Source organism: Sphingobacterium sp. KH_072, assembly GCF_057837975.1.
This window is the reverse complement of sequence record NZ_CM174457.1, coordinates 2,304,460-2,362,130: the sequence shown is the minus strand read 5'-3', so window position 1 is coordinate 2,362,130 and position 57,671 is coordinate 2,304,460. Positions and strand designations below refer to the sequence as shown.

The 57,671-nt window shown below is 42.8% G+C and carries 51 protein-coding genes (2 of these 51 only partly in view); 32 read left to right on the top strand and 19 right to left on the bottom strand.

Annotated elements, in window-relative coordinates; genetic code table 11:
• Nucleotides 1-787, bottom strand: the 5' portion of a protein-coding gene (gene rlmF / locus AC3IRT_RS10845; RefSeq protein WP_489393269.1) for a 23S rRNA (adenine(1618)-N(6))-methyltransferase RlmF. 89 nt of this gene lie to the left of the window's left edge; the window shows 787 of its 876 coding nt (coding positions 1-787); it begins with the start codon at nt 785-787; its stop codon lies beyond the left edge, outside the window.
• 122 nt (nt 788-909) lie between these two features.
• Nucleotides 910-1,104 (bottom strand): hypothetical protein, encoded by a 195-nt coding sequence (locus AC3IRT_RS10840; RefSeq protein WP_489393268.1) that lies wholly within the window; start codon nt 1,102-1,104, stop codon nt 910-912.
• A 76-nt stretch (nt 1,105-1,180) separates the two neighbouring features.
• Here AC3IRT_RS10840 and AC3IRT_RS10835 point away from each other — a divergent pair, with 76 nt between their 5' ends.
• The 10 genes from AC3IRT_RS10835 to AC3IRT_RS10790 all read left to right on the top strand — a co-directional run bounded on the left by AC3IRT_RS10835 (nt 1,181) and on the right by AC3IRT_RS10790 (nt 14,481).
• Nucleotides 1,181-2,479: a D-alanyl-D-alanine carboxypeptidase gene (locus tag AC3IRT_RS10835; RefSeq protein WP_489393267.1), complete on the top strand. Its 1,299-nt coding sequence runs from the start codon at nt 1,181-1,183 to the stop codon at nt 2,477-2,479.
• A 43-nt stretch (nt 2,480-2,522) separates the two neighbouring features.
• On the top strand, nt 2,523-3,848 hold the full coding sequence (locus AC3IRT_RS10830) for an MFS transporter (protein ID WP_489393266.1): 1,326 nt from the start codon (nt 2,523-2,525) through the stop codon (nt 3,846-3,848).
• Nucleotides 3,841-4,572, top strand: a complete 732-nt coding sequence (locus tag AC3IRT_RS10825) for a heterodisulfide reductase-related iron-sulfur binding cluster (RefSeq protein WP_489393265.1) — start codon at nt 3,841-3,843, stop codon at nt 4,570-4,572. Before AC3IRT_RS10830 ends, AC3IRT_RS10825 begins: the two co-directional genes overlap by 8 nt.
• Before the next feature lie 29 nt (nt 4,573-4,601).
• The gene (locus AC3IRT_RS10820; protein ID WP_489393264.1) at nt 4,602-5,498 is read left to right on the top strand and encodes a sugar phosphate isomerase/epimerase family protein; all 897 of its coding nucleotides are present in this window, start codon (nt 4,602-4,604) and stop codon (nt 5,496-5,498) included.
• 143 nt (nt 5,499-5,641) lie between these two features.
• Entirely contained in the window at nt 5,642-7,225 is a 1,584-nt protein-coding gene (locus AC3IRT_RS10815) for a peptide MFS transporter (RefSeq protein WP_489393263.1), read from the top strand.
• 123 nt (nt 7,226-7,348) lie between these two features.
• On the top strand, nt 7,349-9,124 hold the full coding sequence (locus AC3IRT_RS10810) for a peptide MFS transporter (protein WP_489393262.1): 1,776 nt from the start codon (nt 7,349-7,351) through the stop codon (nt 9,122-9,124).
• Nucleotides 9,125-9,144: 20 nt separating this feature from the next.
• On the top strand, nt 9,145-10,629 hold the full coding sequence (locus tag AC3IRT_RS10805) for a peptide MFS transporter (RefSeq protein ID WP_489393261.1): 1,485 nt from the start codon (nt 9,145-9,147) through the stop codon (nt 10,627-10,629).
• Nucleotides 10,630-10,673: 44 nt separating this feature from the next.
• Nucleotides 10,674-11,414 carry a polyprenol monophosphomannose synthase gene (locus AC3IRT_RS10800; RefSeq protein WP_489393260.1) on the top strand — a complete coding sequence of 247 codons (741 nt, stop codon included), beginning with the start codon at nt 10,674-10,676 and terminating at the stop codon, nt 11,412-11,414.
• Nucleotides 11,414-12,433 carry a Holliday junction branch migration DNA helicase RuvB gene (gene ruvB / locus AC3IRT_RS10795; protein WP_489393259.1) on the top strand — a complete coding sequence of 340 codons (1,020 nt, stop codon included), beginning with the start codon at nt 11,414-11,416 and terminating at the stop codon, nt 12,431-12,433. The genes AC3IRT_RS10800 and ruvB overlap by 1 nt, the downstream gene beginning before the upstream one ends.
• Before the next feature lie 206 nt (nt 12,434-12,639).
• Complete coding sequence (locus AC3IRT_RS10790) at nt 12,640-14,481, top strand: carbon starvation CstA family protein (protein WP_489393258.1); 1,842 nt, start codon at nt 12,640-12,642, stop codon at nt 14,479-14,481.
• A gap of 4 nt (nt 14,482-14,485) precedes the next feature.
• Here AC3IRT_RS10790 and AC3IRT_RS10785 read toward each other — a convergent pair whose 3' ends face one another.
• Nucleotides 14,486-15,061, bottom strand: coding sequence for a hypothetical protein (locus AC3IRT_RS10785; RefSeq protein ID WP_489393257.1), 576 nt, complete (start codon nt 15,059-15,061; stop codon nt 14,486-14,488).
• Nucleotides 15,061-16,491 carry an ATP-dependent DNA helicase gene (locus tag AC3IRT_RS10780; RefSeq protein WP_489396127.1) on the bottom strand — a complete coding sequence of 477 codons (1,431 nt, stop codon included), beginning with the start codon at nt 16,489-16,491 and terminating at the stop codon, nt 15,061-15,063. Before AC3IRT_RS10780 ends, AC3IRT_RS10785 begins: the two co-directional genes overlap by 1 nt.
• Before the next feature lie 82 nt (nt 16,492-16,573).
• Here AC3IRT_RS10780 and AC3IRT_RS10775 point away from each other — a divergent pair, with 82 nt between their 5' ends.
• Genes AC3IRT_RS10775 through coaD form a run of 3 tightly spaced genes read left to right on the top strand, consistent with a single transcriptional unit; the run spans nt 16,574 to nt 18,399 of the window.
• Nucleotides 16,574-17,362 carry a DUF3822 family protein gene (locus AC3IRT_RS10775; RefSeq protein WP_489393256.1) on the top strand — a complete coding sequence of 263 codons (789 nt, stop codon included), beginning with the start codon at nt 16,574-16,576 and terminating at the stop codon, nt 17,360-17,362.
• Nucleotides 17,353-17,895, top strand: coding sequence for a 16S rRNA (guanine(966)-N(2))-methyltransferase RsmD (gene rsmD, locus AC3IRT_RS10770; protein WP_489393255.1), 543 nt, complete (start codon nt 17,353-17,355; stop codon nt 17,893-17,895). Before AC3IRT_RS10775 ends, rsmD begins: the two co-directional genes overlap by 10 nt.
• Before the next feature lie 9 nt (nt 17,896-17,904).
• Nucleotides 17,905-18,399, top strand: coding sequence for a pantetheine-phosphate adenylyltransferase (gene coaD / locus AC3IRT_RS10765; RefSeq protein WP_489393254.1), 495 nt, complete (start codon nt 17,905-17,907; stop codon nt 18,397-18,399).
• On the opposite strand, the gene AC3IRT_RS10760 is transcribed toward coaD, so the two are convergent.
• From AC3IRT_RS10760 to AC3IRT_RS10750, 3 genes are all read right to left on the bottom strand, one after another.
• Nucleotides 18,396-19,703, bottom strand: a complete 1,308-nt coding sequence (locus AC3IRT_RS10760) for a DEAD/DEAH box helicase (protein WP_489393253.1) — start codon at nt 19,701-19,703, stop codon at nt 18,396-18,398. The two genes, coaD and AC3IRT_RS10760, sit on opposite strands and share 4 nt — an antisense overlap.
• A gap of 165 nt (nt 19,704-19,868) precedes the next feature.
• Nucleotides 19,869-20,648 carry a sulfite exporter TauE/SafE family protein gene (locus AC3IRT_RS10755; protein WP_489393252.1) on the bottom strand — a complete coding sequence of 260 codons (780 nt, stop codon included), beginning with the start codon at nt 20,646-20,648 and terminating at the stop codon, nt 19,869-19,871.
• Between the two features lies 1 nt (nt 20,649).
• Nucleotides 20,650-21,327 carry an HAD family hydrolase gene (locus tag AC3IRT_RS10750; protein ID WP_489393251.1) on the bottom strand — a complete coding sequence of 226 codons (678 nt, stop codon included), beginning with the start codon at nt 21,325-21,327 and terminating at the stop codon, nt 20,650-20,652.
• 310 nt (nt 21,328-21,637) lie between these two features.
• On the opposite strand from AC3IRT_RS10750, the gene AC3IRT_RS10745 reads away from it, so the two are divergent.
• Nucleotides 21,638-22,300 (top strand): Pr6Pr family membrane protein, encoded by a 663-nt coding sequence (locus AC3IRT_RS10745; RefSeq protein WP_489393250.1) that lies wholly within the window; start codon nt 21,638-21,640, stop codon nt 22,298-22,300.
• 154 nt (nt 22,301-22,454) lie between these two features.
• Here AC3IRT_RS10745 and AC3IRT_RS10740 read toward each other — a convergent pair whose 3' ends face one another.
• The 3 genes from AC3IRT_RS10740 to AC3IRT_RS10730 all read right to left on the bottom strand — a co-directional run bounded on the left by AC3IRT_RS10740 (nt 22,455) and on the right by AC3IRT_RS10730 (nt 27,035).
• Nucleotides 22,455-23,243, bottom strand: coding sequence for a DNA/RNA non-specific endonuclease (locus AC3IRT_RS10740; RefSeq protein ID WP_489396126.1), 789 nt, complete (start codon nt 23,241-23,243; stop codon nt 22,455-22,457).
• Between the two features lie 233 nt (nt 23,244-23,476).
• Nucleotides 23,477-24,298 carry a hypothetical protein gene (locus AC3IRT_RS10735; RefSeq protein ID WP_489393249.1) on the bottom strand — a complete coding sequence of 274 codons (822 nt, stop codon included), beginning with the start codon at nt 24,296-24,298 and terminating at the stop codon, nt 23,477-23,479.
• 469 nt (nt 24,299-24,767) lie between these two features.
• Nucleotides 24,768-27,035, bottom strand: coding sequence for a cation:proton antiporter (locus AC3IRT_RS10730; protein WP_489393248.1), 2,268 nt, complete (start codon nt 27,033-27,035; stop codon nt 24,768-24,770).
• 214 nt (nt 27,036-27,249) lie between these two features.
• Between AC3IRT_RS10730 and AC3IRT_RS10725 the strand changes: the two genes are divergently transcribed.
• The 5 genes from AC3IRT_RS10725 to AC3IRT_RS10705 all read left to right on the top strand — a co-directional run bounded on the left by AC3IRT_RS10725 (nt 27,250) and on the right by AC3IRT_RS10705 (nt 31,712).
• The gene (locus tag AC3IRT_RS10725; RefSeq protein WP_489393247.1) at nt 27,250-28,239 is read left to right on the top strand and encodes an exonuclease domain-containing protein; all 990 of its coding nucleotides are present in this window, start codon (nt 27,250-27,252) and stop codon (nt 28,237-28,239) included.
• A 15-nt stretch (nt 28,240-28,254) separates the two neighbouring features.
• A complete protein-coding gene (trxB, locus tag AC3IRT_RS10720) occupies nt 28,255-29,217 on the top strand; it encodes a thioredoxin-disulfide reductase (RefSeq protein ID WP_489393246.1) in 963 nt (320 codons plus the stop codon).
• 101 nt (nt 29,218-29,318) lie between these two features.
• Nucleotides 29,319-29,801: a copper resistance protein NlpE N-terminal domain-containing protein gene (locus tag AC3IRT_RS10715; protein WP_489393245.1), complete on the top strand. Its 483-nt coding sequence runs from the start codon at nt 29,319-29,321 to the stop codon at nt 29,799-29,801.
• Nucleotides 29,802-29,904: 103 nt separating this feature from the next.
• Nucleotides 29,905-30,954 carry a tRNA preQ1(34) S-adenosylmethionine ribosyltransferase-isomerase QueA gene (queA, locus tag AC3IRT_RS10710; protein WP_489393244.1) on the top strand — a complete coding sequence of 350 codons (1,050 nt, stop codon included), beginning with the start codon at nt 29,905-29,907 and terminating at the stop codon, nt 30,952-30,954.
• Nucleotides 30,955-31,010: 56 nt separating this feature from the next.
• Complete coding sequence (locus AC3IRT_RS10705) at nt 31,011-31,712, top strand: 2-C-methyl-D-erythritol 4-phosphate cytidylyltransferase (RefSeq protein WP_489393243.1); 702 nt, start codon at nt 31,011-31,013, stop codon at nt 31,710-31,712.
• On the opposite strand, the gene AC3IRT_RS10700 is transcribed toward AC3IRT_RS10705, so the two are convergent.
• Complete coding sequence (locus AC3IRT_RS10700) at nt 31,713-31,865, bottom strand: lmo0937 family membrane protein (RefSeq protein WP_116775662.1); 153 nt, start codon at nt 31,863-31,865, stop codon at nt 31,713-31,715. It abuts the gene before it with no gap.
• 90 nt (nt 31,866-31,955) lie between these two features.
• On the bottom strand, nt 31,956-32,660 hold the full coding sequence (locus AC3IRT_RS10695) for an LOG family protein (protein ID WP_489393242.1): 705 nt from the start codon (nt 32,658-32,660) through the stop codon (nt 31,956-31,958).
• Nucleotides 32,661-32,827: 167 nt separating this feature from the next.
• Here AC3IRT_RS10695 and recR point away from each other — a divergent pair, with 167 nt between their 5' ends.
• Nucleotides 32,828-33,442: a recombination mediator RecR gene (recR, locus tag AC3IRT_RS10690; RefSeq protein ID WP_489393241.1), complete on the top strand. Its 615-nt coding sequence runs from the start codon at nt 32,828-32,830 to the stop codon at nt 33,440-33,442.
• A gap of 59 nt (nt 33,443-33,501) precedes the next feature.
• On the opposite strand, the gene AC3IRT_RS10685 is transcribed toward recR, so the two are convergent.
• The 4 genes from AC3IRT_RS10685 to fabG form a co-directional block, all read right to left on the bottom strand.
• On the bottom strand, nt 33,502-34,470 hold the full coding sequence (locus tag AC3IRT_RS10685; RefSeq protein ID WP_489393240.1) for a metallophosphoesterase: 969 nt from the start codon (nt 34,468-34,470) through the stop codon (nt 33,502-33,504).
• Nucleotides 34,445-35,209 (bottom strand): 5'-nucleotidase C-terminal domain-containing protein, encoded by a 765-nt coding sequence (locus AC3IRT_RS10680; RefSeq protein WP_489393239.1) that lies wholly within the window; start codon nt 35,207-35,209, stop codon nt 34,445-34,447. The genes AC3IRT_RS10685 and AC3IRT_RS10680 overlap by 26 nt, the downstream gene beginning before the upstream one ends.
• Nucleotides 35,210-35,298: 89 nt before the next feature.
• Nucleotides 35,299-36,282: an acyl transferase gene (locus tag AC3IRT_RS10675; RefSeq protein WP_489393238.1), complete on the bottom strand. Its 984-nt coding sequence runs from the start codon at nt 36,280-36,282 to the stop codon at nt 35,299-35,301.
• Between the two features lie 11 nt (nt 36,283-36,293).
• Nucleotides 36,294-37,037, bottom strand: coding sequence for a 3-oxoacyl-[acyl-carrier-protein] reductase (fabG, locus tag AC3IRT_RS10670; protein WP_489393237.1), 744 nt, complete (start codon nt 37,035-37,037; stop codon nt 36,294-36,296).
• Between the two features lie 275 nt (nt 37,038-37,312).
• On the opposite strand from fabG, the gene AC3IRT_RS10665 reads away from it, so the two are divergent.
• The 3 genes from AC3IRT_RS10665 (at nt 37,313) to AC3IRT_RS10655 (ending at nt 40,569) form a co-directional block, all read left to right on the top strand.
• Nucleotides 37,313-38,806 carry a malate:quinone oxidoreductase gene (locus tag AC3IRT_RS10665; protein WP_489393236.1) on the top strand — a complete coding sequence of 498 codons (1,494 nt, stop codon included), beginning with the start codon at nt 37,313-37,315 and terminating at the stop codon, nt 38,804-38,806.
• 82 nt (nt 38,807-38,888) lie between these two features.
• Nucleotides 38,889-39,506, top strand: a complete 618-nt coding sequence (gene pnuC / locus AC3IRT_RS10660) for a nicotinamide riboside transporter PnuC (RefSeq protein WP_489393235.1) — start codon at nt 38,889-38,891, stop codon at nt 39,504-39,506.
• On the top strand, nt 39,499-40,569 hold the full coding sequence (locus AC3IRT_RS10655; protein ID WP_489393234.1) for an acyl-CoA dehydrogenase family protein: 1,071 nt from the start codon (nt 39,499-39,501) through the stop codon (nt 40,567-40,569). The genes pnuC and AC3IRT_RS10655 overlap by 8 nt, the downstream gene beginning before the upstream one ends.
• Before the next feature lie 266 nt (nt 40,570-40,835).
• Here AC3IRT_RS10655 and AC3IRT_RS10650 read toward each other — a convergent pair whose 3' ends face one another.
• Nucleotides 40,836-41,522: a hypothetical protein gene (locus AC3IRT_RS10650; RefSeq protein ID WP_489393233.1), complete on the bottom strand. Its 687-nt coding sequence runs from the start codon at nt 41,520-41,522 to the stop codon at nt 40,836-40,838.
• Nucleotides 41,523-41,949: 427 nt separating this feature from the next.
• On the opposite strand from AC3IRT_RS10650, the gene AC3IRT_RS10645 reads away from it, so the two are divergent.
• Genes AC3IRT_RS10645 through AC3IRT_RS10635 form a run of 3 tightly spaced genes read left to right on the top strand, consistent with a single transcriptional unit; the run spans nt 41,950 to nt 47,637 of the window.
• The gene (locus AC3IRT_RS10645; protein ID WP_489393232.1) at nt 41,950-45,114 is read left to right on the top strand and encodes a SusC/RagA family TonB-linked outer membrane protein; all 3,165 of its coding nucleotides are present in this window, start codon (nt 41,950-41,952) and stop codon (nt 45,112-45,114) included.
• 7 nt (nt 45,115-45,121) lie between these two features.
• Complete coding sequence (locus AC3IRT_RS10640; protein WP_489393231.1) at nt 45,122-46,612, top strand: RagB/SusD family nutrient uptake outer membrane protein; 1,491 nt, start codon at nt 45,122-45,124, stop codon at nt 46,610-46,612.
• A 14-nt stretch (nt 46,613-46,626) separates the two neighbouring features.
• Complete coding sequence (locus tag AC3IRT_RS10635; RefSeq protein WP_489393230.1) at nt 46,627-47,637, top strand: redoxin domain-containing protein; 1,011 nt, start codon at nt 46,627-46,629, stop codon at nt 47,635-47,637.
• A 95-nt stretch (nt 47,638-47,732) separates the two neighbouring features.
• Here AC3IRT_RS10635 and AC3IRT_RS10630 read toward each other — a convergent pair whose 3' ends face one another.
• A complete protein-coding gene (locus tag AC3IRT_RS10630) occupies nt 47,733-48,344 on the bottom strand; it encodes a WbqC family protein (RefSeq protein WP_489393229.1) in 612 nt (203 codons plus the stop codon).
• Between the two features lie 81 nt (nt 48,345-48,425).
• Between AC3IRT_RS10630 and AC3IRT_RS10625 the strand changes: the two genes are divergently transcribed.
• From AC3IRT_RS10625 to galK, 6 genes are all read left to right on the top strand, one after another.
• Nucleotides 48,426-49,292 (top strand): lysophospholipid acyltransferase family protein, encoded by an 867-nt coding sequence (locus AC3IRT_RS10625; protein WP_489393228.1) that lies wholly within the window; start codon nt 48,426-48,428, stop codon nt 49,290-49,292.
• Nucleotides 49,293-50,330, top strand: coding sequence for a glycosyltransferase family 2 protein (locus AC3IRT_RS10620; RefSeq protein ID WP_489393227.1), 1,038 nt, complete (start codon nt 49,293-49,295; stop codon nt 50,328-50,330).
• Between the two features lie 31 nt (nt 50,331-50,361).
• Nucleotides 50,362-52,380 carry an NAD-dependent DNA ligase LigA gene (gene ligA / locus AC3IRT_RS10615; protein ID WP_489393226.1) on the top strand — a complete coding sequence of 673 codons (2,019 nt, stop codon included), beginning with the start codon at nt 50,362-50,364 and terminating at the stop codon, nt 52,378-52,380.
• An 18-nt stretch (nt 52,381-52,398) separates the two neighbouring features.
• A complete protein-coding gene (dapA, locus tag AC3IRT_RS10610; protein ID WP_489393225.1) occupies nt 52,399-53,277 on the top strand; it encodes a 4-hydroxy-tetrahydrodipicolinate synthase in 879 nt (292 codons plus the stop codon).
• A gap of 139 nt (nt 53,278-53,416) precedes the next feature.
• Nucleotides 53,417-54,466 (top strand): UDP-glucose--hexose-1-phosphate uridylyltransferase, encoded by a 1,050-nt coding sequence (locus AC3IRT_RS10605; protein WP_489393224.1) that lies wholly within the window; start codon nt 53,417-53,419, stop codon nt 54,464-54,466.
• On the top strand, nt 54,459-55,616 hold the full coding sequence (gene galK / locus AC3IRT_RS10600; RefSeq protein WP_489393223.1) for a galactokinase: 1,158 nt from the start codon (nt 54,459-54,461) through the stop codon (nt 55,614-55,616). The genes AC3IRT_RS10605 and galK overlap by 8 nt, the downstream gene beginning before the upstream one ends.
• Nucleotides 55,617-55,691: 75 nt before the next feature.
• Here the strand turns inward: galK and bglX are convergent, their stop codons facing one another.
• Nucleotides 55,692-57,671, bottom strand: the 3' portion of a protein-coding gene (gene bglX / locus AC3IRT_RS10595) for a beta-glucosidase BglX (protein ID WP_489393222.1). The gene runs 306 nt beyond the window's last position; the window shows 1,980 of its 2,286 coding nt (coding positions 307-2,286); its start codon lies off the right edge, out of view; its stop codon occupies nt 55,692-55,694.

Here is a 57,671-nt window from a genome sequence, read left to right as displayed (position 1 = left end):
AAACCGATATCAGCGGTTTCAAGTGATCTTTATCCGCTACTAATGCCGTACACCACTTTAATTGATCTTTGTACTCCAAGCTATCGTAAATCAATTGGGTAACGAATGCCTTCTCACCACCTTCACGCCATAACTCATTGGCTAAACCTCCAAAATTCTGTACCGGCAAGGTTTTTCCTTTATGCAATTTCTCATTCTTATTGATCACTTTATTCCAGTGCTGCTCGCGGGAGCTGTAGAAGGGAGGATTGCAGATGATCGCATCAAAATTGTCATTTGGCCGAATAATTCCTTTTAGAATCTGTGCTGTATCTGGTTGATGACGCAGTAAAATTCTTTTTTTCAATTCGGGATTAGCCTCCAAAATTTCATATGCATTATCAAGAGATGGCGCATGGGTATCTGTTGCTACAAAGCTCCACGGAAATAAGGACGCACCCAACAAAGGATATATTAGGCTAGAACCAGTCCCAATATCCAAAACACGCATTGGTTTTTTATCAGGAATCAAATCCGCCAAATAATGTAAGTAATCGGCACGGCCTGGAATCGGCGGGCACAGGCTGTTGGCGACCAATTTCCAACCTTTAACCTGATAATAGGCTGCTAATAATGCTTTATTTAACATGAACACTGATTCCGGATTTTTAAAATCAATAGATTGGGTGCCACGTGGAGTAGTTACGACATGCTCAATTAACGCAGGTTCTGCCTTAAATAATTTTTTAAAATCGTATCCGTCAAGATGTCTGTTATTGTGATGAAAGGTCTGCGATGTATTTGCCATGAGTATGTTTTACGGGACAAAGATATCAATTCTGGCTCGTGTTTGCCGATGTCAATGCTATTCAATAAAAGAAGGCGGAAAAATTGAATTTATCCGCCTTAGATATTCTTTGAATAATTATACTATTCTCGTCTGCCGCCTGGATTTTTATTGGTAATCGGCCCGTTATGCTCTCGTGAATTTTGTGCAGATGGTACTTCGGGCGTTGGTGGTACATATCCATCACCTTTTCCAGATTCAGTCTTTTCCTGTGCTTTTTTAGGCTCTTTATCTTCCGCCGATTTAGGGTCTTTGTTTACATGATCTTGTGTACTCATAATAATCTCCTTTTTTTGTTGTTCATTAAAAGAACAGGTAGAAGCAGTAAATTGTTTTTTCTGTATGTTTACGTTTATGATTAGATGGTTTCTACTTATGCTCCTGTTGTCGGTGCAGCAACTTGCCCACACACAACAGGATGAGTCCATTCAAAAGCTATTTCAAGAATCTGCTGTGCTCCAGCAGCATTTACACGGTTTCTCGTTGTATGATATAGAAGAGCAGCGCTTTGTATACGGCGTGAATCAGCAAGTGCATTTTACGCCGGCCTCCAATACCAAAGTGTTTACACTGTTGCAATGTTTGCAGCACCTAGGCGATTCCATTCCGGGCTTGGCTTATGTAGTGCGCGGTGATTCGCTGATATTCTGGGGAACAGGCGACCCTACTTTTTTGCACCGCAAATTGGATACCCGAAAAGTATATAATTTTCTCTCGAAAACACCTCATAAATTGTTCTATGCACCTGCTCCTGTACTTGAGCCAGCTTATCGAGATGGTTGGGCAGCAGAAGATTATCAGAATGATTTTCAACCCGATATTAGTAGCTTTCCCATTTATGGCAATACCGTTCAGTTTAAAAACGTACGCGGACAGTTGCGTGCAACTCCGCGCTATTTCGAAGCCAACATCAGCGTAAAACCAGGTATTGGCGGCTTTGATATTATTCGACACCCCCACCAGAATTATTACGATGCGACGAGCTATCGCGTTCGTTCGGGCTTTGCAGCCGAGAAGCCCTTTATCTATAGTTCGGATCTGTTCGTAACTTTGTTGCAAGATACTTTGCATCGACCGATCACGGTGCTTGCGGATTACAGCATGCCTTCTGATGTGGAGTATGTGTATTCTATGTCCACGAAAAGATTATTGCGAGAGATGATGCTTTACAGTGACAATTTCTTAGCAGAACAGCTTTGCTATACCGCGTCGTTTCTGATGTTTAACCAGTTCAATGCGGCGCGGATGCGCGAATATATGGCTACCACATATTATTCCTTATTCACCGACAAGATCGATCTGCATGATGGTAGCGGCTTGTCATTCTACAACAAAGTAACGCCTAGAAGCATGGTCGAGTTGCTGCTCATGATCCAGAAAAATGCTGGTTCGGAAGAAGAGCTGCTTCGCTTATTTCCGGCTGGGCGATCCAGCGGCACATTACGCAATTTATATTCCCTTTCAAATGGCAAACCTTTTGTCTGGGCCAAAACGGGTACGATCAACAGCGTGTATGCTCAAAGTGGATTTCTGCTTGGTGCGACTGGCAAACGCTACGTCTTCTCGTTTATGAATAATAATTTTTTTGACAACCTAAAAGAAGTAAAACAGGAAATGGTACGCATCATGACCTCTATACATCAAAATTATTGATCGGATCTCTTGCTCAAATTGTGGTATATTCGCTTTCAACTCTATGGATATTCAGACTTTACAAAAGGACAACCCTAAAACCATCCGTTCTTGGGCCATGTTTGACTGGGCTAATTCTGCCTATAATCTAGTCATTACCTCTACGATTTTCCCTGCTTACTACACGGCGATTACCTATACCGAAATGCATGGTGACGTGGTGTATTTCTTTGATTACCCGATTGTTAACACGGCCTTGTCGAACTTTGCATTATCTATTGCGTACCTGATTATGGCATTTGCTCTACCTTTTATCTCGGCATATGCCGATGTGCGTGGACGCAAGAAATACTTCATGAAGTTATTTACCTATTTGGGTGCTTTAGCTTGCATGGGGCTTTTCTTTTTTCGTTTAGAAACGTTAGAGATTAGCATCTTTTTATACGCTTTTGCGGCAGCGGGTTATATTGGAGGTTTAGCGTTTAATAATTCCTATTTGCCGCTCATTGCTAGCGTAGAACATCAAGATCGCGTCAGCGCGCAAGGTTTTGCATATGGATATGTAGGCTGTGTCACGCTGCAACTGATCTGTTTTTTATTTGTATTAAAGCCCGAATGGTTTGGCATTACGGATCCTTCTTTGCCAGCACGACTTTCGTTCTTTCTAGTGGGATTGTGGTGGTTAGGATTTTCACAAATTCCTTTTCGGCGCTTGCCCGAAAGCCGACCTTCGGCCATGCCTTCCGGTTGGACAATTGGCCAGAAAGTACGTCAGGAATTTGGTAGCGTGTGGCAGCGAATTAAAGAGATTCCCGCTATCAAACGTTTCCTTTTTCCGTATTTCTTTTATTCGATGGGCGTACAAACAGTGATGATCGTCGCTACGGCATTCGGTATGAAAGAGATCGGTCTGGAGATGTCAGAACTTATTGCTGCCATTCTGCTCATACAACTTATTGCGATAGCGGGCGCTTATCTTATGTCTAAATTGGCGAAGCCTTTGGGCAATACCATGGTACTAATTGGTGTGGTTTGTGTGTGGATTTTTATCTGTGTGGCCGCCTTTTTTATACAGACCAAGGTGGAGTTTTACATTCTTGCTATGCTAGTAGGCGCGATGATGGGCGGTATACAATCCTTATCGCGATCTACCTATTCTAAGCTGTTACCCAGCACTATGGAAGATACGACCTCATTCTTTAGTTTCTATGATGTGACCGAGAAAGTTGCCATCGTACTTGGTTTATTTAGCTTTGCGATCATCGAGCAGTTGAGTCACAATATCCGGTATTCGGCACTGTTTATGTCGGTGTTTTTCATCATCGGACTAATTCTCTTGATGAGTTTATACAGATTTGAACGAAAAGCCACAAAAAATACACATGCATAAAGTAGAATTATCCATTCCTGGAGTTATCGATCAATTTTATCCGCAGACTGCCTTCAACACACTTCGTTTGTTGGAGCGCGCAGGATGTGAGGTATCTTACAATCCACAACAAACCACCTGTGGCGTGGATTTGTATGAAGCAGGATATTGGGAAGAAGCCAAAGAGATTGGTGCGAAATACCTCAATGATTTTGAAGGCATCGATTATATCGTATCGCCGTCACTGACCGAAGTGGGCATGGTACGCGATGGTTTTAATGATTTGTTTACCAACTCTACCGATCATAATAAATGTCGGCAAATGCAGCGCAATATCTTCGAGATCACTGATTTCTTGGTAAATGTCGTTCGAAAAGAGTATTTTGGAGCAGAGTTCGTCTCCTCGGCCATATTTCATCCGGCTTGTGCCCATTGGAATGGATATCAAGTGCACGACGAAGCCTTGCGCTTACTGAATCAAGTGGGCGGATTGGATTTAATAACCGACGAGCAGCACAGCAAAAGCTGCAAAATGGGAAGAGCGACGAAAGCTGATTATGTGCCTTTGTCCGTAGCTTGGGGCAACGAAGTTATACAGCACGGCCTCGCGAAGAAAGCCGATTACATCATTTGCCAAGATCACACCTGCTTGATGCATTTGCAGGCTATTATTGAAAAACAAGGACTACCGATTCAGGCTATTCACTTGGTGGATGTACTCACTGCAGGATGGCCGAATATATAGCGAGAATATCCGTATAAACTCTAACAAATATGAGTATGCAATCAAGAAAAACATTTTTACAAAACATGGGTCTGTTGGGAGCAGGCTTAGCATTGGTACCGATCAACGATCTATTCGGTCATTCCATCAACAAACCTTGGTTTAGTATTTCGCTAGCGCAATGGTCGCTGCACCGTACGCTTTTCAAAGGTGATCTAAAGAATATTGACTTTCCAGCATTCGCTGCCCAAGAATTTGGTATTTATGCAGTAGAGTATGTGAGTCGCTTCTTTAAAGATGAGGTGCGCAATAGTTCCTATCTGAAAGATCTGAACACTAGAGCGGCAGATCATGATGTCAAGAATGTGCTGATTATGGTCGATGGTGAGGGAGATCTCGGTAACGCCGATACGGCCAAGAGAAAAACAGCCGTAGAAAATCATTATCAATGGATAGATGCTGCACAGCAGTTGGGCTGCCACGCTATCCGCGTGAATGCTGCTGGTAAAGGTACACCAGACGAAGTAGGCAAGCGTGTTGTAGAAAGTTTAAGAACCTTAGCTGGGTATGGTCAGGATGCTGGTATTAGTGTGGTCGTGGAGAATCATGGTGGCATTTCATCAGATGGCGCTTGGCTTTCGAATGTACTTAAAACCGTCGACCACAAATACTGTGGCTCCCTGCCTGATTTTGGGAACTTCTATGAGTACGATCGCTATCAAGGTGTAACGGATCTAATGCCATTCGCCAAAGGCGTAAGTGCCAAATCCAATGTGTTTGATGCGCAAGGCAACGAAGCGAATATCGATTATGCGCGCATGATGAAGATTGTACGTGATGCTGGTTATACAGGTTATGTAGGGATTGAATACGAGGGAGATAAACATAGTGAGATCGAAGGCATCAAACTGACCAAGGAATTGTTGCAGCGTTTTCAAATAGCCTAAGCATGTAAAAGATCTATGACGTTGCAGCAGATATGCCGTTATTTTTCTTTTCTTTGTAGACCTCACATCAGCTATGAAGCACGCTCTAAATGCGGTAACGATGTGTGGGCTAACAACTAATCAGAGATTGTTTTAAAACTTATATGAACCAACAGAACGATGAAGGCCTAGTAAATCACTTGGCCACCAAGGGTATTGATGACAAGATGGTCTTCGGACATCCGGCAGGTTTGCTGGTGCTATTTTTTACGGAAATGTGGGAGCGTTTCAGTTATTACGGTATGCGGGCTTTGTTGACCGTATTTTTAGTATCAGAAATCGCCAAAGGCGGATGGGGTTGGAATAATGAAGAAGCTCTTTCCTTGTACAAATGGTATACAACTTTGGTATACTTCACGCCACTCATCGGTGGTATTCTAGCCGATAAATTAACAGGATATAAAAAAGCCATCTTAATTGGTGCATTTATCATGACTTTAGGGCATGCGTCGATGGCACTCGAAGGTATTTCTGAGAATTTCTTTTACTTAGGTTTAGCATTCATGGTATTGGGTAATGGTATGTTCAAACCCAATATTTCATCCATGGTAGGCCAACTGTACCCTGATTCTAGCGCGAAAAAAGATGCTGGCTACACGATTTTTTACATGGGTATCAATGCGGGTGCTTTCTTAGGATCACTGCTCTGTGGTTATATCGGTGAGAAAGTAGGCTGGCACTATGGTTTTGGCCTTGCAGGTGTATTTATGTTCTTTGGAATGCTACAATTCTACTTCGGACAGCGCATTTTTGGTGTAGTAGGCGACAAACCGGGACACCAAATTCCATTGGAGACAGAAGTGGCCGAAGTGATCGAAGAAGAAGTAGCGCCAAATCATGTGGTGCGCGATCGATTGATCGTGGCGGGTGTATTGATGGTTGCGAGTATCCTTTTCTTTTTTGCCTTCGAGCAAGCAGGTGGATCCATGACGATTTTTGCTAAAGATTATACGCAGCGCATACTTTCTGGTACAGCTGCAACTAGCTTTAAGTGGATCGATGCGATATTGACGATCATGCCGATTGCCATCGTTACCTATGTATTGATAAGTTTGTCTCGCAAAATTATACACGCTTATCCGCTCACTATTTTCTTTACCATGCTGTCTTTTGCTTCGATCGCCGCATTAGGTTTTTGGAAAGTGAATAACGAGTTTAATACTACAGAAACCGAGATAACTGTGTCATGGTTTCAGATCCTGAATGCGTTCTTTATCGTAACCTTCGCTTCCATGTTCAGCAAGCTCTGGGAGAAAGTTTGGAATCCATCTGGCCCGATCAAGTTCGCACTCGGTTTGGTATTGGTAGCGCTTGGTTTTGTGGCGATGGCCTATGGTAGTCGCGATATTCCACAAGGTGCATTAACTGCTTCGGTAAGTATGCTTTGGTTAGTTTTAGCGTATTTCTTTCATACGATGGGCGAGCTGTGTATTTCTCCGGTTGGATTATCGTATATCAGCAAGCTATCACCTAAGAATTTAGTCGGATTGATTTTTGGCTTTTGGTTCATGGCTACAGCTATCGCTAATTATTTAGCAGGTTGGCTCGGTGGCTACATTGATCAGATTGCCAATGCGTACTCCATCTCCGTATTCTTCCTGATTATCGCTGGTTTGCCGGTGGCAGTCGCGGTGTTATTGGTTACGTTCAATCCAATGCTAAAACGGATGATGCACGGCATCAGATAAGAATTCAAAATATCATATACAGAAGCGCCTTCCAGAGGCGCTTTTTTGTTTTTTAGAAGTAGATAAGTGTCTTCACTTATTTTTTTAACTTTGGGACTTGAAAATACATCCTTTTTATATCTTATGATTCCATCTTCACCTATAAATCCAGCAGGCGCTACCGATAGCGAGCCAGATAAGTTGCTATTGGGGCACTTTCCAGGATTATTTGTGCTGTTTTTCACAGAAATGTGGGAGCGCTTCTCATTTTATGGTATGCGTGTATTGCTCATACAATTCCTGACCGCCTCTGTATTAACAACTAATCCAGGTTGGGGCTGGTCTGCCGAGCAGGCTGGAGCTTTGTATGGTACTTACGCTATGTTGCTCTACATCACGCCAATCTTTGGCGGTGTGATTGCCGATAAATATATTGGATCGCGTGCTGCCGTGATTATCGGTGCGATCATCATGACTTTGGGTCATGCTGCGATGGCATTCAATTCGCCGATCATGTTTTTTATCGGATTGGCCGGCTTAGTGATTGGTACGGGTTTTTTCAAGCCAAATATGCCCGCTATATTGGGTGAAATGTACCGTTATCGCCCCGAGAAGAAAGATGGTGCGTATACCATCTTTTATATGGGGGTGAATGCAGGTGCATTCTTCGGCATGATGCTTTGTGGTTATTTAGGAGAAACGGTGGGTTGGCACTGGGGATTCGGCCTCGCCGGAATATTTATGTTGCTTGGCACGATCCAATTCTGGTTAGCAAAGCCGGTAATGGGCGATTTAGGTGTGTTGAAAAAAACAACTGCGGCAGAGCAAAAAGAAGTGACTAATCTGGAAGAGGGAGAAACGAGTTACAATCGTTTTACCAAGCTAGATTTCTTCCTGATCGTGATTGTTTCTATTGTCGGACTAACCTACGCTTTCAATGATCCATTATCCAAAAACAACGTACTAGACATGTTTGCCTTCTTGGATACAGATAGCCTTCGCGGACAAACCATCGTGGTGATAGTGGCTCTGGTTACGTTTCTCGCTTTAGTTGTCTCTCGCATTGTGCGTTATGCGAAGGTGGTAAGAGATCGCATGTTTGGCGTTATTCTTTTAGCCGTATTCCTGATATTTTTCTTCATGAGCTTTGAGCAAGGTGCTACGTCATTGGTACTTGTTGCGCGCGATTATGTGGATCGGGAGTTGACGGGAAATAGCTTGTACATCTTCAATACGGTCAATACCTTGCTAACGATTGTACCGCTGATTATTATTTCGTGGGTGTTGGTACGTTTATCGATCATTACTTGGTCGAAAACGGCTGCTTCTAATATTATTCTCTTTATCTGTTTTATACTGATCTGGGGAGCAGGCATCTGGATGTTGTACCGCGAATTTACGGCCGAAGTTTCTGCTATCAAAGTTTCTTGGTTCTCTATTCTTAACTCCTTCTTTATTATATCTTTAGCGTCGACTATCTCTAGGCTTTGGGATTCTAAATACAACCCGTCTGCCGCGGTGAAATACGGCTTAGGTTTGTTCTTTGTGGCGATTGGATTCTTAATCTTAGGCATGGGTTCCTTGCAAGTGGGTTCTGGTGTGAAGATGTCGATGATATTTTTGGTGCTAACTTATTTATTTCACACCATTGGTGAGCTTTTTATATCTCCGGTAGGTTTGTCTTATGTTTCCAAATTAGTGCCTGCACGTATGCTGGCGTTTATGTTTGGGATGTGGTACTTGGCGATTGCCATTGCACAAAAGTTAGCGGCTATTCTAGGCGGACAGGTCGAAGTGATTCAGGAGAATTATTCGCTGAGCCATTTCTTCTTTCTATTTACCATTATTCCGGCTGCGGGTGGTTTACTGGTCATCTTATTAAATCCATTGATCAAAAAATTAATGCACGGCGTCAAATAGCCAATTATTAACAAGTACGTATGTCTAAAGAATTGACGTTAGAGGATATTCAGAATTTTGAGGGTAAATACCCAAAACAACTGTGGTATCTCTTTTTGGTAGAAATGTGGGAGCGCTTCTGTTTTTACGGAATGCGTGGTGTTTTAGCCATCTTCATGGTCGATCAGCTGTTGCTGTCCGATCGCGATGCTAATCTAAAATATGGGGCTATTCAGGCTTTTGTATATGCCTTTACCTTCGTAGGGGGTATTTTTGCGGATAAGTTTTTAGGCTTTAAGCGTTCCTTGATATTTGGTGCTTCGATGATGTTGCTAGGCAATGGATTGATTGCTTTGTCACCGCACGATTATTTCTATTTTGGTATTGCGCTGACGATCATTGGAACGGGTTTCTTTAAGCCTAATATCTCATCGATGGTGGGCGATCTATACAAAGAAGATGATCCACGGAGAGATACCGGTTTTGGGATGTTCTATTCGGGTATCAATGTCGGTGCACTGTTAGGCGGTATTCTGTGTGTATATCTCGGTAAAAACTATTCTTGGAATTATGCCTTTGCGGCAGCAGCGCTGGTGATGTTGATCGGATTAATCATCTTCTTAGCGACAAAAAAACACATCAAACCGATTGGCAATAGTCCTCTGCTACACATGCCTAACGCCACGCGTATCCGGACAGAGTTATTTGTTTATTTAGCCGCGCTTGCCAGTATTCCACTCATCTTTATGATGATCAATAATACGCGGTACACCGATTACTTTATGTACATCATCGGGCCGATTGCTTTGGGCTACTTTTTCGTGCAGATGAAAAGAGAAGGTGATTCGAAGGCGCGCCAACAATTGTTGGCTGCACTGATTCTTATTGTATTTTCCATCTTATTCTTTGCCATTTTTGAACAGGCGGGCGGTTCCTTAGCGCTATTTGCCAATAACAATCTACATGATAATCTTTTCTTCTTCCATATAGATCCCAACGTCGTCAACAATGGGGCAAATTCCTTGTTTGTGATTGTGTTCAGTCCGCTCTTAGGACTGCTTTGGTTGGCCATGGCCCGGAAGAAGGCCGAGCCTAATACGGTTATCAAGTTTGCTCTGGGCTTTGTATTCCTAGGTTTGGCGTACTACCTGTTTTTCGGTACGCGCTTTTTTGCAGATGCAGAAGGCAAAACTTCTTTAGGCGTATTTACCTTAGCTTATTTGGCCGTTACCATCGGTGAATTGTGTTTGTCGCCGATTGGTTTATCTATGATTACCAAGCTTTCTCCGAAACGTTTGGGCGGTATGATGATGGGATTATGGTTCTTGGCAAGTGCTTACGGACAATATGTTGCGGGATTGTTAGGAGCAGGTATGTCTTCTCCGGATGACAATGCTACGTCATTAGACAAACTAATGGCGTATACCGATGGCTACCAGCAATTAGCGATCTATTCTATTGTAGCCGCAGTGGTGCTGTTTGCACTTTCTCCATTCATCAAACGATTGATGCACGGCGTAAGATAGCAGATTTAATTTAGTACTTTTATCATTTAGATCAATAATATACCGTGGCAGACAGTCTGATAATCATTCCTACTTATAATGAAAAGGAAAACATAGAACGCATTATTCGGAAAGTGTTTTCTTTGGAGGGCGACTTCCATATATTGATCGTAGATGATGGTTCTCCAGACGGTACCGGGATGATTGTGAAGGAATTGTGCCACTCCTTTCCTGATCGGCTGTTTATCGAAGAACGCCGTGGGAAACTGGGCTTAGGTACGGCTTATATTCATGGATTTCGCTGGGCATTAGCACGTTCGTACGCCTATATTTTTGAGATGGATGCCGATTTCAGTCATAATCCAGATGATTTGCTGCGCTTAAAAGAGGCCTGCATCACAGGGGCAGACATGGCAGTAGGTTCGCGCTACATTCAAGGTGTGAATGTGGTGAATTGGCCAATGAAGCGCGTACTATTATCTTATTTTGCTTCGATGTATGTGCGCGCTATTATGCGTATTGATATTCAGGATGCGACGGCAGGTTTTGTCTGTTTCCGACGCGAAGTATTAGAGACGATTCCTTTAGACAAAATTCGTTTCGTGGGTTACGCTTTCCAGATCGAGATGAAATTTAAAGCCATCCAAGATGGTTTTCGAGTGGTGGAAGTACCGATTATCTTTACCGATCGTACGCACGGTACTTCAAAGATGAGTACCAAGATTTTTAGGGAAGCATTTTGGGGTGTAATTAGTTTGAAATGGGCGAGTTTGTTTAAGAAATCGAATAGAAAGGGGAGTAACTAATGAACGAAAATCTAGATCCAAATGCAGAACGGCTAAGCCACACCGATAGAGACTTGGAACGTGTATTGCGTCCACAAACCTTTGAAGATTTCACCGGGCAAGCTAAGATCTTGGAAAACCTGTCCATCTTCGTAAAAGCCGCAAAACTACGTGGCGAAGCCTTAGATCACGTTTTGTTGCATGGCCCTCCGGGTCTTGGAAAGACCACGCTTTCACATATTATTGCCAACGAGATGGGCGTGGGCATCAAAATTACTTCTGGTCCAGTGTTGGACAAACCGGGAGATCTGGCCGGACTGTTGACTGGCTTAGATGAAGGAGATATTCTATTTATCGATGAGATACATCGTTTAAGTCCTTTGGTCGAAGAGTATTTGTATTCGGCTATGGAGGATTTTAAGATCGATATCATGCTCGAAACGGGACCTAATGCCCGTTCTGTGCAAATTAGTCTCAATCCTTTCACTTTAGTAGGTGCAACGACCCGTTCTGGCTTGCTGACCGCACCTTTACGTGCTCGTTTTGGGATCAATTCTCGTTTACAATATTACGACGTGAAGTTACTGACGACGATTGTCGAACGTTCCGCTTATATCATCCGCATACCGATTTCGGAAGAAGGCGCTTATGAAATTGCGCGACGCAGCCGTGGTACGCCGCGTATTGCCAATGCATTGCTACGGCGGACGCGTGATTTTGCGCAAATAAAAGGGACAGGAAATATAGATAAAGCCATCGCGCAGTTTGCGCTCAATGCGCTCAATGTAGATGAACATGGCCTAGATGAGATGGACAACCGAATTTTGTCAACTATTATAGATAAGTTTAAAGGTGGTCCAGTAGGATTAAAAACCATTGCTACAGCCGTAGGAGAGGATGAAGGTACGATCGAAGAAGTATACGAGCCGTTCTTGATTCAAGAGGGCTATTTGATGCGTACTTCTCGCGGTCGCGAATGTACCGAACTGGCATTTACCCATTTAGGCAAGCTCTATCCTAGAGGTAATACCTTATTTTAGCCTCCTACATATTTCTTTAGGTGAATCCAAAGCACCTCAATGCAAAAAGCCTAGTCGAAAGTGGTGTGCAATATTGGTTTTGAAAATTTTTCATTTAAATTGCCTTTATTTAAGTGAATATTTATTAATTTTCACTTAACATTCCTGTTCGCTTGAGCGGTGATTAAGTCATTTATAAACCTTATTGTGTATTAAAATCAGTAAAAATGGAATTTCTAGACGGTATGAATGCCTTAACATTAGTCTTCGTAGCATTGCTTGTGTTGGCCATTGGTTACCGGTTTTATGGGCTTTTCTTGGCTAGTAAAGTGCTGAAATTAAATGCCGAAGTAGTCACACCAGCCGTTGAATTTGCAGACGGCCGTGATTATGTGAAAACGAATAAAAATGTCTTGTTTGGTCACCATTTCGCAGCTATTGCTGCTGCTGGTCCATTGGTTGGGCCTGTATTGGCGGCGCAATTTGGGTATTTGCCCGGCACATTGTGGATATTGATAGGATGTGTGCTGGCTGGAGGCGTGCATGATATGGTGGTGCTATTTGCTTCTATGCGGCACAAAGGGCAAAGTCTGGCTTCGATCGCTTCTAAAGAAATTGGGCCAATGACAGGTACAATTGCTGGAATTGCCGTGCTATTTATCTTAATTCTGACCTTGGCTGGTTTGTCGCTGGCTTGTATCAGTGCGATGCACGAAGCATCATGGTCACTTTTCACCGTAATCATTACCATGCCGATCGCAATTATCATGGGCTTAATTATGCGCTATCGTAAGAATAGCATCACTTTCGCTAGTATTTTGGGTGGCGTATTGCTGATTGCTGGTATCGTTGGTGGACACAATTTAATGCAAATTCCGTTTCTCAATGATCTATTTCACTGGGATGTATCGACCATATCTATTGCTATTGCCATCTATGGTTTTCTAGCATCTGTGTTGCCTATCTGGTTTTTACTTGTGCCACGTGATTATTTGTCTACGTATCTAAAAATCGGAACGATACTTATGTTGGCTATAGGAATTGTGTTTGTGCATCCGACTTTGCAAATGCCGGCGTTGACAGAATTTATTCATGGTGGTGGCCCAGTAATCGGTGGCCCTGTACTACCATTTATTTTTATTGTTATCGCATGTGGTGCGATTTCTGGTTTTCATGCAGTAATTGCCACCGGGACGACACCAAAAATGATCGGAAATGAACGAGAAATTTTGTTTGTAGGATATGGTGCGATGCTAGTCGAAGGTTTTGTGGCCTTGATGGCGCTTATCGCTGCTTGTACCTTGATGCCAGGCGATTACTTTGCAATCAATACGCCGACCGCTGGTTATGCGCAATTCCTGATCGATAATCCACATCTTCACACCGTTGATCTACCGCATTTTATGGAGAAAATTGGTGTTGATTTGCAAGGTCGTACCGGCGGTGCGGTTTCATTAGCAGTTGGCATGGCGCATATTTTCAATAGCATTCCATATATGGACGAGGTGATGGCGTATTGGTACAATTTCGCCATTATGTTCGAAGCAGTATTTATCCTAACTGCGATTGATGCAGGTACACGTGTTGGTCGGTTTTTCTTGCAAGAAATGTTGGGAAGCGTAATTCCTAAATTCCGCGACAAAGATTGGATGCCGGGCATTATCATCGCGAGCTTTTTATTCACTTTTGCGTGGGGTTACCTCGTTTACACGGGAAACGTTAGTAGCATTTGGCCATTATTTGGTATTAGTAATCAATTATTAGCGGCTTGTGGTTTGATTGTCTGTACGACAATGCTATTGCGGATGGATCGAGGGAAGTATGCTTTGTGTGCCGCCGTTCCTGGCGTGATGATGGCGCTCATCACTTTTTGGGCAGGTTATCTGCAAGTGGCGAATATATACATTCCGGCAGGCGATTATCTATTAGCTAGTTTAGCCATCATTGCGATGGCATTGATGCTGATTGTATTTATATCCGCTTTCAGAAAATGGTACGAGCTTTCGAAGAAAGTGCCGACCGAAACCGATTTTTATGGCGAAAAGGTAAAGGAGCTGGTCGAACGGTAACCTGTTACAATCTGTGCTTGGGCTTACAATGCAATAGTTTCAATACTTTTTGTCCTCTGGATAAGACGGCCGGTGATGCCCCACGTTCGAGCATCAGCCTGATTTCTGATTCGAGCGCCTCTTTGATCCATTCGTGGCGAAGCGACAAGGTGTACAATAACTCGAAGGAGTTGGCTACGACAGCAATGGATTTGCCGGGCGTAGTTAGCCAGTCAAAGCCGCAGTTGATGAGTTCTTCGTCTTGCTCTTGTGTAATTGCACACGATGAGCTCTTAAGAGCCTGTAGGTAGATATTGCCTAAAATCCGCTGAGCGCCTTCTATGGTAATTCTTAAACGGTTATCCAGTAGAAAGTCGAAGATGATAGGAAGGTCTGCCGTATGTGCTAGGGCATATTTTTCTAAAAACCAGATGGCGTGCAGTGCCAGATTGTTGCGTGTGTCCTCGATTACGCAAAGAGGCAACAGCTTGTCGAGGTCAACATCCTTATCGTGCAGTGGACTGATATCTAATAATTCGTGTTTTTCTAACCAGAGCATAAAACGAGTTTTCTGCATCTGATAAGCTTCGGATGCGTTCATTAGCTTGGCGGTTGGAAGAATTTAGGATGAAAGTTGACCAGATATAATTCTCGCGTAGCTCGCGTTAGCGCGGTATAGAGCCAGCGCAGAAATTCGGTGGTAAGCATTTCATCATTCAAATAACCTTGATCGATAAATACGGCTGGCCACTGTCCGCCTTGTGCCTTGTGACAGGTGATGGCATAGGCGAATTTGATTTGCAGGGCATTAAAATAGGGATCTTTCTTAATGGCTTCCGCCCGTTTATTGCGGTCGGAAATATCTTCATAATCTGATGAAATAGATTCGTACAGCTTTTGCAATTGATCTTGCGGCAAATTCGGACTGTCCACATACAAACTGTCTAGTAAGATCCGACATTGGATCGTATCGTGCTCATTGCCATCTAGAAAATCGATCATCACATCGGCAAAACGAAAATTATGCATCTCATGCACATTAGATACCTTTCGGATCTCTGCCATATCGCCGTTGGCAATAAAACCCGTATGCGATTCATCGTGCTGTTGTAACCAGTAATAATTATTCTTGACGACCATAATCAGATCGCCACCCGTAATCTCTTCTTCGCGAAACAAGATCTGGTTACGAATATGCTGATTATACAAGTTGGCGGCTTTATTGGATCGGCAGATGACCATGGTGTTTTCCAATCCAAATTTATCGTAGCTGTAATGCAATCCATCGATCAAGCGTTCGCCCGTCATCTGAAATACGTCTGTATATGGACGGGTGATGAATTGCGGAAATGGATATTCTGCTGTTTCATCTTCCAATTTTATTTCCTGTCGGATCTTGGTAGCGTTGAATAAAATGCCGGAATTTTTATCTTGCCGTACTACATCTGTCAGCTCATAATGGGATACGTACAGATTGTACCGACTAGCCATATAATCTGGCCGCAAGGCTGGACTTTGTAGCATGCCGACTGGTGGTAATTGCGCTGTGTCGCCCACAAAAAGCAATACACATCGCTCCCCACTTTGCACATACGTAATGAGATCTTTTAGCAAACTGCTTTTGAATACGCTTGCGGGATCATCGGATAGCATAGACGCTTCATCCACAATAAACAAGGTGTCTTCATGTGAATTATCTGCTAAGGTGAAATCCATGGCCACAGAAGCGGCTGATTTCTTACGGTAAATCTTTTTGTGAATAGTCAATGCTGTACGTCCGGAGTAGTGACTGATGACTTTTGCAGCACGACCAGTTGGAGCTAGTAGAACTGTTTTTTTCTGCAGTCGAGGAAGCACTTTTACGAGCGCACTAATGATCGTGGTTTTTCCTGTACCGGCATATCCTTTTAAAATGAACAGGGTGTGAGAATCGAATCGTGCTAAAAAATCTTCTAACAATCTAAATACCGCGCGCTGCTGTTCGGTTGGTTTTTGCTGAAAGTTTTGCTCTAAATAATCCCGTATTTGCACATTCAAAGTTATCTAAAAGGTTGATCAATCCAATTTTAAAAGCTATTTTTGTTTATACTGTTGTTGTGTTATGCTACAAGACATGAACTATATTTCTGCAGATTTTCGTATTCAGCATTTGTCTTATTACAAATTAATCATTCAAGCTGGTCATCAAGAGGACGTTTTGATGATTCTGGACGAAAATAATACGGTGCAAGCTTATATCCGATACGCTTCGGCGAGCCCTACTATTGATGCGACGCGTTTATTGGCGCTGCCTTTTCGGCATGTCTCGATCATGATTCCACAACATAGCTTCACTTTTGTGCCCGCGGAAGCTTATCAGGAAGAAGATGAAGATATTTATGGAGAATATCTCGTAAACAAAAATGATCAGGATATCTACACAGTAGCTATGCTGCGATTTGGTTCGCACGCGATCTATCAATTGGATTCCTTGTTATATCAACGTTGGTTTGCATTGTTCCCAGATGCTACGTACCTGCCTGTGTTTCAAGTTTTATTTGACTTGATCCCAGAGCAGCTTCCTGCGCAAGGCGCGCAGCTATTCTTATATGAGCAATCGAATTATGTGCATGTGATTTTGCTGAAAGACGGTAAGTTTTTGTTTTATAACAATTTTTACGTCACCAATGCGGAGGATTTAGGCTACTACGTCCGTCGGATTATGAGTGATTTCGCCATCGATTCACTGGAAAATATCACATTGGCTAATCAAGATAAAAACCATCCTTTATTGGCCTTTGTGCAGCAGTTCTCAAAGCAGGTAGATCATATACAGTTGCCGGCTGCCGACGCCAATAGCGCTGTGTTACACCCTAGTTCGCCTTTACTTGGTATGTTGTTTCAACGTGAGGTATGCGCATAATTGGTGGTCGTATTGGCGGAATACGGATCAATCCGCCAGCTAATCTTCCTGTGCGTCCGACGACAGATATTGCGAAAGAAGCGCTGTTCAATATTCTGCAACACCGTATCAATTTAGATGGTGCTGTATGCTTAGATCTATTTGCTGGAACTGGAAATATCTCTTTTGAATTGGCTTCTCGCGGAGCTAAATCTGTATTATCGGTCGATGCTCATTTCAAATGCTTAAAATATATCGCCGAAATGGCCAAAGAGCATCAGCTCGATGGCATTAGCACACGCAAAGCAGATGTGTTTAAATTTGTGCAACAGGAGCAAGGAGAATACGATTTTATATTTGCCGATCCGCCTTACGATATAGATCGATTGCCGCAGCTAGCTCATATGATTCTGGACAATAATCTATTGCGACCAGAAGGTATTTTGGTGATCGAACATCCTTCTACTAGGCAGATGCTAAGTCACCCCTTATTGCGCGATGTGCGTAAATACGGATATTCTTCTTTTAGTTTTTACAGTCACGACGAACTTTAATCAACTACGATGAAAAAAATCGCTGTATTTCCCGGTTCTTTTGATCCATTTACCCGTGCACACCAAGACTTGGTGCTACGTGCGTTACCGTTGTTTGATGAAATCATTATTGCTATTGGGGTCAATACATCAAAGCAGGGATTGCTTCCTTTTGAGGTACGAGAACAAGCGATCAAAGCAGTATTTGCCCATGAAGCGAAAGTGCAGGTGCAATGTATTCAGGGCTTGACGGTAAACTTTTGCCGAGAGGTGGGAGCGCAATTTATGTTGAGAGGATTGCGCAATGGTATCGATCTAGAATTCGAAAATGCCATCGCGCAAAACAATTTGATTTTAGCGCCCGAAGTAGAGTCTTTCTTTCTATTGAGTAGGAGTGGGTTAGGGCATATCTCGTCTACAATTGTACGCGATATCTTGCGAAATGGTGGCGATGTATCTGCACTGGTGCCCGACGCGATATTGCCATTCCTAAAACAGCCGAATAAAGCGCTATATACTGCTTAGCTACGCAGTATACGCACTTTAGTTCCTTTGATTTTACCGTTATTTCCTTTTTGCAATATAGTCGTCACGCTACTGCGCGTTACCGCTACAAAAGCATTTTTCTCTTTTACTTCGATCATTCCGACCTCTTCTTTATCAATACCGGCTGTTTTGAGTAAATAGCCAACAATATCACCTTTGCTTACTTTATCGCGTTTACCAGTGGTAAACATCAAAGTGGTCATTTTGCTATTTGCAGGTAGCGGATATTCATCCTCCAAGATCTCCTCTTCCATGGCATCGGTAAGGTATGGGAAATCATCTTCAGGTTTTAAGAGCAAATACACCGTTCCTTTGGCCTGCATACGCGCGGTACGGCCATTGCGATGTACAAAAGCGTCTTGTTTGTACGGGAGCTGATAGTGAATGATGGCATCCACTTCCGGAATATCCAATCCGCGCGCGGCCAAATCGGTGGTGAGTAAAATATGCGTACTTCCATTCCGAAATTTGAGTAATGCCAATTCGCGATCCGATTGCTCCAAACCGCCATGAAAAACATCGTGAATAATATCTCGATCAGCTAATAATTCGCTGATGTGATCCACCGCTTCGCGGTGATTACAAAATATCAACGTTTTCTGCTCGCTACCTAACTTACAGATCAACCTTAATAATGCTTTGAGTTTGTTTTGCGGACTAGCCGTTACCGTGCGGAAAGTGATGTCTGGCGCGTAACCTTTTTCATGCAAGTAATTGATGGTTTCCAGATTCTTTAGCGTTAGGAATGGAGGAATTTCCTCCAATTCCGTAGCCGAAGTCAGCATCTGAAATGGTGCCCTTGTTTCGCTCACGATTTGTTCCATTTGCTCCTGGAAACCCAGTTCTAAGGATTTATCAAATTCATCCAAGACCAGCGTATTCAAATGCGTCAGATCGATATTATGGCGTTCCAGATGGTAGATGATTCGCCCTGGTGTACCTACTAATATCTGCGGTGCTTCTTTGAGTTTGTTTTTCTCTGTCCGGAGATCGTTACCACCATAAAGACAAGTTACTTTCGGATGGTCTGGCATTTTGCGTAGTACTTGCTCAATTTGCAAAGCCAATTCACGCGTAGGAGCGATGATCAATGCCTGAATTTTTCCATTCGCATCGTCATGTAATCTTTTTTGAATAATCAGGGAGAAAGCAAGTGTTTTTCCACTCCCAGTGGGAGACAATAAAAGCAAATCATGCGCAGCGTTGTACGTGCTCGAAACGGTTTGTTGCATTTCGTTCAATGCCGTGATCCCCAAATTGGCTAAATACTGTTGTTCTCCCATATCGGCAAAGGTAGCACAAATTAATGTAATGATGGGTTAAGTGATGTTTGGTAGGGTATAAAGGAGTAGAGCTTAGCGATAAGAAATAAATGATACGCTATTTCGTTTTAATAATCAGTGATTTATGGAGGATGATCGATGATGTTCGGTTCATAAACGACGGCCTTACATAATAATCAGCATCAGCGAAGAAAAGATCACCAAAGTCATAATGACCCAACGGAAATGCTGCTCTTTTAACACTTGTACCAGCTTAATGCCGATCAAACCACCCAAAAGGATAAAGGGGATGGAAACGATATTTATCAGCAGACCAGCAATAGAGAGATTTTGCCAAACAAAAGCTTGTAATGGAATCTTGATATAATTGAGAATCATAATGAACCAAGCAGCTGTAGCGACGAAAGTCAGTTTGGACATGCGCTTGGTGAGCAAATAAACGGATAGCGCAGGACCAGCCGCATTTCCGATCATCGTCGAAAAACCAACGATAAAGCCAAATAAGGGCGAATACCATTTTTTAGCGACGAGTTGCTTAGTACTTTCCTCCGTTTGCCGGGATGACCACAGCATGATGCCTACACCAACAAGGATACAGATGCCCATAGCTGTTTTAAACAATTGGTCGTCTATGCCATTTCCCAATGCCAAGCCTGCCAAAAGGCCAATCAACGCAGATGGCAGTAACTTTGTTACTTCGGACCAAATCAGTGATTTGCGATAATAAATCACTGCGGTGAGATCTGCAATACACAGCATGATGAGCACAATACCCGTAGAATACTTAGCGCCAAATAACAAAGCGAAAAATGGGACAGCTACGGTGCCAATATTTTGTATGCCAGTCTTCGACATACCGATAAGCAAGGCACATAGTAAGTATAAAAACCAAGCTTGTGGAGTAGGTAGCAGCTGCAAAGCTGTTGCCCAAGCGGCATCCAACATGTTATTTCAATAAAGATTTCACCGTCGCGGCATTGATATCTCTATAATCTCTAATGTAGGCCGCGCAAGGGGGCAATTCTTCCTTTTTGTGCGATGTGAGTACACCGGTCACTTTCATTCCTGCCGCTTTACCAGCGGTAACGCCCGAAAAAGAATCTTCGAATACCATGGCATTTTGTACGGATACACCTAGCACTTCTGCCGATTTCAAATATACCTCTGGGTGTGGTTTGTGCAACTTGACATCCTCACTAGAAAGCGTGGACTGAAAAAGATCGCGAATACCTAACGCATCCAATACCAAGTCCATATTTGCCTGCGGTGCAGAAGTTGCAACTCCAAGTAAAAAGCCATTCTGTCTAAGATCATGAAGGAATTCTACTAATCCAAAGACAGGTGTGGCGACCGTCTTATAAATCTCTCTAAAAAGGCCTTCTTTCTCTGCTTCTAAAGAAGCGATTTCTTGTGGGGAAAGTGGCTTTCCGAAAAAGTGCTGCATGATATAGCTATTGTGCTTGCCATAGATATGCTGCTCGAATGCTTGCTGCGTATATTCCACTTGGTACTTATCAAAAAATGCCTCGAAGGCCTTGGCGTGGAAAGGATTGGTATCAGCAATAACGCCATCCATATCAAAGATAACGGCATATTTAGTAGAAGATGTATTTTCGGAAGACATGTAATTTGGTTTTTAATTCTATCGAATAATCGCGTGTAAATCGTGACTTCTTGTGTCTAAAACTTCCTTAAGGCTGTGACAAAAGAAGTCGAGCAAAGATAGGGCAATTCCCAGCAATATTATAATAGATTGGATGGTTTAAAATAGGTTTTAGAAAGTCTATCACTAGTACAATATAATCTGTATCAGATATTAGCTGCACACAGGTCGTTTTTAAATTATGCTTGGCTTATGGAGAAGCAAAATCTACGTATTTTCTTGTTCAAAAATGATATATTGTAGTCTGATAATCGCAAAAACAGCAACTACTATGACACAAAACCCGAATGCCGAACCGGTGAAATGGCCTAATGCAGTCATTTTGCTTTTAATGGCTCTGCTCACAATTTTTGCGATCAGCCCTTGGTCGGCTTGGAGTTTTGATAAAGATTCGCACGCTTATGGGTGGAATTTGTTTAGTTACTTTACCATCCAAAGCAATATTTTGGCAGTTATTACCTATGTATTAGCCGCATTTTACATCCTAAAGCGGCAAGCCGCTGCTAAGTGGTTTAGCTACCTGCGTGGTGGAGCGGTGCTGTATATGATCATCACTGGTTTGGTCGCGGCTACGCTCTTGCAGGGCGCAGAGGTGAATGCCACACCAGATGTATTTGACTGGAAAAATTTTATATTGCACGAATTGGGTCCGCTTTTCATTGTGTTATGGTGGTTGATCTGGCCATCCAAGTCGCCTACAACGGCAAGCCAAGCAATTATCTGGTTGATCTTTCCGTTACTGTGGACAATTTATACGTTTATCCGCGCTCAACTAACGGGTTGGTATCCTTATCCATTTCTCAATCCAGAGCGGGTAGGAGGCTGGGGCGGAGTAGCGATTTACGTTGTCGCGATCACGATCGGCTTTCTTATCTTTTCGCAAGTGATTGCATGGATCAGTCGTGTGCGTGCTAATAATCATACGTTTTATTAAGTGTTTCCGTGGTAAATAATTGGCTTCCACTGGATGCACCTTAATGCATGCATTGAACCATCGATTTTCTGAGATCTTAGAAAAACTCGCTTATCGCACTGAATTTTACGAGATAGTGCGATAAGTAAGTATATTCGAGCGGTTAATCACTCAGCTACGCCGCATTGCTCAATACATTTTTCACTCTGTTTTGTGCGCCGGCAGATAAGGTTGACAGAAAGTTGTATCCCGTCTTGCTCTCCAGCTCACGTATGGTTACACGATAGTTTTGCCAGCTCGTCCCCACGGTATTGAGATTAGGTGTGTCTATCACAATAATTTCTGCTTGACCATTTTCGATTCTAGCACGATCATTTGTGCCAACAGGTAATATTATGGCTATTTTGTACACGTTAGATGGCACGGTCACACGCCCTTGATCTATGGTTAAGGCACCGCCATTACTTCCTGTTCCACCACGGCCGTAAGAACCCATGATAATGTATACTTCATTTCCTTGATTCACGCGTGTACGCAAATAAGTTTCAAAATTATTCCACACACCTTGATTGTTACGAGGTGCTTGTGGAATCATATTGACCATAAGAAACACGGCAGAATTGGCAGCGATGGAACTTAATCTATCTGCTGACGGACAATTGTGTCCGCGATCAAATCCAGAGTTGGTGTAACTTGTAGTTAGTACTGTGTACCAATTGGAAGGCAAACCAGCATAGCCTGCAAAATTATCTTGGCGCGGTACATTGGCCGCCATGGAATTGCGATCTAGGTACCAGCTCACCCAGTTGGGTGTTCCTCTATTAGCATTATAAGAAATCGTATAATATTTGAGATCTATCAAATAATTGGTGTTGAAGACGACAGATGATTGTGCGTTGGATGGATTTCCAAGATATAAATTACTGTTTTCTCCGCTCGAAGGTTGAGCATCAGGTCCTGCAATTGGTGCAGGTCATACATTACGTGGCTCAGTGATCGTACTATCCGATGTGGTCAGTGCTGTGTCTTTACAAGCTACAAATAGGATGAGTGCAACAAAGGGTATTATAGGACGGTTTAATTTGTGGTGTTTCATAATGGTATATTAATTTCTATAAAGATTATAAAATATCATTAATGATTTAATATTAAGTTTTTTAATAAAAAGTTAATATACAGCGCTTTAGAATAATATATTTAGCTCATGTATTTGTTGTAGATTTTCAAAAATTGCTTACCGGCATATTCTGCTATTCCCGCTGTTTTATAGGTGAGTCGTACTCCGGTACCGGAGGTCTTTCCGCCAAAAATGTATGAAAAGCCTTTTGGTGAGCGTACAGAGTAGAAGTATGGAAAATAGGCTCGCATATCATTATCGGGATATTCTGAGTTTTCACAAGTGTTAAGAGCCTTTGATATAATCCGCAATTGCATGTAAGCATATACATCCTCCGGTAGAGATTGGTGCTCTAAATGAAATGCATTCTCATTGACCCCGAGTGCCTCACATGCATTTTTAAATGTTTTGATATCAATATAGTCTTTGAAAATCTTCTTTTTAGACGCTAAATTCGCAGGTTGTGCGAGCCTCTCTCCATTAATGTATCGATAATATATATCAATAAACTGTCTACCTATGTAGGCTGCTTTTTCTGAGGTTTCGATGCAAAGTCGCGAACCTACAAATGCACCAGCACTACCATAACCAAAGTCGCAATAGCTGAACCCTAATGAAGAATTGACAGATGTGAACCAAGGATAATACCAAAATTCCCCGAGCTCGTTTCCCTGTCGGATGGCTTGACAGATCACTTCCAACTCTTTGTACGCTTTTTGTGCATCGTCATCGAAAGCAGTTCGTTGTTCAAAAGATATGGTAGTTTCACCTAGATAGGATAAGGCATCTGCTAATGTCTTTATATCGGTGTATGATATGGACTGAAACATCGCACGTTGAATTTGCTGTGGAGTCAAATCTATGTCCACATCTTTTCCTTTGTAATTAATTCTTTGTTTCATTTCGCTGATAGTTAGTGTATTGTGTGTCTGTTGTATAGCGTGTAGCCATTTTCTAACTGTAAGAGCGGAATTAAAACTGTCTTCTGTGGCTGCTACATGCTCCGGATAAATTTCTACTTAGTTTTAGGCGTACCTTATTTATTCGATATTATTCCGATGATTATGCATTAATCGAAACTTGATGTTTAGTGTTTTTAGAGTTACATGAAAATTTATACATTCAAGTACATTAAAATACAATTATGACCGAATAGCAATGGACTATTATGACTTATAGAGAAATTAATTATTTTTTTAATTTAATTTATGCTCTAATTTACAAATTCTCTTAATCGTGAAGTATACCTATTTTTTGTTATATTAGGGTAGGTGAAAATAGGAGTTGCTAGTACAAATGAATTCTGACCAACTTGCAGAAGCCGTGGTTTTTACTTAACATCTACTAAACCGGCAAACGGAGGTACAAAATTTACCGTTGTATACGATCACGTATAACAAGTTCGGAAGAGGGGTCTATTCGTAGATTTCTTTTTTGCTGTAATAAGGTTTCCCAACTGACTAGACTAATTAAGATCAATCGATCTTTTAGTAATTTTTCGTGACCAATGGGTTCACCTGTAAAGATGTCAATACGCTGATGGCAGGTTGGATTTTTAAGTTTTACTTCGCTCAATAAATCGACCGCTGTAAATTGCGCATCCACATCCCATAATATGAGTCTTGCTTGTGGATTAGCACCGATAAGCTTATCGACGTATTGCAGCAAGAATAGATCTTCTTTAAAGAAGATCGGCATTACTACCTGATCTATTTTCTCTAGACCCTTGTCAATCAAAACCCCAACAGGAATATCTACTTTTGAGAGCAATCGATTGGTGCGTTCATAGAATTTATTGCTGTACACGCCAGCTCTGCTGGTAAACAATTTCTCTGGATGGATAATGTTGGAGGTGAAACCAATGATTTTACCCAACAAGCTGCCTTCGTAGATCGATTCACTGGTGCCAATCAAGAGCATATCATACTGACCTGATTCGACCTCATCCACAATCTCATGATCAATATCACTTGAAATCCTGAATAAGGTTTTAATCGGTCTCTTTAGCACTTTGCTGTCATCCAGTATTTTGCGGAAGCACTCTGTCTCTTGCTCCTCTACTTCATAATGATGCAGTTCATTGGCAGGCGATACATGCAGTGCAGCGACTTGGCACTGTTCAGGAGTACCGGCCGTCAGCGCGTTGGACAAGCGGAGTAGGGCTTGTCCGGATTCCGTTTTGCCGAAACTAAATAAGATATTGAACTGGCTTTCTATCTTTTCGACAAAAGCTGGTTTTCCTTTATCGCGGAACGCCCAATTGATCAGATCTAAAGCAGGGCCAGTCATAAACGTGGTCACCAAAGCCATAACCACCATCATCGAAAACAGTTCGGCAGATAAAACACCCAAATCATAGCCGATATTGAGCACGACCAATTCCATTAATCCACGCGTATTCATCAGCGCACCAATGCTCAAGCTGTCTTTCCAACCTTGCCCCATAAAGCGCGCGGCCAAAGCGCTACCTACAAATTTACCGACAACGGCCACCAAGATAATAAGACCGGTGATAAGCCACAGTGATGGATCATTCAACAAACCAATCTGCGTACGCAAACCGGTGAATACGAAGAACAAAGGCAGTAATAATACTAAAGCTACGTCTTCAATTTTCTCAATAAATAGATTGCGGAATTTATTGTTCTCTGGCATAATGGCACCCGCCATAAATGCGCCAAATAAGGCGTGTATACCAATCACTTCGGTGGTGTATGCTGATAGAATCAACATCAAAAAGAATATAGCCACAATGGGCTTGCTCAACGTTTCTTTGGTTGAGTTTACCTGTCCGATTCGTTGGAAGAAAGGTCGGACGATTTTGATCATGATAATTACATACGCTAATGCCAAGCCAATCGTATACAATGCCGACACGAATGAACCGGCCTTGACGATTGCAATTACGACTGCTAGAATGCACCAAGCGGTAATATCGTCCGCTGCTGCGCAGGTAATCACGACCGTGCCTAAGCGTGTTTTTTGCAAACCGCGTTCTTGTACAATTCGGGCCAATACGGGGAAAGCTGTTATACTCATCGCAATACCTATAAACAAGCTGTAGGAAAGGAATTGAACATTTTCTGGAGCATGATTTTCATATAAGAAATACGCTAATCCAATGCCCAGTGCGAAAGGTAGCATAATGCTCGCGTGGCTGATGACGACGGCATCATGCGCTTTATTGCGTAAAACATGCAGATCCAGCTCCATGCCCACGATAAACATAAATAGGATGAGGCCAATCTGACTCAAGAATTGCAAATTGCCCAAAGATTGCTGCGGAAAAAGTACTGCGAAAAATTCTGGGAAGAAAAGACCCAGCAATGACGGACCTAGAATAATACCAGCCAACATCTCGCCAATCACGACAGGTTGCTTAATTTTTACACAGATCCATCCAAACACTCTGGCAGTCAATATAATGGCTACAATCTGGATCAATAAGATCGATAGTGGGTATTTCAGGCTTTCTTTGATCGATTCCAAAAAATCTGTCCAAGCGCCATTTTCTGAAGTGGGGATGAGTACATCTCGCCCCGATTCTAAGGCACTTCCTTGCTGGATGATCCAGTACATAAAGAAGCTAAAGAAAATGACTATGGCAATATAGAAAACCGTCGAACGTAAGTTTTTCATGAAACTCGCTAATCAAAATATTTTTGGATCATTCCACCCCAAGAATACGAATTAAATGTCAATGACAATGTCATCGAATCTCAAATTCACGTAAAATCTATGTGGTAATGTCTACAAACGCACAGGAAAAGCGTCATATAGATGCACAAGTTTTGGTCAGGCAGAGAGATGTTTCGTACCTTTGTAATCAAATTTTACATTTGTACATATCATCATGGAATTGAACTTGCGCCGTCCGTTGGCATTTTTTGATTTAGAAACTACCGGAGTAAATATTGCTACCGACCGAATCGTAGAAATTGCCATTCTCAAGGTATTACCTGGCGGTGGCGAAGAGGTATTGGCCATGCGCGTCAACCCGAGACGTCCGATTCCTGCTGAATCTACCTTTTTTCACGGAATTCGTGATGAAGATGTGAAGGATCTGAAGGGATTTGATGAGATCGGGCAGGAGGTCGCAGACTTCATTGCGGATGCCGACTTGGCTGGATACAACTCCAACAAATTTGATGTACCGATGTTGATGGAAGAATTTCTACGGGCAAAAATCTCCTTTTCGTTAGAAGGCCGTTCTTTCGTAGATGTACAAAACATCTTCCACCAGATGGAGCCGCGGACGTTAAAGGCGGCTTATAAATTCTATTGCCATGATGATTTAACGAATGCACATACCGCAGAGGCCGATGTTCGCGCTACTTATTCGGTGCTGAAAGCACAATTGGATAAATACGAAGGCGTATCATTCGAAGACAAGGCAGGAGTAGTATCTAAGCCAGTGGTCAATGATGTCGATGCTTTGCATCAGTTTACCAACTTGAGTAAGCCAGTGGATTTTGCAGGTAGATTGGTTTATGATCAAGATGGCGATCCAAGCATCAATTTTGGTAAGCATAAAGGTAAAAAGGTGGTCGATGTCTTTGATGTGGAGCCGAGCTATTACGCCTGGATGCAGAATGGTGATTTTCCACTATACACCAAAAAGGTATTGGAGAATATCTGGAATACATATCGGAACGCGCGTAAAGAACAGAAAGCAGCCGCTCCCAAAAATATCAATACAGCATCAACACCGAACCGGCCAACAACGGATGTAAAGACGAACACAGAACGTCCTAACGCACCACAATACAAGAAAAAGGAAAAAACGGTTCCCGTTACTTCCGACATGTTAAAAGCCTTACAAGGCAAATTTGGAAAAGATTAATAGCATACATAACATATGGAAACCAAACAAGAAATAGAACACGTACCCTGCCTGATTATAGGCTCGGGTCCTGCGGGATATACCGCTGCAATATACGCTGCACGTGCAGATTTAAAACCAGTGATTTACACTGGTATGGTACCGGGCGGACAATTAACGCAAACGACTGAAGTAGATAATTTTCCAGGATATCCACAAGGAATTACAGGTCCGGTGATGATGGAAGATTTGCGCGCACAAGCAGAGCGTTTCGGTACGCAGGTGCGTTTTGGATACGTCAACAAAGTAGATTTTTCTACCGATGGCGGCATTCATACAGTAGAAATCGATAATACCAAAACGGTTACTGCGGATACGGTGATCATTTCTACAGGTGCTACTGCCAAATGGTTAGGCTTAGATTCTGAACAAAAATACAATGGCTTTGGTGTTTCTGCCTGTGCCGTTTGCGACGGATTTTTCTTCAAGCAACAGGATGTGGCAATCGTTGGCGCTGGCGATACGGCTGCCGAAGAAGCTACTTATTTGGCAAAGTTGTGTAAGAAAGTACACATGTTAGTACGTCGTGACGAGTTTAGAGCTTCTAAAGCCATGGTACACCGCGTGCTCAATACGCCAAATATCGAAGTGCATTACAACTCCGAAGCACAGGAAGTATTGGGTGATGGACAAGTGGTCACTGGATTGCGCGTCATCAATAATGTTTCTCAAGAAGTTAAGGATTTGGATATTACCGGTTTCTTCGTCGCGATTGGGCATACACCAAATACCGATTTATTTAAAGGAATCTTAGATATGGACGAGACAGGATATCTCATCACAAAACCAGATGCGACTGCCACCAATATCCCCGGTGTGTTTGCCTGTGGTGATGTGCAAGATCACGTGTATCGCCAAGCCATCACAGCAGCGGGTACAGGCTGTATGGCCGCATTAGAAGCCGAACGTTATTTGGCAGCCAAAGAGGTTTTTGCCTAGAAGTTTCGTGGCTTAGCCAAACAAAACGCAAAAAGCGTCGTTTCCTTTAAAAGAAACGACGCTTTTTGCGTTTCTATTTCACACTAATTAAAAATACGAATATGAAATCACTACTCTTTATGTTGCCATTGGCTTTGGCCATATCCTGTACATCGGCCAATAAAAATAAAGCGGAATCGAATGATGGACCAGAAGTAAATCCTGCGATAGATTCGCTTCACGCAGCGAGCAACTTTTTGGATTGGCCCGGTAATTACAAAGGCACAATACCGGGAGAAGAAAAAGATAGTACCATTATGGAGGTGACCATCAATCGGGATAATACCTTCGCGGTGAAGGTAAATAAGAATGGTGGGGCGGAAATAATTGAAGAAAAAGGCGAAATCAAATGGGAGAGTAACGAAACATATATCGTACTGAAAGGTGGTAAAGTAGATTATTCTTTCCGCTTAGGGGATGATGAAATGACTTTCTTAGATGATGCCGAAAATGTGTCGGAAACCGCAACGCCTCGCGAATACCGATTGGTGAAACAGCAGGAATATGCGACGCATGATAAACATCAACGTTTCCCAACAGAATAGGGTAAGATGAGGGGCTGATAATTTCTATAAAATTGTGTAACTTTGCCCTTATTTTTAGAAGCGTAGCTCTGTAGGCCACGTGGACTTAATTTTTTGAAAAACGATGAAATTATCTCAATTTAACTTTGATCTACCTGAATCGCTGTTGGCGTCAGAGCCTAGCGAAAACCGTGATGAATCCAGATTAATGGTTCTTCACCGTGAAACGGGACAGATCGAGCATAAGATCTTTAAAGACGTATTAGACTATTTTGATGACAAAGATGTCATGATCCTGAACAATACGAAAGTGTTTCCTGCACGAATGTATGGTAATAAGGAGAAAACGGGCGCTACGATTGAAGTATTCTTATTGCGCGAATTGAATAAAGAACTTCGTTTGTGGGATGTTTTGGTAGATCCAGCACGTAAAATTCGTGTCGGTAATAAGTTGTACTTCGGTGAAGACGATCTATTAGTAGCAGAGGTGGTTGATAATACCACATCGCGCGGTCGTACGATTCGTTTCCTATTTGATGGTACAGATGAAGAATTTCGTCGTAATATCGAAATTTTAGGCGAGACACCGTTGCCCAAATACATCACGCGTAAAGCAACTCCAGAAGATAAATACCGTTATCAAACGATCTACGCCAAGAACGAAGGTGCTGTAGCTGCTCCAACAGCAGGATTGCACTTCTCGCGCGAATTGATGAAGCGTTTGGAATTAAAAGGAATTGATTTCGCTGAAATCACGTTGCACGTAGGCTTGGGTACGTTCCGTACGGTAGAGGTAGAAGATTTGACTAAGCACAAAATGGATTCAGAGCAGATCATCATTACAGAAGAAGCTGCTCGCGCGGTCAACAAAGCCATTGATGGAAAAAGACGCGTGTGTGCTGTAGGTACGACATCAATGCGTGCTATTGAATCGGCTGTGTCGGCAGATAAGCACTTGAAGCCAAGTGATGACTGGACCAGCAAGTTCATCTATCCACCTTACGATTTTAGCATTGCAAACTCGATGATTACGAACTTCCACACGCCAGAATCCACACTCTTGGTGATGATTGCGGCATTCGCCGGATACGAGAATACGATGAGAGCTTATGAAGTGGCTGTCAAAGAGAAATACCGTTTTTACAGCTATGGAGACGCGATGTTGATTATCTAAATCAGCAAAATAATAATAACTTTGAGCGCAAGTCTTATTCGACTTGCGCTTTTTTTATGTCCGAAAAGTTTGTCATCATCGTTGCGGGGGGAGTTGGTTCGCGTATGAACAGTACACTACCCAAGCAATTCCATCTGCTGGGAGATCTGCCTGTATTAATGCATACCATTCGCCGCTTTGAGCAGGCGAACTTAGGCGTGCATATTGTAGTCGTTTTGTCGGCTAGCATGCAAACCTACTGGGAAGAGTTGTGTGCAAAATATTCTTTCACAGCAAAGCATCATATTGTTGCTGGTGGTGCAACGCGATTCCAATCTGTAAGAAATGGACTAAATTATATCCAAGAAAACTTTGACACGGAGCAGGCGCCCGATTCGCTTATTGCCGTGCATGATGGTGCTCGTCCTCTTGTATCTTCAATTTTAATTCAGAATTTGTTTGCAGTAGCCAATGAATTACAAGCGATAATTCCGGCAGTGCAAAGTACCAATAGCATTCGCTACGGCAATGTCGAGAATAGTAAGGCTGTGGATCGAAATCAGGTGTGGCAAGTGCAAACTCCACAAATTTTTAATGCGACTATGCTTTTAGAAGCTTACGAGCAGCAGGAAGAATTGAATTTCACAGATGATGCCTCTGTGGTAGAAAAAATGGGCAATATCGTACGGATTTTAGAAGGCGATCATTTCAATTTGAAAATAACGCATCCCGAAGATCTCGATATTGCCCATATATACTTGGATAAACTATTTATTTAGTTACGCATTTCCTCGTATTACACGTAATAGTACCACGATAATTGCGATAACTAATAGGGCGTGAATGATTCCGCCTGTGGCATATCCGCCCAAGAAGCTGATCGCCCAAATAATGACTAAAATAACTGCGATTAAATACAATATGTTTCCCATAGTGATTGATGTTTAATAAAACCTTTATTTGTTTAAATGTATCTTATCAACAAATAATCACCATATAGGTTTTTGAATAATTGCAAAAACCTAAAAATTGGGTTTAAGTAGGTATTTATCGTAAAATCTAAAGATATGTTCCACCGCTTCTTCGGCCGTATCTACCATCCGATATAGGTTTAGATCTTCTTCACTGATATAATGGTTGCCTAGCATCGTTTTTTGAATCCATTCAAACAGACCTGACCAATACTCACTGCCTACCATCACAATTGGGAAACGTGCGATCTTACCTGTCTGAATCAACGTTATCGCTTCGAAAAGCTCATCCATCGTGCCAAATCCGCCCGGCATTACAATGTATCCCTGCGAATATTTCATAAACATGACTTTGCGTACAAAGAAATAATTGAATTCCAACAGCTTGTCGCGGTCAATGTATTTATTATGAAACTGTTCAAATGGTAGATCGATATTCAATCCAACTGATTTTCCACCAGCCTCGTAAGCGCCTTTATTAGCCGCCTCCATAATTCCTGGGCCACCGCCCGAGATTACGCCATAACCACGTTCGGCAAGCAATCCAGCAATATCTACCGCTAGTTTATAATAGGTGTGATCATTTGGTGTACGTGCCGATCCAAAAATGGACACACATGGTCCAATTTTAGCTAACTTCTCGAATCCGTCTACGAATTCGGACATGATTTTAAATATTTGCCAAGAATCTTTTACTTTAATTTCTTGCCACGTTTTGTTCGCGAACGAACGACTTATTCTATCGTCTTTTGCCATAAAAAATATCGAAATACCTCAATTATAATCTATATCTAAATTCTATTGTCTAGCCATCTAAGGCCGACATAAGCAATATAAGTATTTTCGTTGTCATTAAAAAAAAGTACCGTATTTCGCTTTTCGGAGGCAGGGTCAGATATGTATTTTCTTTCGTAAATTTGTACATGCATTTCTCGTCTAAACTATTGGAGCAGGCCGTGGAAGAGTTTGGAAAGTTACCCGGCGTGGGCAAAAAGACAGCTTTACGCTTGGTGCTACATCTACTCAAACAATCAAAAGAAGACGTTAATCGTTTTTCTCAGGCTTTTACGCAGCTCAAGGAGCACATCAAATATTGTAAACACTGTTTTAATATCTCTGATAACGATATCTGCGAGATCTGCCAATCTCCCAAACGGGATCGTGCTACCATCTGTGTCGTAGAAGATACACGCGATGTCATGGCAATCGAAAATACCAATCAATATCAAGGTGTGTATCACGTGTTGGGCGGATTGATATCGCCGATGGATGGCGTAGGGCCAGCAGATTTGCGTATTGATGGATTGGTGGATCGTGTGCGGCAAGGCGATATAAAAGAGGTTATCTTGGCGCTGAGTGCTACGATGGAAGGTGATACCACGATTTTTTACCTATACCGCAAGCTGCAAGAGTTTTCGATCGAAGTATCTACGATTGCGCGCGGTATCGCATTTGGTGGCGAGCTAGAATATGTAGATGAAGTAACGCTAGGACGCTCCATCATGACTCGTGTGCCTTACGAACGTAAGGTGGGCTAAGGAGAAATAGATTAACCATAAAAATGGCGGTGATTTCTTTATAATCACCGGCATTTTTGTTAGCCCCACATCTGCTGATCTTCTCGAAAGCTCAGATCGATCTTGTAATGCTGTGCCAGATAGCGCTTGCTGCCGTTTTTCTTATCGAAGTAATAATCTATCCGACCTAGACTGACGCCGCCATATCCCATTTGGTTTACCAAAGTAACTTCGCCATCCAGATTTTTCACTTCCGTCGGTTTATCCAAAAAAGTATGCGTATGTCCGCCAATGATTAGGTCAATTCCACGTGTTTGTGAAGCCATCACTAGGTCAGAAACCTGATCTGTCTTGTATTCGTAACCAATGTGCGATAGGCATATCACCATATCACAATGCTCTTCATTGCGTAGTTTTTTGCCTAGTCGGTTGGCCACGGGTATCGGATCCAAGTATTTTACGCCTTTGTGATTATTCGGATCCACCATACCGTCTAGCTTAATGCCGACTGCAAAGACGCCAATTTTCAAGCCTGAGCGCTCCAGAATAAGGTATTCCTTTGTTTTTCCGGCTAGGATGGTATCACTAAAATCATAATTCGAAGTAATAAATGGGAAATTAGCCTTGTCAAAATGCTTTAGCAAACCATTTAATCCATTATCAAACTCGTGATTACCAAAAGTACCCGCATCATAACCCATTTTAGACATGAGCTCTAGCTCTACTTTCCCCTCAAAAAGATTAAAGTAAGGCGTGCCTTGAAACATATCTCCGGCATCAAGCAGCAGCACATTTTGCTCTTCTTGACGAATTTTTTTCAATAACGTACTTCTTCTGGCCACACCACCTAATCCTTGCAAGCGCGAACCGTCCATTGGGAATGGTTCTATACGGCTATGCACATCATTGGTATGCAGTATCGTCAGTTTGATTTCCTTGCCGCGACTTCCTTGACCGAAGGTCGGTAACGTACCTAAAGTTGCTAATGCGCCTAGCGCACCTGCTTTCTTGATAAAGCTGCGTCTATTGTACAATGATAATTCTTTCATCGCGTTGTGCATTAACTTGTTTTCCTTGTTTGGTTAAAGATTCTATGTAGGCGATCAATCCTTCGCGTACACGGGTCGGCGTATCTACCCGTGCTACGGGTGTAGCGATACCTTCAATATTATCGCCGCCATTGGCCAAGTAATCGTAGGTGACCAATTTGTAGGTTTTATTTATATCCACGGCTTTCCCTTGGATCTGCATACTAACGAGTTGTTGATCTTTGATCGTGACCGAGATACCGGCGACGGGTTGTCCATCGGTCTTCGCAATGAATTTACCCAATGTCAACAGATCTTCGCCTGTAAGCGTAAGTACCGTAAGATAATTTTCGAATGGCATCAACTCAAAGACTTTGCCCACTTGAATATCTCCAGCGGCAATATCTACGCGAATACCAAACTTAGTGCCTAATGAGCAGGAAACGTCTGGATCCAGTTGCTGGCCAAGCGCCAGCAAGGCATCAGCAAAAAAGTTGCCGCCTAAGCTCTGCCCATCGGTTGGAGTGCGAGGCAACATTTGCGTAGCTTGGCCAATCACGGTATCCATCTGCGCTTGCAAGCGTTGCTTGTAAGGCGCGATGTAATTGGTGAAACTCGAATCGGATTCTATGTGCTGATCGATCGCTATTTTGGCGGGTTGATAATTGTTTTTCTGCCAGTGCGTAGTCTTACAAGCGCTGAATGCGAATAAGAGCGCTGCACTATACGGCAGAATAGATCTAAACGAAATATATGTCATATTAAAAGTACAATACGGGGCAAAACTATTAAGAATTATCGAAATGAACCGCCGAAGTCCTATTATTTTTACGATAAATGAAGGGGGAACTATTGCACCAATAGATTACAACCGCGAATATCACTATGATCGAATCTGCCCAGAATTTCGAATCGGCCATCGGGATGCAACTTGCCCAAATCTTGGGTGGCGATAAATGCGCAGGAATACATGTTGGCTAGATCAATAACATTGATTGCGCCCGTTTGGCGATTTTGTAACAGCGTTAATGGATCGTTGGTATCACGCATCAATACTTTCATCCAAGGCGGCGTCTGGAAAAGACCGTCGTGCTTGGCGTAAGCCTGACTGAGCAATTCGGTCATTCCGTATTCGGAATGCACGTGCGGTACACCAAAACCTGTTTGCAGCAAGTCATGTAATTCTGTCCGGATCAGCTCACGACGGCGACCTTTCATACCGCCAGTCTCCATTACGATCAGTTCAGGAAAATCAATCGGGTAAGCATCAATAAAATCAAGTAGGGCGTAGGTCACGCCGAACAGCATTGTTTTTATGCCTTTCTCTTGCAGCGCGCTAAGCGTTTGAAATAAGGATTGATGATCGGATAGGAAGTAGCCACTTTCCGTTACTTGACTTTGAGAAATGAGATCATTGACCATGTAAATCAACGAAGAGCCTTCGCGCTCCTGATAAGATGGCAACAAAGCTAGAATAGCCATCTCCGATGGATCGCCATAAAATAGTTGAAAAGTGGCGTTGTAACTTTGTTCGTAGATCGCAGGATCGGCTACCAAGTGTTTACTGGTTACAGTTCCCGTTGTGCCCGAACTTGTAAAAGTAATTTGAGGATTTTGTCCTTCCGCAATCACGGATTGCGTTTTGAAAAACTCAATGGGTAGAAATGGGATGTCGGTGTAGTGTTGGACATCGGATACATTTCTACCCAGATAAGAGATATATCGTTTGTAAATAGCGACATGGGTAGCCTGAAAGCGAAAAACGGCTAGCGCTCGGGCATTAAATGCTTCTTCGTCACGAATCGTGAATATAGCGTCTGCTTCCGGCAACATTTCTTTATATTTTATAACATACCGCCGTCTACTGCCAGTACTTGGCCGTTGACATAGCTAGATAAATCTGAAGCAAGGAATAGACAAGCATTAGCTACTTCTTCAGTTTCACCTGCACGTTTCATCGGTATGCCTGCTTCCCACGTAGAGATCACTTTTTCATCCAAAATATCAGTCATCTCCGTACGGATAAAACCTGGTGCAATGACATTGGTACGAATGTTTCGTGAACCCAATTCTTTTGCAATGGATTTAGAGAATCCAATGATGCCCGCTTTAGAAGCAGCATAGTTCGATTGTCCAGCATTTCCTTGAATACCTACCACAGAGCTCATGTTGATGATAGATCCTTTGCGGCTTTTCATCATTACTTTTGTAGCTGCTTTGGTGATGTTGAAGACAGATTTTAGGTTAATGTTCATGACATCATCCCATGCATCTTCGCCCATGCGCATTAGTAAGCCATCTTTCGTAATACCTGCGTTGTTAACCACGATATCCAACGAACCAAAATCCGTCATAATATCAGCAATCAATTGCTCCGACTCATCAAATTTAGAAGCATCCGAACGATAACCTTTAATCTGCGTACTATGCTCTTGTAACGCAACTTCTAAAGCTTGTCCTTTTTCTACCGAGGAAAGGTACGTGAATGCCACGTTGGCACCATGCTGTGCGAATACCTCAGCGATTTTACGGCCTATTCCTTTAGAAGCGCCCGTTATTAATGCGGTTTTACCTGCAAGTAGTTTCATTTGTAATTTTTATTAGATTTTTTGTTTTGCATAGATTAAACGGCTTAAACTGTTTAAAATTGCAGGTGCAAAAATGTTAAATAATTGTTATAATAGCAACTTAACAGAATAATGATCGTTTTCAAATTGTTGTATCATTGACGCTATCCAGTTTTAAAACTTGGTATTTCGATAAGCTCGATGTTGGGAAATTGTTATAATTAATGAAAGATTTGTGACAATTTGATTCGCTGAATCCTGCTTCAAATGTTAAATTTGCATCACACAAGATTACGATGGGTAAAAAGACGACAAAGACAGAAGTAGATGTAGTGTTGATCGGGGCGGGCATCATGAGTGCAACCTTAGGAACGCTAATCCACGAGCTAAGTCCAGATATCAAAATTGAAATTCTAGAACGATTGGATACGGTAGCAGCCGAAAGTTCCGACGCCTGGAACAACGCAGGTACAGGACATTCTGCTCTATGTGAACTTAATTATACGCCACAGCGTCCTGATGGCTCGGTGGATATCAGCAAAGCAATTTCTATTGCCGAGCAATATGAAGTTTCTAAGCAATTTTGGTCGTATCTGGTGGAGCATAATGTGATCAAAAAGCCAGAAGAATTCATTCGACGGGTACCACATATGTCGGCCGTATTCGGCGGGAAAGACGTGCAGTTTCTGAAAACACGTTATGATGCCTTGACTCAGCATAACCTATTTAAGGGGATGGAATATTCGGAAGATCAATCTGTACTGTATGATTGGATTCCCTTGATGATGCAAGAGCGCGCCAGTGATGAGCAAATAGCCGCTACCAAAATGGATATTGGTACGGATGTGAACTTCGGCACATTGACACGCGATTTGATCTCTTACTTAGATAAAAAGGATAACATTAACCTTTCTACGAGCAATGAAGTGAAAGATATCGAGCGTTTGCCGGACGGCAGATGGCAGGTAGAAACCAAAGATCTGAAAACCGGTGCTAGAAAAAATATTCAAGCAAAATTCGTGTTTATCGGTGCAGGTGGGCATTCTTTATTGTTATTAGAAAAATCGGGTATACCAGAATCCAAAGGATATGGTGGCTTTCCGGTCGGTGGACAATGGTTACGTTGTACCAACGACGAAGTGATTGCGCAGCATCATGCGAAAGTATACGGAAAAGCGTCCGTAGGAGCGCCGCCAATGTCTGTGCCGCACTTAGATACCAGATACATTGATGGTAAGCAAGCCCTACTATTTGGTCCTTATGCTGGATTCTCTACCAAATTTTTGAAAAAAGGTTCTTATTTTGATCTTCCTGCGTCGATCAAATTATCCAACATCCGTCCGATGCTTTCTGCCGGATTAGATAATTTGCCATTAACCAAATACCTCATCACCGAAGTGATGAAGAAACCGAAAGATAAGTTAGATGCCTTGAAGCAATTTATGCCGACGGCGAAGATGGAAGATTGGGAGATTGAGAAAGCCGGACAACGTGTTCAAGTGATTAAGAAACATCCGGTACACGGAGGAATTTTAGAATTCGGGACAGAAGTAGTTTCCAGTGCAGATGGATCTATCGCAGCGCTTTTAGGAGCTTCTCCAGGTGCTTCCACATCCGTAGCAGTAATGATTAACCTCTTAAAAAGATGTTTCCCAGATCGTGCAAAAGCAGATTCATACAGAACTAAACTGCGGACCATGATCCCATCTTGGGGCAAAAGTCTCAATGAAGATGCTGAGCTTTGCGCCAGCACACGGAAATGGACTCACGATACTTTAAAGCTAAATTAAGCATTTACATACATTTTTGGAGAGCCTGCTAGTCAGGCTCTTTTTCTATCCTCCAAAAACGACCACATAACTATTTTTCTGCATGGATATCGCCACCTTCACCACATCTTTAGCACAAGCATTTGAGCAAACATCGTGGATAGAGCGATTGTCGGTGCTTTTTGGCATCTGTCAAGTGTTGCTTTCTAAAAACAATAAGATTGCTAATTATCCAGTTGGTATAATCGGTATCGTGCTAGGCATGGCCGCGCTTTATGGCGCAAAGTTGTATGCCGAGATTTTACTCAATGTGTATTATCTCGTGATGAGCGCCTATGGTTGGTGGTATTGGACGAGCAATCGAATACAAACGGAACAACCTATTACAAGCGCCAATCGCCGTGATTGGAGCATCGTAATAGCGATTGTATTGGGAGGTTTCGGCTTATTGTATGTTGCATTGCGATCATTTACCGATTCTGATGTGCCTTTGTGGGATGCTTGGGTTTCCTGCACGGCATGGGCAGGCATGTGGCTATTAGCGCGACGGAAACTAGAAAATTGGCTTTTACTCAATCTAAGTAATCTTTTTGCGATCCCGTTGTTGGTGTACAAAGAGCTGTACCTCTTTGCCTTACTGACTACTTTTCTCTTTATTGTTGCATTCATTGGTTTCGCCAAATGGCGTCGCATCATGAAAACTCAAACCCTACATGCTTAGCCAAGATAGTATCAATCTCATACAAGAAAATCAAATTCCTGCCGCCAAAGCCGGAGTGCTACCAGATGTTATACTCCAGAAAATCACGGAAAAACGCTGGTTTGATCTTTGGGTGCCCAAAGAATATGGTGGATTGGAGCAGTCTTTAGTCGAAGGATGTCGATTGCTAGAATCATTAGCGTATTGGGATGGATCTCTGGGTTGGACAGTTACGCTGTGTGCTGGCGCAAATATGTTTGCCGGATTTATTGATCGGGCAACTGCCAATGTGTTGTTTAGTACACGTAATCCTTGTTTTGGTGGGAGCGGACGCGCTTCTGGAAAAGCGATAAAAGTGCCTAAAGGTTATCGATTAACAGGTAGATGGTCTTATGCGACTGGCGCGCCACATCTTACGCATTTTACCTGCAATGCAATCGTGATTGATGATGAAATGGAATCTTCTGGGAAACCTGAAGCTATAAAATCGTTTTTTGTTCCGCGAGAACAGGTCCTGGTCGACCCCGATTGGCAAACATTTGGTTTAGAAGCGACAGCCAGTCACAGCTTTACGATACAAGATGTATTTGTGCCTTCCCAGAATAGTTTTGAGCTTAATCCGACATCTGCTACGCACTCTGGGAAGTTGTTTCAATATCCATTTCAGCCTTTTGCAGAATGCACGCTTTTTGTGAATTATTTGGGCATGTATACACGCTATACCGATTTGGTACAAAAGAATTTCTATCTGAGAGCAAAGAATGGGGAATGGCAGGATAAATATGGTAAACAGTTTTTTAAGCAATTGGATGTAGCGCAGCAATTAGCAGAAAAAGCAAGGAAAACTTTGTATGATGTCATGTCAGAAAGTTGGAGCAATTTACTTGACAATAGGGAAGAGGCTAATGAGGTGATCTATGCTAACATCGGTATGCAGACGCGAGAAAACCTCCATGATATGCGATCTCAACTTTTGGATCTACATGTGAAATGTGGTATAGAGGCGGCTCAGTCGGATTCGGAACTAAATATTGTATTCCGCAATTTCTTTACGGCTACGCAGCACGCGCTGCTTCAATCTTAGGCAAAAAAAAAAACTTAAGCCCATCGGTTTAAGCGTCTTAATACAAATTGCCACTGGAGATATAGAATACTAATCTTCCAGTGGGTTCAAGTCATCTCCATCGTACAACCATTCCAAAGGTTGAACCGGTTCCTGAAATTCTAATTCTTTATCTTTAATCATGATATTTATTTTTATATATATCTAAAGATAGTTATTCTATGTTTAATAACTATCACATATATGTTATTTTATTGTTAATTGATTTTCGTTGCGCAGCTTTGTAGTTAATCTTTGGGCTTGATAACTTGCACCATCCGATCGCTGAAACTGGTGATGTCAGACTTTAAGCCGACCATTACGGTCAATACATTGACGGGGTTGCCCTGAATATTTCTAAAATGATGCATATAATCGAGTTCTAGTCCGAGATAAAAACCTCGAAATTTATAGTCTGATCCCACCCCAAATTTGACAGCTGGAGAAAAACTATACAGTTTCTCCATTCGCGTACGATCATTGCCAATATCATTAATTCGCGACTCCACATCCATCGCAAAAGCAGGCCCTGCATAGGCATATGTGTTGAGTCGATTGACCTGCTTTCGAATACCTCCAGCCAAACTAAGCGCGTAAATGGTAGCCTGTCCATTTTCCAATGTTCGATTGTAGTCTGGATCATTTTCTAGCTGATTGTAATTAAAGCCTAAGGTGAATAAGGTTGGAATAACAAAGTAGCGTGGATTACGCAATGCGATATCCAAGCCAATACTTCCTGAAAATGCTTGTGCAGAGAGCGCATCCTTAGACTTCCCCAGCGGAAATGCCATACCTGTGCCTCCAAAATAATAGATCTTATTGTAATGCAAGGTGTCTGGTCCTGTATAAAACATGGTCGTGGTGTCGGCATCCGACTGCGCACTAGCTTGTGCTATCCATAGCACAGCTAGTAAAAATAGGGCTAATCTTTTCATGGAAATATACTTACAAAATTCATAACATAAAATGACTAAAAAAAGTTTGATAGAGTCAAATATGTTTTTTGCGTTCGCATAATTACTACATATTTTCTTGTCTAAAGTATAATATAAGCAACATTAATACGTATTTAGTCTATGTATTTAGTCTATTTTATTTTGTATGTTTGTTTTCTACCAAATCGAATATTTTACCCTTTAAAAAAATGAAGCTATGAACTCATTACATATGCAGCCGATGGGAATGCATGGAATTTAACAAGCCATGAATTTCGGTCATCGATATTCTTTGGTCCTCAACAGTAGCTGCTGGACAAAATTGTTGATCCAAAAATTCAGGCAAACTAGCGTGTTTTAACAAAATTAATCACACAAGTACAATTGGCGTTGGCACTTGTTTTTCTCTATTATCTTAATCAAACTTATGGATAGCATACGCTTATCTCAATCTACTGTATTGTTCTTTTGTCTTTTATTATTTTCATTTCAATTGAGCGCGCAACAGACGGCTCCCATTGTTAATGCAAAATTAGAAGGCGTTGTAAGAGACAGTATCAACGGTCGCCCTATTGAAGGAGCAACCGTGCAATTGGAAACCGTAATTCACCGCGCGAAAACCGATCGTGAAGGTTATTTTCAACTAGTTACCGGACAGAAATTTCCAATCCAAATAACCATATCCTACCTTGGTTATAAAACAAAGACATTAACACTCTCCGGATCTCCAGTCAATATCTTATTGCAGCCAGCAGAGGAAGAGCTGGATGAAGTTGTCGTGGTTGGTTACGGAAATCAGAAAAGAAAAAACTTCATTGGATCGATCGCTACGATCGAAGGCGATCGATTGAAAGACCGCCCAGTGCAAAGTTTTGATCAAGCGCTGATGGGGCAAGCTGCCGGAGTCAGTGTCGCATTGCCCAACGGGCAATTGAACAGTCCACCAGTCATACGTATTCGCGGTATCAATTCCATTTCATTAAGTTCCGCTCCCTTGGTCGTTGTGGATGGGATACCGATTACAAGCGGTCAGATTTCTGGTACGCGCGCATCCAATAATCCATTAGCAGATATCAATCCCAACGATATTGAGTCCATCAGCGTCTTGAAAGATGCTGCCTCCACGTCCATTTATGGTTCCAGAGCCGCAGGAGGCGTAATTCTGGTAACTACAAAAAAGGGAAAACAAGGTAGTTTTAAAGCTAACTACGATGGTTGGGTCTCCATTTCAAATGCTACTCGAATTCCCAAAGTGCTGAACGCAGAACAATATACTGCGATCAAGAATGAATCGATCGCGAACGCGAGTTCCATTGACGGTACGACTAGAAATCCGGTTTATTTTCTTAGTTACCTTACGGACGGTTCATTGGTAGATACCGATTGGAAATCCTATGTCTATAGAACGGGCTTCGCCCAAAATCACTCGGTAAACATATCAGGTGGCACGGAGAAGATAAACTATTATCTTTCTGCCAATACCACCGACCAATCTGGCTTTTTAGTTGGTAATGATTTTGGTAGAAATGGTGTTCGATTCAATCTCGATAATCAAACAACTTCGTGGCTGAAACTTTCCGCAGGTGGTAATTATAGTAGCAGCGGCAACCATTCGTATGATTCAGGCAGTTTGCCGGGTGCTTCCATGACTACGACAGGTGCGACAAGATTAGCGCTGGTATTACCACCAAATATTCCTGCATATAATGAAGATGGCAGCTATCACATCAACCCAAACAGCGGCACATTGGGTTCGGGAGCAAATAATACCACTATTCCGCTGTATAATCCAGTATCCATTTTTGATCTTTCTCGCAATCAATCAAATAACAGCCACTTTCTCGGGAACTTTAGCGCTACGGTAAACCCTGTAGAAGGATTAGTGCTTACTTCGCTCTACGCAGTGGATCGCATCGATATTCAAGATGAGTCCTTTCGCAGTCCGCTATTGGGATCAGAAGGATACAATACCGGCGGATCCGTTACGAACACGTCTGCGATCAGGCTCAATCAAATCTGGACGAATACGGCACAATACAACGCTGCCTTTTCGGAAGGTCATACGTTCAATATTTTAGCGGGATCCGACATACAGCGCAACAAGTTGTCAGCCTGGGGTGCTACAGCCACGCAGGCTACGGATGATTTTTTCGAGTATTATCAAGGCGGTTGGCGAAACGTGGTCGCGGCCGGAAATAGAAGAGGTGAGCGCGTATATGCTTCCTTTTTCTCCAGAATAAACTATGAATTTGAGAACAGATACCTGTTGACGGTTAACTTTCGACGAGATGGCAATTCTGCGCTTGCTACAGGTAGGAAGTATGGCAATTTCGGCGGTGCGGCAATGGGATGGTTGGTTTCTGATGAATCTTTCTTTCAAAATTCTGCATTGGCACAGCTCTTTTCCGATGTGAAACTGAATGCCAGTTGGGGTAGGGTGGGCAACGGAAATTTGGCCAATGATTATAGTTCCTACGACTTGTATTCTGCTTCTCTTTACGGCAATGTGGGTACTTGGGCTATCAGTCAGCAGGGAAATTCCATGTTATCTTGGGAAACGAGTGATCAAACCAATTTTGGGCTAAATTTTTCTACTTGGCAGCAAAGGCTAAAATTTGAAGTGGCTTACTTTAACAACAATGTCAATAACCTTATTCTGAATACACCGCAATCTTTATCTAAAGGTATTCCGGGCAATACCATATTAGCCAATGTGGGCGCCATGTACAATCGTGGTCTCGAGCTCAGTGTGAACGCAGATGTCATCAACAAGAGAGATTTCTCTTGGAATGTAGGTTTTAATTTTTCGGCAATTCGTAACAAGGTTACGGCATTGGCAGATGGCAATGCAGATATCATAGGTGCGACCGGAACGGGAAATACCAATGTAACTCGTGTGGGATATTCAATTGGTAGTTTGTATGGTTTGAAGACCATTGGCGTGAATCCAGACAACGGACAACGCATTTTTCTCAATGCCAAAGGTGAAGAAGTACAATACAATGGTCTTGGGAAATGGACTTATTTGGATGGCAATAATGCGACTGCTTTATCAGGGAATGACTTTTACCTGTTGGGAAATGCGCTGCCAAAATGGTACGGCGGATTCAACAATCGGATAGCATACAAGAACTTGGAAATGCTGCTAAACTTTACCTACGCGGGTGGCAATTACGTGATGAACCGCACACGTTCGACCTTGACTGACCAGATATTTTTCAATAATTCCACAGAGATATTGGATCGCTGGACAGCGCCAGGACAGCAAACAAACGTGCCCCGTGTCGTTTCTGGAGATCGGATTTCCTTTGGCGGATCTACTCCCATATCAGATCATGTAGAGAAAGCCGATTTCCTAAGATTGCAACAGGCTCAATTGTCCTACACGTTTGGTGAACCACTTCTTTCTAGTCTAAAATTGAGTAGAGTACGGGTGTTTGCACAGGTGAACAATGCTTTTTTATGGACTAATTATACAGGAATCGATCCGGAAGTTTCTTCCAACGGTGATTCCAACACAGCGCCCGGTGTGGAGTACAACACAGCTGGGCTGGGTCGCACATTTACTTTCGGTATGAACCTTACATTTTAAGAAGATCATGAAAACAATAATAAATAACGATAAGAAAAGAATTAAAGGGCGTGTTTTCTACCTAAGCATTTATGTGCTTGCTATGCTTTTTACGCACGTTTCATGCGAAAAGATTCTGAACACGCAATCAGAAATTGCCATTAGCTCTTCGAGCGTATTTCAAACGGCTGCGCGGATTGAGGGATTAGTAAATGGAAGTTATAAAGCGCTGAAAGGTGCCAATCTCTACAGCGGTCGCTTGCTCATGTATGGTGATTTGCGCGGAGAAGAATTCGTAATACGCACCGAAAATGCATTGACAGGCGGATACGTATGGGAGCATACAACAACCAATCTTACGGGTGATGTCAATGAGCTCTGGGAGCAACTCTATAGAGTAATCAATAGTACGAATATATTGATCGATGGGCTAAGTGCCTCAACAACAGTTTTGACAGAAGAAAAGCGCCAACAATACCTTGGTGAGGCATCTTTCCTACGTGCCCTATCGTATTTCAATCTCGTTTCTTTCTATGGCAGACCATATGCAGACAATAACGGTGCGCACCCAGCGGTTCCGCTGCGCTTGCAACCAGAATCGTCTTCTGCGAACAATGATTTGGCAAGAAGCAGTACAGCAGAAGTGTATGCGCAGATCATTGCAGATCTGGATTTGGCAGAAAAAACCCTACCGTTGACCTACGCGACCCCATTGCTGAATACGACACGAGCACATCGAAATACGGCGATAGCATTGAAAACAAGGATTTATCTTAATGCACAAAACTTTGATAAGGTAAAAGAAGAAGCGCAGAAGATTGTCCCGCAAGGCGCAGCGCCATTTCAGTCCACCGCCGGAGTGACCAATAGATTGGTTGCAGATATTTCCACCATCTTCACGACAAATTACAACTCGGAAGAATCCATCTTCTCTCTACCGATGTCTGCTGAAGATCCACCAGCCGGATCTGCGCTTTCCAATGTGTATTTTTATGCGCCTGATTTTGTGCTCAATAACAGTTCGAATGGCATTATTGCCGACGAATCTTGGTCAGAAGGCGATCGAAGAAGATCTTTCGTTCGCTTCGACACAAACCTCCGACTTTATCTTTTGGCCAAATACCTGAAAAGAAACCCAAACACAGATTATATTCCAGTGATCCGATACGCAGAAGTACTGCTCAACCTAGCAGAGGCAGAGGTGCGAAGTGCAAATGGCAGTTTGCCAAAAGCCATCTCCTTGCTGAAAGCTGTTCGGAATCGTTCGGATGCTAACTATGTTTTTCCGGATCAACGTTTAACAACGTCGACCATTCTAGAAACCATTGGCAAAGAACGTCGTATCGAATTTTTGGGTGAAGGATTACGTTCATTCGACATCACCAGAAACCTACTTCCTTTTCCTACGAAGCCTTCGCTAAGTAGCTTCATCGCGAGGCAAGTAAATCCTGCCGATGAAGCCTACGTATTGCCATTGCCGAACGGCGAGATACTCACCAATAGATTAATAAACAACTAAATAATTTATATATCATGAAGACCTTATTCCATTCGATTCTACTATTTTTCTTTAGTATAACCTACCTGCAAGCACAGAGTAAAGTAGATAAATTAAATTTGTCTGGTACCGTCGTGGGCCAGCACAAGGACAAAATATACCTACAACGTTACGAAAACAAATCGTTCACAACGATAGATTCAACTAACATTACAAATGGCGCTTTTAGCTTTACCAGCAAAGTCGTATTACCCGAAATTTATGGCCTATCGTTAGAAGGGTCCGGTGTGAATCCATTCGATTCCTTTATCGTATTTCTAGACAAAAATCCCATTGTAGTTACGTTTGATCCAGCGCATGAATTTAAGAATACCGTAGTAAAGGGTTCTCGCGAGCAAGATCTGCTAAAGGAGTTTCTCTCTAATCGTTCCCAAAGTTTGGAAGATAAACTGAAAGCTAACCCCAAATCCATTGCGGCTTTGTATTATCTGTATCGATATCAATCGTATAAGCTAACGCCGGCAGAACTTCGGAATAGCATTAGTCTGCTCGATGCCCGCTTTGAAAACACCGAATATGTCAAGGTGTTAACTGAGCTTGCCGGCACTTTGGATGGCATCGCTGTGGGAAGTAAAGCACCAAACTTTACCGCGTATACTAAGGATGATGTGAAGAAAGAACTCAAAGATTATTTGGGGCAAGGCTATGTATTAATTGATTTTTGGGCATCGTGGTGTCCTCCTTGTCGTGCAGAGAATCCGCATTTAAGAAAGGTGTACGATCAGTATAAGGACAAAGGCTTGGAGATTGTAGGTATTTCGCTGGATAAAAAGACAGAACCATGGATTGCAGCCATAGCACAAGACGATCTGCAGTGGCAACAAGTCTATGATCCGAAAGCATGGGCTGGCGATGCGGTGGTGAAATATGGTGTTCGGCTTATTCCAGCTAATTTTCTGATTGATAAAGACGGTAATATCGTCGCCAAAAATCTCAAAGGCGAGCAGCTCGATGAACAGCTGGCGGAGATACTTAAGACAAATTAATTGATTCCTAAAGAGAGCTTTAATAGTAGCGGCGTATTCGTACAAGAATACGCCGCTACTATAATTAATTATCTTTCTTGTTTTTTTAAATGTACCTACAAGTAAGACCTTGATTGAGGTCCTTGATTAAACAATAAATCAACGATACTTAGATCAGAAACGAAACCTGTTTTTTCTTCAAATACTTGATAATAGGGCTTCGGATCTGTCATCAAACTTGCCTTCTGTGGTTTAGCAGCTGTTCTCCAGTCTATAGGTGAGTCGACTGTTTTTACAAAACTTTCAGACAAGGTGATTTCACGGTTGATTTTTAGTAATTTCAATAGCAGCTCCAATTGTGCCATATTATAGTCCAGCAGAAATTCGAATTTTTCTTGGTAAAAACGAAGGAAATCATCCTCATAATACTCGAAATAGGCAGAACTACGATAAGCCGTCTGTATGCTAAGCCAATGCAACCGCTGCCAAGGATGATCGTAATTGATGCGTATGTCTTTAATTGGAACATGTACTTTCTTGCCATGCACGATAGGTATAATCAGATCCAATCCACCATTTGCTGTGCCAATACTTGTGCGTGTACGGTACGTTTGCTTCGGGAAATGTTCGTGTTGCTCGATACAAATGCTGCCTTTATGCTGATAAATAGCCTGAAAATAAGATACATTCGGCAGGTAAAAGGAGGGCAATAGTAATTGTTCGGTCATTGCTTTAAATATACTGGATCTAATATGAGACAAAAGTAAGTTTATTTGAGGATATTTGCAGCTTATATACAGACGTCTTTGATGAAAGAAAGAATACTGTCGGTTATTTTATACCTGATCTCCTTACTGCCCTTTTGGGTATTGTATCGCATATCAGATCTGCTGTTTGTGCTGATCTACTATGTATTTGGATACCGAAAAAAAGTGGTACTGGAGAATTTGCGAAATTCCTTCCCGGAGAAATCTGATCTGGAGATTCAACAGATTGCTCGTCGCTTTTTTCGTCATTTACCAGATGTGGTTGTAGAAACAGTAAAGGGGCGTACTATTTCTAAACAGCAAGTGATGGATCGGATGGAATTATTGAATCCTGAAGAGGTGTATCGTCATTTGGATCAGGGACGAGGCGTGATGGGGGTAACCGCACATTATGGTAATTGGGAGTTGGGTATCCATAGCTTTTCCCTGTTTACCGATTACCCAAGCTTAGTAATATACAAACCACTTTCAGACAAGTCTTTTGAGGCGGTGTTGAACCGTATTCGCACACACTTCGGCGCGATTATGGTGCCTATGAAGCAGATATTGCGCCATTTGGTTAAGCTTAAAGGGCAGCCACATGTGAGTATGTTTGTGGCCGATCAAACGCCTGGTTATCAAGATTCTGATTATTTCACGGATTTTCTTGGTCAAGATACCTTAGTATTTACGGGTACAGAACGCATTGCTAAAGCAATGGACGTGCCGGTTGTTTTTTTCGAAATTCGTCGGAAAGCGCGTCGTGGCCATTATTCCTGTAAGTTTACCACTTTAGTGGAACATCCAAAGGAATGCGAAGACAAGGAAATTATCCGTCTCCATACCGCATTTACCGAACAGATTATCCGCGATGAACCTGCTTACTGGCTATGGTCGCACCGTCGGTGGAAAAGAAAAAGAAGACAATAAATGACGACGAATTATCCTAAAGTTGCTGTGGTGATCTTGAATTGGAATGGACGTTATTTCCTAGAGAAATTTCTGCCTTCGGTATTCAATAGCAGTTACCCAAACCTTAGTTTTGTCGTGGGAGATAATGCTTCCACAGATGATTCCGTTGCCTTTGTACAACAGCATTATCCAACGATAAATATTGTGCAAAATACAAGCAACATAGGTTTTGCTGGAGGATATAATGCCGTTTTAGAGCAAGTGGATGCAGATTATTATGTGCTGCTCAACTCAGATGTCGAAGTCGCCGAAAACTGGATTGATCCGGTGATAGCAATGCTCGAAAGTAATGCGAACATGGCGGCTGCGCAGCCCAAAATTCGTTCGTTTCACGAACGTACAAAATTCGAACATGCAGGCGCATCTGGAGGATTCATCGATGCATACGGTTACCCGTTTTGCCGCGGACGAATTTTATCGCATACCGAAGAAGACAAAGGTCAATACGACGATGCGGTAGATGTTTTTTGGGCATCTGGTGCAGCGTTGTTTATAAAAGCAGCTGCGTGGCGTGCTTCTGGCGGCTTTGATGCCGATTTCTTCGCACACATGGAAGAAATTGATCTTTGTTGGCGATTGAAACGCATGGGTTTTCGTATTGGTGTTTGCCCAAGTTCCGTAGTTTACCACGTGGGTGGCGGCACGCTGAATGCGAGTAATCCGAAAAAAACCTTTCTCAACTTTCGCAACAACTTGATGATGTTGCAGAAAAATTTGCCATTCTGGTCGGCCGTTCGTGTGATCTTCATCCGCTTGTGGTTGGATTTGTTAGCCTTATTCCAATTTCTAGTGAAAGGGAAGTTCGGTGATGTATGGGCAGTTAGTCGGGCGCATCAGGAATTCTTTTGGTATTTCTTCCGCACAGCTTCCAAACGTAAAAAATTACTGGGTCCTTTTCATCAGCAAGGATACTATAAAAAGCTATTAATTTCCGCTTATTTTTTAGGGGATAAAAAGAAGTTTTCTAGTCTATCTAGGAGAGACTTCATTCGGTAGAATTCCTATTTATTTCGTATTTTCGTCGTCTATGTCGATGGATGTGAAACAACAGATTGCGGAATTGACTGCAACACTTAACGAATACAATTACCAATATTATGTATTGGCCAATTCGGATATTTCCGATTTTGATTTCGATCAAAAGCTGGCCGAATTAAACCGCTTAGAGCAAGCACATCCCGAATTCTTAGATCCTAATTCACCCACCCAAAAAGTCGGTGGCGATATTACCAGCAAGTTTGAAACCGTGCCACATAGGTGGCCAATGCTTTCTTTAGGCAACACCTACAATGAGCAGGAGCTCAAGGAATTTGATTCGCGCGTGCGAAAAGCAGTCGGAGAGGACGTTTCCTACGTTTGCGAACTCAAGTTTGATGGTTTGTCGATCGCCATCACCTACGAAAATGGCCAAATGCGGCGTGCAGTTACACGTGGTGATGGTCTGAAAGGGGATAATGTGACCGAGAATGTGAAAACCATTCGTCGCGTGCCGCATCAGGTGAAAGCCAAAGGCTATCCAGATTCTTTTGAGATTCGTGGTGAGATATTGATGCATAAATCGGCTTTCCTCCGTCTTAATAAAGAGCGTGCAGAAAAAGGCGAAGTGACTTATGCCAATCCGCGTAACTTCGCCTCAGGCACGATCAAGTTGCAAGACCCTAAGGAAGTAGCTAAGCGCCCCTTAGATTGTTTTCTTTACTTTTTGTACGCCGATAATCGTAGCAAATTATTCAAAACCCATTGGGAAAGTCTGGAAGCCGCGAAAGATTGGGGTTTTCATGTGTCCGAACATTCTAAGCTGTGTCATTCTATTGAGGAGGTGTTGAATTTCATTCATTATTGGGATAGCGAAAGACACAACCTAACATACGATATTGATGGGATCGTGATCAAGGTCAACGACTACGCCCTGCAAGACGAATTGGGCTTCACCGCCAAATCGCCACGTTGGGCTATTTCCTATAAATATCAGGCTGAAAGAGCTGAAAGTATCTTGAAATATGTCAGCTATCAGGTCGGTCGTACCGGTGCAGTTACGCCAGTGGCGAATCTAGAACCGGTGTTGTTAGCTGGAACTACGGTCAAGCGTGCTTCTTTGCACAATGCCAATGAAATTCAACGATTAGATCTGCACGAAGGTGATGCCGTTTATGTAGAAAAAGGAGGCGAGATCATTCCTAAAATCATGGGCGTGATTACCGAGAAGCGTCTGCCGGGATCCAAAGGTATACATTATCCTACGCATTGTCCAGAATGTAATACAGAATTGGTGCGGCAAGAAGGAGAAGCGGTGCATTATTGTCCAAATCACGCTACTTGTCGTCCGCAGATTGTGGGTGGCATACAACATTTTATCGGGCGCAAAATGATGGATATTCAAGGCTTAGGCAAAGAAACGGTAGAATCATTGTACAATAAAGGTTTGGTGTCTAAAATATCCGACCTATACACCTTGGCCGATCGAGCAGAAGATTTGCTTACCATGGAACGCTTCGGACAAAAATCTGTAGACAATATGTTACAGGGTTTAAAGGAATCTTGCCAAAAGCCGTTTGAAAAGGTGCTTTTTGCCTTAGGAATTCGGCATGTAGGCGATACTGTAGCTAGAAAGTTGGCGCAGCATTTTAAGTCGATTGATCAATTAGCGGCAGCTACGTTAGAAGAAATAGCCGCCGTATCTGATATTGGCGAGCGCATTGCAGACAGCGTCTTTGTTTATTTGCATACGGAGACCAATTTGGAAGAAATAGAACGCCTGAAAAAGGTTGGACTTCAATTTGTAGTCGAGGAAAAAGAAGTTGTGCTCGCCGGAGATCATTTATCTGGCAAAACTTTCTTAATTTCGGGCGTCTTTGCAGATCACAGTCGCGAAGAGCTGACGGAAATCATCGAATCGCACGGCGGTCGTATGTTGAGTAGTATTTCGGCTAAGTTGGATTACTTGGTCGCAGGCGATAAAATGGGGCCAGCTAAATTAGCCAAGGCCGAAAAATTAAAAGTTCCGATTATTTCGGATCAGGAATTGTTTCAAATTATTAATCAGTAATAAAGGTTTATACAGATAATGAGAGAATTACATGGAGCGGGAGTCGCGTTAGTGACACCATTTCAAAGCGACGGATCGATTGACTTTGAGTCATTAGCAAAGTTGATTGAACATCAGATAGCGGGCGGAATGGATTATCTGGTTTCTTTAGGTACTACAGGCGAAGTAGCCACATTGAGCAAGGAAGAGAAATACGCCGTTTGGGAATTTACGGCCAAGCAAGTGGCTGGGCGTATCGCCTTAGTAGCGGGTATTGGCGGCAATAATACAGCCGAAGTTGCGGCATCCATCGCAAGCTTTGATATATCCGGTTATTGTGCGATTTTATCTGTTTCTCCCTATTATAGTAAACCCACACAAGAGGGAATTTATCAGCATTACAAAGCGATTGCGGAAGCGAGTAGATTACCGATTATTCTATATAACGTGCCATCCAGAACGGGAAGCAGCATAACACCTGCCACCACGGTACGATTGGCCAATGATTTTACGAATATCGTAGCGACCAAAGAAGCATCTGGTAGTTTTGTACAGTTTAGTGAAATTATGCGTGATAAGCCAGCCGATTTCTTATTGATCTCTGGAGATGATCCGATCACTTTGCCGATGATGGCATTAGGTGCTGTCGGTCTTATTTCTGTGGTTGCCAATGCGTATCCAAAGCAAATTGCTGATGTTGTACATGCTTGTGCGGCTGGAGATTATGCTGGCGCACGCGCTACGCACAGTAGCTTGTTGGAAATCACGGATCTGTGCTTTGTGGATGCCAATCCATGTGGTGTGAAGTACATCTTAAAAGAATTAAATATCGGTGAAGACCATGTTCGTTTGCCATTGGTACCTGCGAGAGCGGTGACCAAAGAAGCGATCAAACGTAGCATGGCTCTCTTAGCATAACCAAACAAAAGCCTGTCACTGATTTGGTGACAGGCTTTTGTTTGGTGAAAAATTAAAAGTGTTAATTTAACACTTTTAATTTTTTTTATTACCTTACGGCCAACAATTGCGTTTTAAAATATACTAACCACATATATCTATGCTAAATTTTTCAGACCATCCGCATACGCGTCTCAATATTCTGACGGGTGAAAAGGTGTTGGTATCTCCGCATCGAAGTAAGCGCCCTTGGCAAGGACAAGTAGAAGATCTTGTGCTGGAGCAGCGTCCAGCTTATGATGCTGAATGCTATCTTTGTCCCGGCAATAAACGCGCTGATGGTACGATCAATCCAGATTACAACGATAGTTTTGTTTTTGTCAATGATTTTTCTGCTTTGTTGCAAGATACGCCAGCCGGTGAGTACAATGATTCGGATTTGTTGCAGGCCGAAAGCGAGCGCGGTATCTGTAAAGTAATTGCATTTAGTCCGCAGCACGACCTAACGCTGCCTGAAATGGAGGAAGAGGCGATCGTAGCGGTCGTAAATCTATGGCAACAAGAATTCATCGACCTTGCCAAAAATGATTGGATCAAATACATTCAAATTTTTGAAAATAAAGGCGCGATTATGGGCTGTAGTAACCCACATCCACATGGACAAATCTGGGCGCAGGGCAATGTGCCGGTAGAAGTGGATAAAGAGGATGCGCAGCAGAAACAGTATTATGCGAAGCATGGAAAATCCTTATTGTCTGCCTACATCGACCTAGAGTTACAGAAACAAGAGCGCATTATCATCGATAATGTCCATTTCGTAGCGCTAGTACCATTTTGGGCGGCTTGGCCGTATGAAACCATGATCGTGAGCAAGCGACATGTCAGCAACATCGCAGAATTCACCGCAGATGAAAAAGCAGATCTGGCCAAGACATTGCAGGAGTTGACCATTCGGTACGACAATCTATTTAGCACTTCTTTTCCGTATTCTGCCGGAATGCATCAGGCATCGGTGAACAATGGCGATCAATCGCATTGGCACTGGCACATGCATTTCTACCCACCACTATTGCGCTCTGCTACGGTCAAGAAATTCATGGTCGGCTACGAAATGATGGCCAATCCGCAGCGGGATATTACGCCGGAATTTGCGGCCGATCTATTAAAAAAACAATCTACTATTCACTATAAAACACATCAAGATGGGTAAGGAAAATATATTAAAAGAAAGATACCAAACCCTTTTTGAGAATGAGCCGGATCTGATGGCCAAATCACCGGGACGCATCAATCTTATTGGAGAGCATACCGATTACAACGAAGGATTTGTGCTGCCTACGGCTATTGATAAGGCGATTTATGTGGCTGTAGCTGCACGCGATGACGACAAGATTGTATTATACGCGGAAGATTTTTCGGAATATTTCGAATCTACGGTAGATACGGTAAGTCCGTCCGACAAAGGCTGGCCAAACTATATCTTGGGCGTTGTCGACCAATTGCGTAAACTAAACTTAACGGTCAAAGGATTTAATCTGTATGTGGATGGCGATGTGCCTCTGGGCGCTGGTTTATCCTCTTCGGCCGCGGTAGAATGTGCTACAGGATTTGCTTTGAACGAACTTTTTCATTTCGGCCTGAGCCGACAAGAAATCGCTAAGATTGGCCAAATGGCCGAGCATACTTTCGCCGGCGTGAAATGTGGTATAATGGACCAATTCGCATCTGTGCTGAGTAAAGAGGATTTTGTCATCAAGTTGGATTGCCGATCGCTCGAATACGAACATGTACCGCTATTATTGGGAGATTATGAATTGGTGCTGTTTAATACCAATGTGAAGCACTCCTTAGCTTCTTCCGCGTACAATGATCGCCGCAACTCTTGCGAACAAGGTGTGGCATGGCTGCAAGAAGAATATCCTGACGTGCTTAGCTTACGCGATGCCACGGTGGAGATGCTAGAATCTGTCGTCAAACCCAAAAGCGAAGAGGTCTTTACCAAATGCAAGTACGTGGTAGAAGAAAATATTCGGGTAGAGCTAGCTTGTGAAGCCTTGAAATCAGGTGATATCGTGGAGCTGGGACGACAGATGTTTGTCGCTCATCAAGCGATTAGTCAGGATTATGAAGTAAGTTGCGCCGAGCTCGATTTCTTGGTGGATTATATGAAAAACCAACCCGAAGCTGTAGGAGCTAGGATGATGGGCGGCGGCTTTGGCGGTTGCACGATTAATATCGTCGAAAAAGGACATGCGGAGCGTATTGCGCAGCAAGTAGCACCAGCGTACAAAGAAGCTTTCGGCTTGGAGCTAGAGCCAATCTTTGTGGCAGCTTCCGGAGGATCAACTCTGTTAGGATAATCCGAAGCATCTATACTAAATAAGTACGGCCGATCATATGATCGGCCGCGCTCGTTTTTATTAAGTTGGTGTGATTTACTTGTTTAATGTGAATTTGGCGACTTGTGTATCGCGCGAGTTTGTACCCACAAATACTTCAAACTCTCCAGATTCCGCTACCCATTCCAATTCTTGATTAAAGAATTTGAGATCTTCCTCTTGTAAGGTGAGGGATACTTGTTTCGTTTCTCCTTTTTTGATCCATACTTTCTCAAATTTCTTCAATTCTTTGACCGGACGCGTGACCGAACCAACTAGATCGCGAACGTAAAGTTGGACGACTTCTTCACCATCCCAATCGCCAGAATTAGTGACATCCACCTGCACCTCAATCGTACCGCCTGCTATCATGCTCATAGCAGAAAGTTGCGGCTGTCCGTAATCGAACTGACTATAACTCAAACCAAATCCAAAAGGATATAGCGGTTCGTTGTCTACATCAATGTAATTCGAGCGGAATTTTTCAAACCACTGGCCCTTCGCTAAAGGGCGACCCGTGTTTTTTTGCGCATAATACAAAGGTAGCTGACCGACATGCTTCGGAAAACTAGCTGGAAGTTTACCCGACGGGTTCACATCACCAAATAGAACATCGGCTACCGCTTTTCCTGTTTCAGATCCACCGAACCATACATTCAAGATCGCTGGTACGGATTCGCTCTCGCCGACAATTGTCATCGGACGACCCGCGAACAATACCAACACCACCGGTTTGCCGGTAGCTAACAGTTTCTTCAATAAGCGCTGTTGGATTTCAGGAATGCCGATATCTACCCGACTGGAGCTTTCGCCCGACATTTCTGACGCTTCACCCAATGCCGCGATGATCACATCCACATCTTTGGTCGCTGCTACCGCTTCGGCTAAGATCGTTTCCTCATCCCGCTCATCACGTGGAATGGTGCGGTCAAACATCGTTGCGCGCTCTTGATACGCGGCATCTTCCAGCAAATTGGATCCCAAATGCGTGATGATTTCTACTTTATTGCCCAATGCAGCACGCATTCCTTCCACTAACGAAGGTGTATTGGCATGGTCTGCACTTACGCTCCAAGTTCCCGGCATATTGCTGCCCGTGTTGGCCAATGGCCCAATAACGGCTACTTTACCTTGTTTTTTCAAAGGCAATAGTTGGTTTTCATTTTTCAGCAATACAAAGGATTTGGTAGCCGCTTCCCGTGCTTTTGCTAAATGTACTGGCGTATAGATATCCGTTTTCGCGCGTTTTGTGTCGGTATTTTTGTACGGATCATCAAATAGACCAAGACGATACTTCGCTTCCAACACCGCACGGCAAGCCGCATCGATACGTTCTTGTTTTACTTTGCCTTCTTGTACCGATTTCTCCAGCGTGGTCAAAAAACCTTCGCCGACCATGTCCATATCCATTCCGGCGTTCAGCGATAACTTCGATACTTCCTGCAAATCGCCCAATCCGTGTTCTACCAATTCGTTGACTCCGGTATAATCAGAAACGACCAATCCTTTGAAGCCCCAATCTTTGCGCAACACATCGGTGAGCAACCATTTATTAGCGCTGGCAGGTACACCATTGATGTCGTTGAAAGACACCATCACAGAACCTACACCCGCATCGATCGCTGCTTTGTATGGTGGGAAATATTCGTTGTACATACGATGCAAACTCATATCGGTTGTATTGTAATCCCGTCCGCTTTCTGCTGCGCCATACAAGGCAAAATGCTTCACACAAGCGAGCATAGCATCTTTAGCACGTAGATCATCCGATTGTAGTCCGCGAACCATCGCTGCCGCAATCAGACTTCCTAAATATGGATCTTCACCGCTGCCTTCCGAAATGCGTCCCCATCGTGCATCGCGACTGATGTCTACCATCGGGGAGAATGCCCAGTGAATACCGTCTGCCGTCGCTTCCTTAGCGGCAATACGTGCCGTTTGTTGAATCAGATCCAGATCCCACGAAGCCGCTAAGCCCAACGGAATAGGGAAGGCGGTGCGGTAACCGTGGATCACATCCATACCAAAAATAATAGG

Coding starts and splice junctions, on each gene's coding strand:
- AC3IRT_RS10805 (WP_489393261.1), top strand. CDS start 9,145: ATGTCTAAAGAATTGACGTTAGAGGATATTCAGAATTTTGAGGGTAAA.
- AC3IRT_RS10735 (WP_489393249.1), bottom strand. CDS start 24,298: ATGAAACAAAGAATTAATTACAAAGGAAAAGATGTGGACATAGATTTG.
- queA (WP_489393244.1), top strand. CDS start 29,905: ATGAAATTATCTCAATTTAACTTTGATCTACCTGAATCGCTGTTGGCG.
- AC3IRT_RS10820 (WP_489393264.1), top strand. CDS start 4,602: ATGAGTATGCAATCAAGAAAAACATTTTTACAAAACATGGGTCTGTTG.
- AC3IRT_RS10835 (WP_489393267.1), top strand. CDS start 1,181: ATGATTAGATGGTTTCTACTTATGCTCCTGTTGTCGGTGCAGCAACTT.
- AC3IRT_RS10825 (WP_489393265.1), top strand. CDS start 3,841: ATGCATAAAGTAGAATTATCCATTCCTGGAGTTATCGATCAATTTTAT.
- AC3IRT_RS10630 (WP_489393229.1), bottom strand. CDS start 48,344: ATGACCGAACAATTACTATTGCCCTCCTTTTACCTGCCGAATGTATCT.
- AC3IRT_RS10785 (WP_489393257.1), bottom strand. CDS start 15,061: ATGAACGCATCCGAAGCTTATCAGATGCAGAAAACTCGTTTTATGCTC.
- AC3IRT_RS10745 (WP_489393250.1), top strand. CDS start 21,638: ATGACACAAAACCCGAATGCCGAACCGGTGAAATGGCCTAATGCAGTC.
- AC3IRT_RS10715 (WP_489393245.1), top strand. CDS start 29,319: ATGAAATCACTACTCTTTATGTTGCCATTGGCTTTGGCCATATCCTGT.
- AC3IRT_RS10705 (WP_489393243.1), top strand. CDS start 31,011: ATGTCCGAAAAGTTTGTCATCATCGTTGCGGGGGGAGTTGGTTCGCGT.
- AC3IRT_RS10700 (WP_116775662.1), bottom strand. CDS start 31,865: ATGGGAAACATATTGTATTTAATCGCAGTTATTTTAGTCATTATTTGG.
- AC3IRT_RS10750 (WP_489393251.1), bottom strand. CDS start 21,327: ATGTCTTCCGAAAATACATCTTCTACTAAATATGCCGTTATCTTTGAT.
- AC3IRT_RS10810 (WP_489393262.1), top strand. CDS start 7,349: ATGATTCCATCTTCACCTATAAATCCAGCAGGCGCTACCGATAGCGAG.
- AC3IRT_RS10680 (WP_489393239.1), bottom strand. CDS start 35,209: ATGACATATATTTCGTTTAGATCTATTCTGCCGTATAGTGCAGCGCTC.
- AC3IRT_RS10605 (WP_489393224.1), top strand. CDS start 53,417: ATGCTAAATTTTTCAGACCATCCGCATACGCGTCTCAATATTCTGACG.
- AC3IRT_RS10725 (WP_489393247.1), top strand. CDS start 27,250: ATGGAATTGAACTTGCGCCGTCCGTTGGCATTTTTTGATTTAGAAACT.
- AC3IRT_RS10790 (WP_489393258.1), top strand. CDS start 12,640: ATGGAATTTCTAGACGGTATGAATGCCTTAACATTAGTCTTCGTAGCA.
- pnuC (WP_489393235.1), top strand. CDS start 38,889: ATGGATATCGCCACCTTCACCACATCTTTAGCACAAGCATTTGAGCAA.
- dapA (WP_489393225.1), top strand. CDS start 52,399: ATGAGAGAATTACATGGAGCGGGAGTCGCGTTAGTGACACCATTTCAA.
- AC3IRT_RS10640 (WP_489393231.1), top strand. CDS start 45,122: ATGAAAACAATAATAAATAACGATAAGAAAAGAATTAAAGGGCGTGTT.
- AC3IRT_RS10665 (WP_489393236.1), top strand. CDS start 37,313: ATGGGTAAAAAGACGACAAAGACAGAAGTAGATGTAGTGTTGATCGGG.
- coaD (WP_489393254.1), top strand. CDS start 17,905: ATGAAAAAAATCGCTGTATTTCCCGGTTCTTTTGATCCATTTACCCGT.
- fabG (WP_489393237.1), bottom strand. CDS start 37,037: ATGAAACTACTTGCAGGTAAAACCGCATTAATAACGGGCGCTTCTAAA.
- AC3IRT_RS10655 (WP_489393234.1), top strand. CDS start 39,499: ATGCTTAGCCAAGATAGTATCAATCTCATACAAGAAAATCAAATTCCT.
- AC3IRT_RS10620 (WP_489393227.1), top strand. CDS start 49,293: ATGACGACGAATTATCCTAAAGTTGCTGTGGTGATCTTGAATTGGAAT.
- ligA (WP_489393226.1), top strand. CDS start 50,362: ATGTCGATGGATGTGAAACAACAGATTGCGGAATTGACTGCAACACTT.
- AC3IRT_RS10625 (WP_489393228.1), top strand. CDS start 48,426: ATGAAAGAAAGAATACTGTCGGTTATTTTATACCTGATCTCCTTACTG.
- AC3IRT_RS10635 (WP_489393230.1), top strand. CDS start 46,627: ATGAAGACCTTATTCCATTCGATTCTACTATTTTTCTTTAGTATAACC.
- AC3IRT_RS10775 (WP_489393256.1), top strand. CDS start 16,574: ATGAACTATATTTCTGCAGATTTTCGTATTCAGCATTTGTCTTATTAC.
- AC3IRT_RS10760 (WP_489393253.1), bottom strand. CDS start 19,703: ATGGGAGAACAACAGTATTTAGCCAATTTGGGGATCACGGCATTGAAC.
- AC3IRT_RS10840 (WP_489393268.1), bottom strand. CDS start 1,104: ATGAGTACACAAGATCATGTAAACAAAGACCCTAAATCGGCGGAAGAT.
- AC3IRT_RS10830 (WP_489393266.1), top strand. CDS start 2,523: ATGGATATTCAGACTTTACAAAAGGACAACCCTAAAACCATCCGTTCT.
- ruvB (WP_489393259.1), top strand. CDS start 11,414: ATGAACGAAAATCTAGATCCAAATGCAGAACGGCTAAGCCACACCGAT.
- AC3IRT_RS10730 (WP_489393248.1), bottom strand. CDS start 27,035: ATGAAAAACTTACGTTCGACGGTTTTCTATATTGCCATAGTCATTTTC.
- trxB (WP_489393246.1), top strand. CDS start 28,255: ATGGAAACCAAACAAGAAATAGAACACGTACCCTGCCTGATTATAGGC.
- rsmD (WP_489393255.1), top strand. CDS start 17,353: ATGCGCATAATTGGTGGTCGTATTGGCGGAATACGGATCAATCCGCCA.
- AC3IRT_RS10685 (WP_489393240.1), bottom strand. CDS start 34,470: ATGAAAGAATTATCATTGTACAATAGACGCAGCTTTATCAAGAAAGCA.
- AC3IRT_RS10755 (WP_489393252.1), bottom strand. CDS start 20,648: ATGTTGGATGCCGCTTGGGCAACAGCTTTGCAGCTGCTACCTACTCCA.
- AC3IRT_RS10650 (WP_489393233.1), bottom strand. CDS start 41,522: ATGAAAAGATTAGCCCTATTTTTACTAGCTGTGCTATGGATAGCACAA.
- AC3IRT_RS10815 (WP_489393263.1), top strand. CDS start 5,642: ATGAACCAACAGAACGATGAAGGCCTAGTAAATCACTTGGCCACCAAG.
- galK (WP_489393223.1), top strand. CDS start 54,459: ATGGGTAAGGAAAATATATTAAAAGAAAGATACCAAACCCTTTTTGAG.
- AC3IRT_RS10645 (WP_489393232.1), top strand. CDS start 41,950: ATGGATAGCATACGCTTATCTCAATCTACTGTATTGTTCTTTTGTCTT.
- recR (WP_489393241.1), top strand. CDS start 32,828: ATGCATTTCTCGTCTAAACTATTGGAGCAGGCCGTGGAAGAGTTTGGA.
- AC3IRT_RS10695 (WP_489393242.1), bottom strand. CDS start 32,660: ATGGCAAAAGACGATAGAATAAGTCGTTCGTTCGCGAACAAAACGTGG.
- AC3IRT_RS10675 (WP_489393238.1), bottom strand. CDS start 36,282: ATGTTGCCGGAAGCAGACGCTATATTCACGATTCGTGACGAAGAAGCA.